Origin of the sequence: Streptococcus sp. Marseille-Q5619 (genome assembly GCF_946901205.1) — a bacterium.
Taxonomy (GTDB): domain Bacteria; phylum Bacillota; class Bacilli; order Lactobacillales; family Streptococcaceae; genus Streptococcus.
The window spans coordinates 1-57,671 of record NZ_CAMPPO010000005.1; the positions used below are offsets into that span (position 1 = coordinate 1).

47 protein-coding genes, 1 tRNA gene and 2 pseudogenes (1 of these 50 running past the window's edge) are annotated in these 57,671 nt (G+C 41.1%); 6 read left to right on the top strand and 44 right to left on the bottom strand.

Annotation, left to right across the window (positions count from 1 at the left end):
• The 14 genes and pseudogenes from OC530_RS07685 to OC530_RS07750 all read right to left on the bottom strand — a co-directional run.
• A partial coding sequence (locus OC530_RS07685; RefSeq protein WP_262081021.1) for a DUF1542 domain-containing protein occupies positions 1-2,311 on the bottom strand: 2,311 nt, incomplete at its 3' end.
• 772 nt (positions 2,312-3,083) lie between these two features.
• The gene (locus OC530_RS07690; protein WP_173233561.1) at positions 3,084-3,587 is read right to left on the bottom strand and encodes a PBECR4 domain-containing protein; all 504 of its coding nucleotides are present in this window, start codon (positions 3,585-3,587) and stop codon (positions 3,084-3,086) included.
• 776 nt (positions 3,588-4,363) lie between these two features.
• Positions 4,364-4,783: pseudogene (locus OC530_RS07695) on the bottom strand (hypothetical protein); the annotation flags it as partial.
• Entirely contained in the window at positions 4,776-5,522 is a 747-nt protein-coding gene (locus OC530_RS07700) for an ImmA/IrrE family metallo-endopeptidase (RefSeq protein ID WP_316043875.1), read from the bottom strand. The gene OC530_RS07700 and the pseudogene OC530_RS07695, both read right to left, overlap by 8 nt.
• A gap of 12 nt (positions 5,523-5,534) precedes the next feature.
• Positions 5,535-5,879 (bottom strand): helix-turn-helix domain-containing protein, encoded by a 345-nt coding sequence (locus tag OC530_RS07705; protein ID WP_001056000.1) that lies wholly within the window; start codon positions 5,877-5,879, stop codon positions 5,535-5,537.
• A gap of 370 nt (positions 5,880-6,249) precedes the next feature.
• On the bottom strand, positions 6,250-7,200 hold the full coding sequence (locus OC530_RS07710; RefSeq protein WP_112445108.1) for an N-acetylmuramoyl-L-alanine amidase family protein: 951 nt from the start codon (positions 7,198-7,200) through the stop codon (positions 6,250-6,252).
• 375 nt (positions 7,201-7,575) lie between these two features.
• Positions 7,576-8,946 (bottom strand): MATE family efflux transporter, encoded by a 1,371-nt coding sequence (locus tag OC530_RS07715; RefSeq protein ID WP_262081026.1) that lies wholly within the window; start codon positions 8,944-8,946, stop codon positions 7,576-7,578.
• Positions 8,947-9,060: 114 nt separating this feature from the next.
• Positions 9,061-10,227 carry a recombinase RecA gene (recA, locus tag OC530_RS07720; protein WP_262081028.1) on the bottom strand — a complete coding sequence of 389 codons (1,167 nt, stop codon included), beginning with the start codon at positions 10,225-10,227 and terminating at the stop codon, positions 9,061-9,063.
• A 54-nt stretch (positions 10,228-10,281) separates the two neighbouring features.
• Positions 10,282-11,538: a competence/damage-inducible protein A gene (locus tag OC530_RS07725; RefSeq protein ID WP_262081031.1), complete on the bottom strand. Its 1,257-nt coding sequence runs from the start codon at positions 11,536-11,538 to the stop codon at positions 10,282-10,284.
• A gap of 83 nt (positions 11,539-11,621) precedes the next feature.
• Positions 11,622-12,638: a biofilm formation/cell division transcriptional regulator BrpA gene (gene brpA / locus OC530_RS07730; RefSeq protein WP_262081032.1), complete on the bottom strand. Its 1,017-nt coding sequence runs from the start codon at positions 12,636-12,638 to the stop codon at positions 11,622-11,624.
• A gap of 7 nt (positions 12,639-12,645) precedes the next feature.
• Entirely contained in the window at positions 12,646-13,164 is a 519-nt protein-coding gene (locus tag OC530_RS07735; RefSeq protein WP_262081033.1) for a GNAT family N-acetyltransferase, read from the bottom strand.
• A complete protein-coding gene (gene tsaE, locus OC530_RS07740) occupies positions 13,154-13,597 on the bottom strand; it encodes a tRNA (adenosine(37)-N6)-threonylcarbamoyltransferase complex ATPase subunit type 1 TsaE (protein ID WP_262081034.1) in 444 nt (147 codons plus the stop codon). Before tsaE ends, OC530_RS07735 begins: the two co-directional genes overlap by 11 nt.
• Positions 13,598-13,681: 84 nt before the next feature.
• On the bottom strand, positions 13,682-14,302 hold the full coding sequence (locus OC530_RS07745; RefSeq protein WP_050989826.1) for a hypothetical protein: 621 nt from the start codon (positions 14,300-14,302) through the stop codon (positions 13,682-13,684).
• A gap of 305 nt (positions 14,303-14,607) precedes the next feature.
• A complete protein-coding gene (locus OC530_RS07750; protein WP_084925428.1) occupies positions 14,608-15,471 on the bottom strand; it encodes a helix-turn-helix domain-containing protein in 864 nt (287 codons plus the stop codon).
• A 188-nt stretch (positions 15,472-15,659) separates the two neighbouring features.
• On the opposite strand from OC530_RS07750, the gene OC530_RS07755 reads away from it, so the two are divergent.
• The 3 genes from OC530_RS07755 (at position 15,660) to OC530_RS07765 (ending at position 18,924) form a co-directional block, all read left to right on the top strand.
• Entirely contained in the window at positions 15,660-15,830 is a 171-nt protein-coding gene (locus OC530_RS07755) for a PhrA family quorum-sensing system peptide (RefSeq protein WP_261061836.1), read from the top strand.
• Between the two features lie 444 nt (positions 15,831-16,274).
• The gene (locus OC530_RS07760; protein ID WP_262081035.1) at positions 16,275-18,290 is read left to right on the top strand and encodes a DUF1430 domain-containing protein; all 2,016 of its coding nucleotides are present in this window, start codon (positions 16,275-16,277) and stop codon (positions 18,288-18,290) included.
• A gap of 1 nt (position 18,291) precedes the next feature.
• Positions 18,292-18,924, top strand: coding sequence for an ABC transporter ATP-binding protein (locus OC530_RS07765; RefSeq protein WP_000571434.1), 633 nt, complete (start codon positions 18,292-18,294; stop codon positions 18,922-18,924).
• Positions 18,925-19,641: 717 nt separating this feature from the next.
• Here OC530_RS07765 and ndk read toward each other — a convergent pair.
• From ndk to rpoB, 3 genes are all read right to left on the bottom strand, one after another.
• Entirely contained in the window at positions 19,642-20,055 is a 414-nt protein-coding gene (ndk, locus tag OC530_RS07770) for a nucleoside-diphosphate kinase (protein WP_262081036.1), read from the bottom strand.
• A 222-nt stretch (positions 20,056-20,277) separates the two neighbouring features.
• Entirely contained in the window at positions 20,278-23,955 is a 3,678-nt protein-coding gene (gene rpoC / locus OC530_RS07775) for a DNA-directed RNA polymerase subunit beta' (protein WP_262081037.1), read from the bottom strand.
• Between the two features lie 32 nt (positions 23,956-23,987).
• Entirely contained in the window at positions 23,988-27,599 is a 3,612-nt protein-coding gene (gene rpoB, locus OC530_RS07780) for a DNA-directed RNA polymerase subunit beta (protein WP_262081038.1), read from the bottom strand.
• A gap of 416 nt (positions 27,600-28,015) precedes the next feature.
• On the opposite strand from rpoB, the gene OC530_RS07785 reads away from it, so the two are divergent.
• A tRNA-Cys gene (locus OC530_RS07785) sits at positions 28,016-28,086 on the top strand.
• A 246-nt stretch (positions 28,087-28,332) separates the two neighbouring features.
• Here the strand turns inward: OC530_RS07785 and OC530_RS07790 are convergent.
• The 11 genes from OC530_RS07790 to OC530_RS07840 form a co-directional block, all read right to left on the bottom strand.
• Positions 28,333-29,664, bottom strand: coding sequence for a hemolysin family protein (locus tag OC530_RS07790; protein ID WP_262081039.1), 1,332 nt, complete (start codon positions 29,662-29,664; stop codon positions 28,333-28,335).
• Between the two features lie 154 nt (positions 29,665-29,818).
• Entirely contained in the window at positions 29,819-30,643 is an 825-nt protein-coding gene (locus tag OC530_RS07795; RefSeq protein ID WP_262081040.1) for a DNA/RNA non-specific endonuclease, read from the bottom strand.
• Positions 30,644-30,681: 38 nt separating this feature from the next.
• Positions 30,682-30,876 carry a DNA-directed RNA polymerase subunit beta gene (locus tag OC530_RS07800; protein ID WP_050236587.1) on the bottom strand — a complete coding sequence of 65 codons (195 nt, stop codon included), beginning with the start codon at positions 30,874-30,876 and terminating at the stop codon, positions 30,682-30,684.
• Positions 30,863-32,146 (bottom strand): UDP-N-acetylglucosamine 1-carboxyvinyltransferase, encoded by a 1,284-nt coding sequence (gene murA, locus OC530_RS07805; RefSeq protein WP_262081041.1) that lies wholly within the window; start codon positions 32,144-32,146, stop codon positions 30,863-30,865. The genes OC530_RS07800 and murA overlap by 14 nt, the downstream gene beginning before the upstream one ends.
• Positions 32,147-32,169: 23 nt before the next feature.
• Entirely contained in the window at positions 32,170-32,400 is a 231-nt protein-coding gene (locus OC530_RS07810) for a DUF1146 family protein (protein WP_261060071.1), read from the bottom strand.
• Between the two features lie 57 nt (positions 32,401-32,457).
• Positions 32,458-33,495: a SepM family pheromone-processing serine protease gene (locus tag OC530_RS07815; protein WP_261060070.1), complete on the bottom strand. Its 1,038-nt coding sequence runs from the start codon at positions 33,493-33,495 to the stop codon at positions 32,458-32,460.
• Positions 33,479-33,967, bottom strand: a complete 489-nt coding sequence (gene coaD / locus OC530_RS07820; protein ID WP_261060069.1) for a pantetheine-phosphate adenylyltransferase — start codon at positions 33,965-33,967, stop codon at positions 33,479-33,481. Before coaD ends, OC530_RS07815 begins: the two co-directional genes overlap by 17 nt.
• Positions 33,957-34,496: a 16S rRNA (guanine(966)-N(2))-methyltransferase RsmD gene (gene rsmD, locus OC530_RS07825; protein WP_000706954.1), complete on the bottom strand. Its 540-nt coding sequence runs from the start codon at positions 34,494-34,496 to the stop codon at positions 33,957-33,959. The genes coaD and rsmD overlap by 11 nt, the downstream gene beginning before the upstream one ends.
• A 64-nt stretch (positions 34,497-34,560) precedes the next feature.
• Complete coding sequence (asnA, locus tag OC530_RS07830; RefSeq protein WP_261060068.1) at positions 34,561-35,553, bottom strand: aspartate--ammonia ligase; 993 nt, start codon at positions 35,551-35,553, stop codon at positions 34,561-34,563.
• A 110-nt stretch (positions 35,554-35,663) separates the two neighbouring features.
• Positions 35,664-36,347, bottom strand: a complete 684-nt coding sequence (locus OC530_RS07835) for a Bax inhibitor-1/YccA family protein (RefSeq protein ID WP_049512950.1) — start codon at positions 36,345-36,347, stop codon at positions 35,664-35,666.
• A gap of 55 nt (positions 36,348-36,402) precedes the next feature.
• Positions 36,403-37,143: an RNA methyltransferase gene (locus tag OC530_RS07840; protein WP_049512948.1), complete on the bottom strand. Its 741-nt coding sequence runs from the start codon at positions 37,141-37,143 to the stop codon at positions 36,403-36,405.
• A 33-nt stretch (positions 37,144-37,176) separates the two neighbouring features.
• Here OC530_RS07840 and OC530_RS07845 point away from each other — a divergent pair, with 33 nt between their 5' ends.
• Both OC530_RS07845 and yidC read left to right on the top strand, forming a co-directional pair.
• The gene (locus tag OC530_RS07845) at positions 37,177-37,455 is read left to right on the top strand and encodes an acylphosphatase (RefSeq protein WP_262081042.1); all 279 of its coding nucleotides are present in this window, start codon (positions 37,177-37,179) and stop codon (positions 37,453-37,455) included.
• 77 nt (positions 37,456-37,532) lie between these two features.
• Positions 37,533-38,459, top strand: coding sequence for a membrane protein insertase YidC (gene yidC / locus OC530_RS07850; RefSeq protein WP_173269945.1), 927 nt, complete (start codon positions 37,533-37,535; stop codon positions 38,457-38,459).
• A 271-nt stretch (positions 38,460-38,730) separates the two neighbouring features.
• Here yidC and pflA read toward each other — a convergent pair whose 3' ends face one another.
• From pflA to OC530_RS10255, 16 genes and pseudogenes are all read right to left on the bottom strand, one after another.
• Positions 38,731-39,525 (bottom strand): pyruvate formate-lyase-activating protein, encoded by a 795-nt coding sequence (gene pflA / locus OC530_RS07855; protein WP_049496248.1) that lies wholly within the window; start codon positions 39,523-39,525, stop codon positions 38,731-38,733.
• A gap of 71 nt (positions 39,526-39,596) precedes the next feature.
• Positions 39,597-40,901: a diaminopimelate decarboxylase gene (locus OC530_RS07860; protein WP_262081043.1), complete on the bottom strand. Its 1,305-nt coding sequence runs from the start codon at positions 40,899-40,901 to the stop codon at positions 39,597-39,599.
• Between the two features lie 66 nt (positions 40,902-40,967).
• A complete protein-coding gene (gene purR, locus OC530_RS07865; RefSeq protein WP_262081044.1) occupies positions 40,968-41,795 on the bottom strand; it encodes a pur operon repressor in 828 nt (275 codons plus the stop codon).
• A 266-nt stretch (positions 41,796-42,061) separates the two neighbouring features.
• Positions 42,062-43,003 (bottom strand): 3'-5' exoribonuclease YhaM family protein, encoded by a 942-nt coding sequence (locus OC530_RS07870; RefSeq protein ID WP_262081045.1) that lies wholly within the window; start codon positions 43,001-43,003, stop codon positions 42,062-42,064.
• Positions 42,993-44,249: a DNA recombination protein RmuC gene (rmuC, locus tag OC530_RS07875; protein WP_262081046.1), complete on the bottom strand. Its 1,257-nt coding sequence runs from the start codon at positions 44,247-44,249 to the stop codon at positions 42,993-42,995. The genes OC530_RS07870 and rmuC overlap by 11 nt, the downstream gene beginning before the upstream one ends.
• Position 44,250: 1 nt before the next feature.
• Positions 44,251-44,913: a thiamine diphosphokinase gene (locus tag OC530_RS07880; RefSeq protein WP_050390951.1), complete on the bottom strand. Its 663-nt coding sequence runs from the start codon at positions 44,911-44,913 to the stop codon at positions 44,251-44,253.
• Positions 44,876-45,532: a ribulose-phosphate 3-epimerase gene (gene rpe / locus OC530_RS07885; protein WP_262081047.1), complete on the bottom strand. Its 657-nt coding sequence runs from the start codon at positions 45,530-45,532 to the stop codon at positions 44,876-44,878. Before rpe ends, OC530_RS07880 begins: the two co-directional genes overlap by 38 nt.
• 10 nt (positions 45,533-45,542) lie before the next feature.
• The gene (gene rsgA, locus OC530_RS07890) at positions 45,543-46,421 is read right to left on the bottom strand and encodes a ribosome small subunit-dependent GTPase A (RefSeq protein WP_164226878.1); all 879 of its coding nucleotides are present in this window, start codon (positions 46,419-46,421) and stop codon (positions 45,543-45,545) included.
• Between the two features lies 1 nt (position 46,422).
• Positions 46,423-47,295: a 16S rRNA (adenine(1518)-N(6)/adenine(1519)-N(6))-dimethyltransferase RsmA gene (gene rsmA, locus OC530_RS07895; protein ID WP_172930845.1), complete on the bottom strand. Its 873-nt coding sequence runs from the start codon at positions 47,293-47,295 to the stop codon at positions 46,423-46,425.
• 250 nt (positions 47,296-47,545) lie between these two features.
• A complete protein-coding gene (locus OC530_RS07900; RefSeq protein WP_171039689.1) occupies positions 47,546-47,839 on the bottom strand; it encodes a hypothetical protein in 294 nt (97 codons plus the stop codon).
• Positions 47,832-48,473, bottom strand: coding sequence for an ABC transporter ATP-binding protein (locus OC530_RS07905; protein ID WP_000565529.1), 642 nt, complete (start codon positions 48,471-48,473; stop codon positions 47,832-47,834). Before OC530_RS07905 ends, OC530_RS07900 begins: the two co-directional genes overlap by 8 nt.
• A 1-nt stretch (position 48,474) precedes the next feature.
• Positions 48,475-50,505 (bottom strand): bacteriocin-associated integral membrane family protein, encoded by a 2,031-nt coding sequence (locus OC530_RS07910; RefSeq protein WP_262081048.1) that lies wholly within the window; start codon positions 50,503-50,505, stop codon positions 48,475-48,477.
• 268 nt (positions 50,506-50,773) lie between these two features.
• Positions 50,774-51,673 (bottom strand): XRE family transcriptional regulator, encoded by a 900-nt coding sequence (locus OC530_RS07915; protein ID WP_262081049.1) that lies wholly within the window; start codon positions 51,671-51,673, stop codon positions 50,774-50,776.
• Positions 51,674-51,744: 71 nt separating this feature from the next.
• Positions 51,745-52,305 (bottom strand): ribonuclease M5, encoded by a 561-nt coding sequence (rnmV, locus tag OC530_RS07920; protein ID WP_112445156.1) that lies wholly within the window; start codon positions 52,303-52,305, stop codon positions 51,745-51,747.
• Positions 52,305-53,078: a TatD family hydrolase gene (locus OC530_RS07925; RefSeq protein ID WP_112445158.1), complete on the bottom strand. Its 774-nt coding sequence runs from the start codon at positions 53,076-53,078 to the stop codon at positions 52,305-52,307. Before OC530_RS07925 ends, rnmV begins: the two co-directional genes overlap by 1 nt.
• Before the next feature lie 301 nt (positions 53,079-53,379).
• Positions 53,380-57,671, bottom strand: a pseudogene (locus OC530_RS10255) (DUF1542 domain-containing protein) (its annotated part continues 1,675 nt past the right edge of the window); the annotation flags it as partial.

Here is a 57,671-nt window from a genome sequence, read left to right on the forward strand (position 1 = left end):
TAGCTTTATCAATCTCAGCTTCCGCTGCTGTAACTGCTGCCTCTACTTGACGATTAGCGGCTTCCTTCTCTTCATTTGTGATATGAGGAGTTCCTGCTAGAGCGTTTTTCTTCTCGTCAGCTTTTCTACGTAGTTCTTGCTTAGCATTCGCTTTCCCTACTGGGTTGACGCCGTTGATATTTCCCAACCCCCGGTTCAAGGCTTCATCCACCGCAAACAAGCTGCCGGCATTGTCAATCTCGCGTTGTGCCTCTCGTGCATAGGCATTAACTGTACCAGTAGCACTATTTTGCTCTACAGACGAAAGGTTTCCATTCTTACCAATACTATCATTTTTACGTCGTCTAGCTTGCTCTATTTCATCCTTGGCACCCTCTTTTGCTTCATGATATGTTCTGGAATGCCACTGATTGACAAGGAACGTATATCTACCTTCATTTCCTCTTATACCTACACCATAGTCAAGCTTGTTGATATTGTTTTGCCCTATAGTATCGAAAGTTATTTTGTAACTATTTTCATTATTTCCCAGCGAGAAATAATATAAATTCGAACTACTATTATCTATAGTGTGAAACTTTTCGTCTGATTGTTTCATCATCTCCTCAGGCTCACCTCGTCTTTCGTATGGTTGGTTACCTCCCACACCATGACGAGCCAAATCATCAAAGTTTGCTACTGGTAGGTTGCTCGGACTATGCCTTCTATCGATACCAGTATTCCTAACTGTTCCTTTAGTATGATTGCTAAAACCTGTTGCAGAGTGTTTTAGAAGGGAAAGTAAATCCCCAGAATTGGAAGATACAGAAGTGGTGCCACCAGCTTTGCGACGAATACTAATACTATCTGAACCGCGCTTGTATTCTTGCCCCGAAGGTATCGTAAACCAAACACCTGTCCTAGGTATTTGTCTATGTCCATTATTTATCTGTAACTCCCAATGGAAACCATCATTTGTAGGAGTTACTTTTGCAAGAATATAAGTTTTTGCTTCAGAGACAGGCTTGGTCGAATTGTCTATCAGTCTTCTTTTAGAGAAAAAAACATAGGTGTATCTATCGTAGGTATTATCTCCCGACTTACCATTTTCAATGTAACTCTCTTTCCTATCTAATGGACTTGCCGCTCTTGCAGACCTTCCACTATGGTTAGCATTACGAAAGTCAGAGTAGCCACCATCACGTGGTTCAATATTTACCCTTCTAGTTGTAGCATCTTCTCCGTATTTGCTTTCCAGCACTCCTTCGATAAGGTCTCGGGATTTTTTAAGATCTACCAGAGCAGCAGCAAAGTCTTCTTGGTTGATAGTATCTCCTTTAGAGAAGGCTTCATTAAACTTATCAGCAGCTGCTTTTGCTACTTGGATTTTACTTTCTTCAGCTCCCTCTTTTTGAAGTCGTTTATAAATAAATTCCAACTCATCTTTTAGTTTATAGGCTCCATCACCTTGGTTGGTATAAGTTGGAAGTTCTTGTCGACTAGGCTTTTCACTAGATTCAGTTTTTTCTGAGTTACCTATAGTTTCTGGACTCACCTGATCCACAACTGGTGTAGCTTGACTCAAATCGACTCTTTTACGACGCTTCCCGCCAGTTGCTTGCTCGGTAACAGCCCCCTCTGGAGCAGCAAGTCCATGATTTGTCATACCTACTTTTTCTAAGACTATAGGAGTTGGAACTTGAGGTGACAAAGCTTCCTTGACACGGCGCGTAAGTTCTTCCATAGCTCTTACTTGCTCATCAACCTGCTCTTGCGTCGCTTTTGGATTCTCTAAGACTGCCTTAGCCTTTGCGAGACCTTCTTCGACTTCAGCGTGGAGAGCCTTCATGGAGTCTAAGGTTAGATTTGCCAACAAAGCTTCTAGGGTGCCTTGGGTCGATTTGGCTGCTGTCTTATCAGCAGTAGGAGTTGATTCTTCTCTCTCTTTTATTTCTCCCACTTGAGGACCCTCTTGACCGCCTGGAGCAGATTTAGACTTATCTAGCCCTTGCCCTTGATTCGCTTCCTCAGCTTTAGCACCTTGCGCTTTTAACTCACCCGCAGACTCACCTTCAGCTGGCTGTTCGATTACAGTCTTCTTCAGTTCTCCTTCATCCGACTCCTGTGGATCCCCATCAGAGTTACCAGCAGACCCAGCAACCATTTCACTAGCCGTAGCCAGAGATACCTCAGGCGCCTGCGCTTGCACCCCATTTGCGAAAAACATCAATGCCGCAACCGCAACACTAGCAGCACCAAAATGGTATTTACGAATAGAATAACGGAAAATTTTCTCTCCGTTATCCTTATTGCTTTTTCTAAACATAAGCATAAATCCTTTCCTCGTCTAAGTGCTTTCCCAAGCTTAAAAAGCTCACAAAAAGCCGATAGACGATAATATATCAACTATATAGTAACACTTCTGACATACAAATCAACCCCCTCTCCTATACGATAGAGTCAGGAAAGGCAAGAAAAAAGCGACATTATATATATATATATATGCATATACATATAAAACCTTTTAATACAACCTATTTTTTAACAAATATGCGATAGTTATGATAGATTTATTTATGTATAGTTTCTCCTGCGCCAATATTACATTATTGTTACATTTTGATTACACAAGCATTTCAAAATATATGATAGAAGCCTGAGTATTTTATAGTAATTCCCTCTCTATTAACTAAGTCAACCAGTGGAGTGTCACACCCTATCCTCAGTCAAGGACTATTGCCAGCATTTCCTAGCCCATAGGACTCTCCAAACCACCTATTTAAGTCCATCACTAGCTTGGTCAGTAAGATACCTACGGCAAGGCGACGCTGACGTGGTTTGAAGAGATTTTCATTGAGTATAATTTTAACTTCTTATTTTTCATTCCTATTCCTTAAATAAAAAGCTCACTAAAAAAGTGAGCAACATTTCCAATGAGATACTTCTGTTGACGAGCGCGTCTCTCCGCCCCCTCATTGCCTTGCGAAGAGGCTTTGCGAATCGAAAGGAGGTGTTTTTTCCTGTTTTCAATTCTACTTATTTTTGCACATTTTTTTAATTTTATCAAACAAAAAAACGCAAGCCGAAGCCTGCGAAAAGTTTTTTTATAACCATTTAATTTCTTTCACATCTGTTTTACGAACTTTAGCATATTTCTTAGCGCTTGTAAAATGTAGAGTAACCGGTTTAAACATTCCACTTTTATCTCTTCGTAAACCTAAAATTGCGGATCTTTTGTTTCTATCTTCAAAAAATATGACGTCCAACTTCATAGTGTTTTTAGATAAATCTTTGGCTAGGATACAACAACTTGTTATCCTAGAATAGAAGATATCACCGATAAAACTATACAAAGATATCCTTTCTATAACATCGTTGTACATGGGATTATTTTTATATTCTTCCAAAATAAAAACACCAGCTTGAATAGCAGGTATTGTTTGACTAGCATAATCTCGTGTGATTTTGTGCAAGCCAAATAAGTGATGTAAATCAGTCAAGCAAAAATCTACTTCGAAAGTCTCTAAATGCTTATAATTCGTTGATACTTGACATGTTTTTCCATCGAATTTCTCTTGATAATCTAAAATACAATCAAGTAATTTCAACGACAAACTCCATATTTTCTCAAAATAAAAAAGCACGGGGCAGTTCTCACTACTGCCCAAAGTGGATGATTAGAGTCGGCTTCTCTAACTCCCTATGTTGTGCTTATTAGGCTTATCGCAAGGGAACAGTTTTTAGCTCTGCCAAGCCACATAGCGTGCTTACTACTATGTGTCCATGTCTCCATGGATTGCCGAGCGGTTTAACGACGTTTTGGGAGTCGGGATAACGAGAAAAGTGATACTTTTACGTTTTTTCCAACTTAATTATGACATCTTTCTTTAAAAAAGTCAATATTTATCGCTTTCTTTAACGAAAAAAATCCCACAAGAACGAATCCTGTGGGAAGATACACATTTTAGAAAAGCTTTCCTTTATTCTACTATTTTTCTTGTATTTTATCATTCAGTATGATAAAATACAAGTTTTTTGATAAAACAACTAAGAACTACTCGCTATCCCCTCTCACATCACCCTACATATCGTTTAACATACGACTGATAGTTCAGGGAAACTTCAAGGAGAACTTTTCTCTCATCCACTATGCAGGACTTACTATTTCATTTCTACTCCTATAGGCTCAATTTGACACTTTTCTTCTTCGAATTGCTCATATGCCTACTGAATAGTGAGTTCGATTTATCCAAATTTATTTTTGTCTATTTTGATGAACACTTCCACTAAGATAGTCTGAAAATGAATTTGCACCAATTTTTCTTCTCTTTTTAAGCATATTATTCCAGATATGATTGCCCTCTTGTTCAGTAATAAATTGCTCTTGAAACGCTTCAACCAGTATATCTCCTGTTGTCATATGTTCTAAAGAAAATTCTTCTACATATGGTTTAACATCTCTTAGGTTATTACTTCCTAATATCCCATTATGCTTTTTCGCTAAGGAAATAGAAGCCGCTTCTCCCTTACCAATAACCTTGTTACTATCATGATTTCTTGTTAAATTTCTATATAATTCGTATTCTTCAGTTCCAATGTCTATGCTCACAATCTCAGCCGAACCCTTAGCTACCAACTGGTCTATCCTAGATTTTAAATGGGGGATTGTAGGTATATTGATTTCATCATACACCTCTTGTGGAATAACAATTTTACCCGAATAGAGCTTTTCTAAAAGATGTTCAGTGCCAACCCATAAAAATGCTGAAATACAATCTGTATCAATAAATACACGACTAGTCAAACGACAACTCCCCCTCTTCATCTAGCCCATATACAATATCATATCTGAAAGCATCTAGTAGCAGTTCCTCATACTTCCCTTGAGAAATTCTGTTATTTTCTAAAAGTTGTTCAGTCGATTTAATATAGTGTCCTAATACCATTTCCTTTTTACTTTCTGACAAAGGACGATATAAACTTGTATCATAGCCTAATCTTGAAGCTGTCTCTATAACACTAATATCCATATTTTTAATTTCTTCTGCATCAAGGTATCCATCATTCCTCAATCTATATAACATAGCTTTATGACTGATACCATAAAACTGACCTAATTTTATAATATCTTCTACTTCAAGATGAGTTCTATTGGCATTTTCTCTGATTTCCTCAACCATCCTATACAGTGAAGATGAGGAAATTAAAAAATAAGAAGCAAACTGATCCGCTTTTCTTTCAGTTTCATCTCCTTCACCAATCAAGATAAGACTGACTGAACTCTTCTTCACCTCATCATAATAAAGATGATACAGTTCATGTGCTAAAGAAAATCTTTGCCTTCCTAATGACATGTCTGAATTGATTACAATGAGACTGGACTGAGTTCCTTTATAACAGACTCCGCTAATATTCTTTCCGAGTCCATAAAATACCAGCGTCAAATTTTCTATCTTTTGTACCAATTTAAAAATATCTATCGGCGCTTCACCATCAGCTCCCAACTTTTTTCTAAGATTTGAAGCTTTATTACTTAAATCCATTTTATCAATCATTTATTTTGTCTCCAATAGCTGATCTATCTCAAATTGATTCAATACAATTTTATTGATTTTCGCTAAAACTTTAAGATCTTGGTCTACTATTTTATTTTTTCTAAACGATATGACACACTGTTGTTCAGCTTGTTCGCCAAACAAAAGATATTCAACCGTACAGCAAAACAGGGCAGATAGTTTCTCAATAACATCCGACGTGATATTCCTTTCACCTTTTTCCATTTTGGCAATCATGCTTTGATTCAAAGACAAATATTCAGCAATCTTATCTTGAGTAAGATTTGAAGATATTCTAAGTTCTTTTATTCTTTTTCCAACATCACATACATTTATCATATTCATACACCTCTCATAAAAAGAATAGCACACCCTTGTCATAAAGTCAATTTTTTAAATAAAAAAATTATGACAAAACAAGAAAGCAATTTATTGATACTGCTTAAAAATCCAAAATTGATGATATTAAACCTATTTGATGAGTTCCTATCAAAAATCGTATCTTCAACCTCAAAACAGTACTTAAAGCTATCCGACTCGGTTTACATTGTCAAATTTAGATTTTATTTGAGCATAGCTTTCTAGTTTGCTTTTTGATTTTTATTTAATATAGTAGCAAAAATTGAAGTAAATATCTCCACAAGAAAACGCATACTATTAAGCTTTTTCAAGACCTAATAATATGCGCTGTTCTGCTTTGAAAGACATTCCATTACTATTTTACTGTTATCAAGCCTTCAGGCTCGACTGTAAATTCTGGTTTTTCTGCTATCGTACCATCCTCTTTAAGGTAATACCAGCCATCATTTGATTTGACAAAGGCATTGGAAACCATGTCCCCATTTTGACTATCAAGATAGTACCAAGTCTCCTTGTATTTGATCCAGCCTGTTTTCATGGCTCCTTCTGCGTCGAAATAGTACCACTTCTCAGCGATTTTCTTCCAGCCTGTCGCCATTTCGCCTGACTGATCAAACCAGTACCAGTTGCCGTCTATGTGCTTCTTCCAGCGGTCTGCAAGCATATAGCCTGAACCGTCAAAGTAATACCAGGTACCATTGATTTTCTCAAACTTATCTTTTGGATAAGAACCGTCTGAGTGTACATACCAGGTGCCAGTATCGTTCTGTTGCCATCCTGCTTCAATCGTCAAGCCGTTTTCAATATCCTGCTTGAATTGCTCACGGCTAATACCCCATTTGGCAAGATAAGGATAGGGGTCAATGTGATCTGAGTTGTTGTCAGGTTGATTATTGGTGCAATATTCGTGTGTCTTGATACCTGCCAAGTCGTCTGTATCAAGTGTTTTCGGTATACCAGCTTCATCCGCTAGATTGCGCAAGAGTTCGATATAGAGACGATAGTCAATCAGAAACTCTTCTTTCGATTCATGGCTTTCAATCAGTTCAACTTGTGCATAACCTTCTGCATTCCAACCGCCCCCAACGTCCCAGGCACCATTATCAACAGGTCCTACCTGCATAACACGACCATTACCGACTACGTGAGAAAAGAAGCCCAATTCAGGATCTTTTCTGTAATGGTAGTCAGCCTCATTTTGAACCGTTGAGTTACGGTTGCCTGTGGAATGGGCATGGACTTGCCTATATGGTTGCACGCCGACTTGAGGCAAATCTGTTCTTAATTTACTCACATCAATTTCCATATTCTACTCCTTATCAATTAAAACAACTTATTTTTTACAATCCAGAGCTAGAAACTCCTTTATTTATACCTTACAAAGAAGACAATCCTAGTCACGATTAGGCTTGTAGATAGAACTTCAAAACGTACTATTTTGACACTGTTAATAGGACTGACAAGGTCTGCATTCTATCTACAATAACATCCCAGACTAAAAAGCTTTTTAAAAGTATATTTTTACAGTCTCTATATGTCCTTTTCATAAATACTATACTTTATTATATCATATAAAAGAAATCAAAAGTCTGTTAAACTATTTTCAAGACCAAACTAAAGATGACAGCACAAGTTTTTTCGATTTTCACTAGAGGAAAGAGATTTTATTCAGTAAATCAAACTAGGATAACACTTTTGTTACCAAGATGGCCTTACCTTCTTTTATCAAGGGATGACGGAATAGTGAGAAGTACAGTTGAATGGTCATGGCAACCCAGATGAGGGGTTCACAAAGAATAACACCCTTATAGCCTGCCCAAGGGATAATCATGACCACAAAAGCAATTTTCCCGATTAGTTCGATAAAGCTAGAAACCAGAGGAAGGATCTTTTGCCCCAAACCCTGCAAACAATTCCGATAAATCAACAAGAGACTCAAAATTGGATAAAAGGCTGAGCTGATTTGCAGATAGAGACTTCCATTTTCTATCAAGTAACCATCTGTCGAACTAGCCAAGAAGGAAATCAAGGCTGGGCTGGCAAAAAAGAGGAAAATACAAACAAAAACTGCCCAGGATATACTTAAACGACTGCCGATTCGTAGACCTTGAACAATGCGGTCTGGGCGCTTAGCTCCTAGATTCTGAGAAGCAAAGGTCGTCATCGAGGCAGAAATAGCGGTCATGGGAAGAAGGGCAAAGGCCATAATGCGTCGCGCCGCTGTTTGAGCACTAATAATCACGGCTCCAAAAGTATTGACAGAAGACTGTAAAATCACACTGCCGATGGACACAATTGAACTCATCAAGCCCATAGCCAAACCTTGCTCCAAGAGATCGGCGTATAAGACCTTGTCCCATTTGAAATGCTTGCGCTGAGGCAAAAGTTCTGGCACACTCTTACGGATATAATAAAAGCAGAGAACCGCTGATAAGCCCTGCGAAATGATGGTGGCAAGGCCCGCAGATTGAACCCCCAGTTGCAGTTGCGTAATAAAATAGAGATCCAAAACCACATTGACCAAGGCAGAAAAAATCAAAAATCCAAGGGCAGCTAGACTGTCCCCAATAGACCGCAACAAGCCTGCAAAAAGATTATAAGCAAAGCTGACACCAACACAGGTCACAATCATAGAAATATATTGATAAGATTGATGAAGAATTTCTGCAGGAGTATCTAGGTACTGTAAAAGAGGATACAAACCAAGAAAGCCCAGCAACATCACTACAATACTCAAAAGAGCCCCTAAAATCCAAGTTGCTGCTACTGCTTCCTTGATTTTAGTGAAATTCCGAGCTCCATAATAACGGGCAATGACAATTCCCATGCCATTGCCAACACCAAGAGTAAAACCTACAATCAAGTCAAAAATCGCTGTCGTCGCTCCTACTGCAGCCAAGGATTCTTGACCAAGAAATCGTCCAACAATCAAGACATCAGCAGTATTATAGAGCTGTTGAAAAATATTGGACAACAAGATTGGAAAGGCGAAACTTAAGAGCGAGGGAAGAATCGAACCATGTATCAGGTCCACTGTTCTTTTTTTATTCATAAGGCTATTATATCAGCTTTCTAGTGGGGCGACAAGAAACAGCAAACTATAGGAAATCTGAAATCTTGAACAAAGAATCGAAAAAGCAGTGGATTTCTCCACTACTTTGACAGCTTATTCTTCAATTTCGATTTCAAGTTCATCGCCTAGGTCAAGTGTAACTTCTTCATTCACAGAATCTGCTTGAACTGCTTCATCTTTTTTGTTTTCAGTATCTTGTTCTGAAGCTTCTTCTCCATCAATCAAGCCAAATTTAGAACGGACTTGCTTATCAATTTCATCAAAGATTTCTGGGTGCTCTGACAAGTATTTCTTAGCATTCTCAGAACCTTGCCCAATTTTTTCATCTTTGTAAGAATACCAAGCTCCTGCTTTTTTGATGATATCCAAGTCGCTTGCAATCTTCAAGAGTTCACCAGTCTTAGAAATTCCTTCTCCGTACATAATTTCAACTACGGCTTCCTTAAACGGTGGAGCTACCTTATTTTTTACAACTTTAATCTTAGTTTCTTTACCGACATTGGTTTCTTTTTGGTCACCAGTTCCCTTAATTTGTGTATTACCACGAACATCCAAGCGGACTGAAGCATAGAATTTCAGAGCACGTCCACCAGGAGTTGTTTCTGGATTTCCAAACATGACCCCAACTTTTTCACGCAATTGGTTGATAAAGATGGCAATTGTTTTGGTTTTATTGATAGAAGCACCAAGTTTACGCATAGCCTGGCTCATCATACGAGCCTGCAAACCAACGTGGCTATCACCGATATCTCCATCAATTTCCGCACGAGGGACAAGGGCCGCAACTGAGTCGACTACGACAAGATCTACAGCACCTGAGTCAATCAATTTTCCTGCAATCTCAAGACCTTGCTCTCCTGAGTCTGGTTGTGACAAGAGCAATTCGTCAATATTGACACCAAGGGCCGCAGCATAAGCTGGATCGAGGGCATGTTCCGCATCGATAAAGGCAGCAATACCACCTTCTTTTTGCGCTTGCGCAACTGCATGAAGGGCAACCGTTGTCTTACCAGATGACTCTGGCCCATAGATTTCAATGATACGTCCCTTAGGATAACCACCTGAACCAAGGGCAATGTCAAGAGCCAAGGAACCTGAGCTCATCACTTGCACCTTTTGCTCTGCACGTTCACCCAAACGCATGATTGAGCCTTTACCGAAATCTTTCTCAATCAATTTAAGAGCATCATTCAAGGCTTTCTCACGTTCAGCCCCGAATTTTTTTGAAATTTCATCTAATTTTTTTGGTTTTTTCGCCATTCTATTCTCCTACATTCTAATGGTCCTTAGACCTATCTACTATTATATCAAAAGTTAGTCACTTAATAAAGCCTTGCGAACTAGGTTAAAGGCATGCATAACCGCAATGTGACGTACATCTGCTCGACTTCTGCCTCCAATATTAACCTTGACGACCTCAGTTCCATGCTCTTGGGCCAAGCCTATGAAGACTGTCCCAGCCGGGTGCCCTTCTAGGCTATCTGGACCTGCCACTCCAGTCAAACTAAGACCAAAATCAGACCGGGTCTTGATTCGTGACTGCTCAGCCATCTTCTGGGCTGTAAATTCAGACACTACACCATGTTCTTCCAAATCCTTGGCAGGAATAGCCAACATCTTTGATTTTTCCTCCAAGCTATAGGTCACAAAACCACCCTTAAATATACTTGAAGCTCCTGAAAAATCCACCACGGTAGCTTGGAAAAGACCTGCCGTCAAACTCTCTGCAGCCGTGATGGTTTTCCCTTGCTTTTTCAGTTCTTCTACCACAATGCTAGCTAAACTAGACTCTTCCCCATAACCATAACAAAGTTCTCGTAAAGAAAGACCTTCAAAGGTCTCGCGATCCAAGATTTGATTTTCCAAAATATCCAGCACTTGATTCGCTTCTTCTTGACTGCTAACCTTTGTTGACAAGCGCAAGGTTACCTCTCCTGTCTTTGCATAAGGTGCCAAGGTCGGATCGGTCTGATTATCAATTAAATCAGCCAAAATCGTGACCAGCTGACTTTCTCCAATTCCAAAGAAACGAAGAACTCGGGAATACAGCTTGCTCCCTGTCATTAACTTAGGTAGAAGTTGGTTTAAGACCATGGGTTTTAATTCACTTGGTGGACCTGGAAGGACGACGTAGGTCACTCCGTCTACTTCTAATATTCCTCCCACAGCCAACCCTGTTTCGTTTGACAGTGGAGTCGCTCCTTCTACAATTTGGGCTTGTCTTTCGTTATTCGGTGTTCGGGCATAGTCTGGTCGCTGGGCGAAAAAGACATCTAACTTCTCCTGAGCCTGAGGATCGAAGACTAATTCTTTCCCTAAAAATTTAGCTAGAGTTTGTTTGGTCAAATCGTCCTCAGTTGGTCCCAAACCGCCTGTCAAAATCACCAGACTGCTACGTTGACTGGCAATCTCAAGCAAAGCCAAGAGACGAGCTTCATTGTCTCCTACAGCCGTCTGAAAATATACGTCTACCCCAATCTCTGCTAGTTTTTCTGATAAAAACTGAGCATTGGTGTTGACAATCTGTCCTGTCAAAATCTCTGTTCCAACAGCAATGATTTCTGCTTTCATGCTACCTCCTACCTATCTATTCGTATTTTTTTGAAAAAATCGCAGGAAATTTCCCACGATTGATTTTTTATTTGTATCAAAAGTTAATTCTCTTCATCACCAACAGGGGCTCTGCCAAATAAATCTTCAAATAAGACCGCATTGGTTTCAAGCTGAGTGACTTCTTCTTGCCCCAAAGAACGTCGGAGTAGATTTTGCATTTCCAACATATGGGCTCTCGAAACAATCTGGTAAGAAACACCTTGAAGCATCTCTCCTTCACCCTGCAACTGCTGAGTTTCAATGGTTTTAAATGAATCTTTATAGCCTAGCAAGTTAGGGATACTTTTTGCAGACAAATCAATATTGGTCTGCATATTGTCACTCAAAGCTTTTAGAATCTCTTGATAATGACCAACGCTATTTAAACTGAGGGCTTTTTCCATGACTTTTTGAATAACTTCACGTTGACGTTTTTGACGACCATAATCCCCCTCAGGATCTTGGTAACGCATGCGTGCATAGACTAGGGCTTCTTCTCCCCCAATATGTTGCTCCCCAACACCGATAGAAATAGTATTAAATTCTTCTTGGTCACTGATAGAAATTGGGAAACCTAGGGTATTATTGACTGTAATACCACCTACTGCATCCACTAGTTTTTGCAACCCTTTCATATTGACCATCACATAGCGATCAATATGGATATTCATCATTTTTTGAATGGTTTCTATAGCAAGCTCTGCTCCACCATCTGCATATGCTGAATTCAGTTTCGCTTCATGAGCCTGACCATTCCCTGATTCAATGCGGGTCAGAATATCCCGCTCTAAACTCATCATCGTTGTTTTTTTCGTTTTAGGATTCACTGTCATCAAGATCATGCTATCACTTCTACCGACCCAAGTTTCAGTTCGTTCAGCATTTCCGGTGTCCACTCCCATTAACAGAATAGTCAAAGGTTCAGTCGCTTCAATAACCTTGGTTTCTTCGCCGATTTTTTTATAGGTTTTAGCTAAGGTTTCTGTCCCTTGTTGATAAATAGTATAAGCAAAAATACCTGCTCCTACTACAGTTACAGAAAGTAAAGCTATCACCATTCCAATAATTTTTTTAACCATATTTCTACTAATCGATCAGTTTACCCATCAAGTAAACATCGATAAATTTCCCTTCTTCTATATATGCTCCACGCTCTTGGCGACCTTCAATTACAAAGCCATGCTTTTGATACAGATGGACTGCTGCTTGATTACGAGTTTGGACAGTCAGTTGGAGACGACGCAGAATACTACTTGCTTGTGCCCACTCTATCGCTTCTTCTAGCAACAAACTTCCCAAGCCATTATTCCAATATCTTTTTCCAATCACAATGAAGAGATCTCCAATATGACGGACTCTCTTGCGCTGGTCAGCTGTAATATTTACAATACCAGCAATTTTATCATTTAAGAATGCAAGTAAGGTTATCTGATTGTCCGAACTAGCTTGCTTGTTGAGGAATATTTCCATCTCCTCACTGGTCAAGAGAATACCATCTCCGTCTAAGCTGGTAAAATCTGTCTCCAAACTTACACGATTTAAAAAGGCCACTAATTCAGCTGCATCTTCAGGCTCTGCTTCCCTAATGAGCAATTCATACTCCATGTTGAAGCTCCTCTAAGAGTTTTTCTGCACGCAAACCCTTTGCCTGAAAATTTAAACGACGTCCATCTGCTTCTTTTAGAATTTCCAATTCTAAATAAGTATCTGGCAAGGCATCTCCTAAGAGATTTCCCCACTCAATAACAGTCACGCCTCCACCAAAGAGAAATTCATCCAAGTCGATAGAATCCGCATCTCCTTCAATACGATAAACATCTAAATGGAAAAGCGGAAGACGCCCCTCATACTCTCTTACGATAGTATAGGTTGGACTTTTAATCATTTGAGAAATCTGCAATCCTTTCGCAAGTCCTTTAGTAAAGGTCGTTTTACCTGCGCCCAGTTCTCCAGTTAAGATTAAAACATCATTCTTTTCTAATAAATGACCCAAACGCTCCCCTAAGGCTTGCAGTTCTTCTTCATTTTTTGTGTACATATTCTTATTATACCAAAAACTTTTCTTTTGTGTCTATTTTCCTGCTAAACTTACCATCATAACATCCATAAAAACAAGCTTTCTCTAAAAGAAAATGAGCGTAGCAATGACCAATACAAGATCTCGGAAAATATGACCATAAAAGGAAACTTCCTTCTTAACCGAATTTGGGACAAGATAGGCTGCAAAAAACAAACCCAGTCCAATATAAATCAGAAGAGAGACAATGGTCATTGGATTTCTTAAGAAGAGAAGTGTTGCTAAAATAGTCACTAAAACTGTCTTTTTTCTGTCTAGCATAGCAAGCAAATCGCGCATGTATTTTTTCAAGGGTAAAAAAATCAGCAAATCTAGTCCAAATAGGAAAAAGAAGGATGGCAATAAAAAGTCAACTAATTCTTGCTGCAACGTATTTTTGATGAACAAGTTGTCTGACAAAACAAGGACAGCTCCTAACAAATTAATTAAGAGTAACATACTATAAAAAAGCTTCACCGACTTCTTACTAGCTAGGACACTATGGACTTCTTGCTTACGGGTATAAAGATAATTTACTCCAGCACAGATTCCTGAAACGAAGACCATACTTCCGATGAAAAAAGCTGTACTTTGTTTAAAGGACAAGATGCATTCCTTCCATAGGAAACAGCTACTCAAACTGATTTGAATTAAAGCTAACAAAAATAAGATTCTCATTGATTTCATCTTTTCTCTCCCTTCCTACCAATCATTATACTAGGAGAAAAGAGAGAACTGTTTCTAATCTTCTCAAATGTCTTTTTAAGACGCTAAACAAACATGAGAGACTACTACTCAATGAAAATCAAAGAGCAAACTAGGAAGCTAGCCACAGATTGCTCAAAACACTGTTTTGAGGTTGCAGATAGAGCTGACGTGGTTTGAAGAGATTTTCGAAGAATATAAACTTGAAATAAGGCTGATAGTATTCATTTCACTATCAGCCTTACAGGTTATTTAACGTTTCAGAAAAACTATAATGTCAAGATTAACTAAACAGTATCTAATTCCTTCAAATAATTTTCTATCTTCATCAACATTAAAGGATTGTTATAAATCTTACATAACTCTTTTGCCTCTATATAATAATTTTTGACTTGTTCTTTGTCTAGAAATTTGGCTCCAGCATTTCCTACAAGAATAAGTAGAGGAGCCAGTTGGTAGCTTGTCTGTCTTTGTTTACAGAGTTCAATCGTCTCAAGAGCTTCTTGGATAGCTTCATTATATTTTTCCTTTGATACTAGGTAGTGAGCGTAGTTGTAACGAACTCTGATGTAGCCAAATAAAAACTCTTGATGCTCAAAATTTTTTGTCTGATATAACTCCATTAAATGAGAGTAGTTTGCCTCATATTCTTGTTCACGACCCACTAAGGAATAGAAATTAGATAGAGTATTCAATACCTTTAAATAAATCAGAGTATTTGAGGAGACTTTTAATAATATATTTTCCAATGAAGAAATAGCCTCACACTTACTGTCATATTGATAGAAGTCAATAATAGCTTTAATCCACTCAAGGTAAGTTCGGTCTTCTAGTGTTAGAAAAGTACTTCGTTCAATCTCTATTCTATAAATATATTCCAAATTGTCATAATTTCTGTCATCTAATAGTCGAGCAGACAATTGCTTGAAATTAGAGAGGTTAGATTTAATTTCAATTTGTTCATTAAAAAAATAATCTAATGGTACTTCAAGTCGTTGTGAGAGTTTGAACAAAAGGTCTGCGGAGGGAATGAAATGCCCTCTCTCAATTTTACTAATCTGGCTTTGTTCACAAATTCCTTCTGCAAGAGTTTGTTGGGAGAGTCTCAACTCTTTTCTTTTCAATCTGAACTTCTCTGCGAGTGTATTCATTAAAGATAATAAACCTTCCTATTTGCTTAATTTCATTATAAAATTTTTAGTTCAAAATAGCAAGTTAAAGGAATAAATAATTCTTTATGGTAATAAATAAAAAAAAGTTAAAAATTACATAAAAATGCTTGGCTAAATAAAATATATCTGTTAAAATAAGGATAATAAAAAAGAAAAGGGTTTCACGAATGAAGAAAAATCGTGGAATTCAAAAATTATCTATATTAGCATTACTAGGTGTTTTTACGTTTAGTAATACAATTCCTTACCAACAGTTTATTCAGAAGAATAAACAATTAGAGATTCGAGTCCAATCACAAAAAAAGTACAATGGTCCTGATGTTGGGAAGGCTGATTGATTTCGTATTACTTTAAAATTCAACTATTTAGAGAAAGGTATTCTGATGAGAGCTTGTAACAATACCAGATAGATATAAGAATGGAGATGTTTGATAAAATGCTTTCATAGCTAACCAACTGTTGAAAATTATGAGTTACAAAATCTAAAGTATTTAAGATTAGTTTATAAAATTAGGTCTCTGCCTGTAGAAAGGAACGTGCAGTTAGAAAGGAGGAAAAAATAGGATACTATAATTCAGACTGAGATTTCTAATTAAAATATGTAGTTGCATTTCGCTCATTTTCATAATATTTCATTCAGAGGAGGAATAATATGTTAAAAATTTGATGCGGGATGGTAAAGAATAATTGAAGAAGATTCTTTTATCAATAGTTTAGTAAGCTTGTTAGTTTATAGAGGTCAGGGGTATTTCTGCCCTCCGTTTTAGAATAAGGAATGCACTATGAAAAAATTATTTATACTAATATCCAACCTGCTTGCTAGTTTGTTCTTTGTTTGGGTATTTACCATTTGGACTGATACATATGTCTCCTATTATTACCCCAACGTTGTTGTACGTGATTCTTCCCCTGAAACAACTTTTCAGCATGTTGCTACACGCTTGGAAAAACTAGCAGAAGAAACGGATAGCTTTATTGCGATTCAACACCAAGATCCTAACTCAGAAGGTACTCCAGTGTTTTCTTATACGACCTTTGGGAACGGAAAGTTGCCTGATGGGCTACAGGAAAAAAATCTAGAAGATGCTCAAAGTAGTAGTGTTGAAACAAACTATTTTGTATTCGATGGACACCTAGATATTCACTTGCTAAGGGAAGAGCTAAGTCAACTTGGCTTGACTAACATGCACCTGACAATTCCATCTAAACTATCTACGTTAATGGCTATCTTTAGTAACGGATTTCAGTTAATCAGTTTATTGATTTTCATCTTAACCTTTGGAGCACTGACTTTAATTAGTCAAATTAGCCAATTACGGTCGTCGGGCATTCGCCTCATTTCAGGAGAGAAACGGTGGTCCATTTTCCTTAGACCAGTTGGTGAGGATTTGAAAGGGATAGCTGTTGGTTTCAGTTTAGCTGGCGTGCTCGCCATTCTTATGCAAAAAATTCTGTCGCTTCCAACGCAATCCCTAATGATCATAGGAGAAGGCTTGCTCAGTTATAATCTCATCTTGTTGTCGATCTCCCTGTTTTTCGCTCAACTCTTCGCAGTTGGGATAAAAAAGATACACCTGATGCAGATTATAAAAGGGCAAGTGCCTGTCAGAGGAATCATTAGTTTGATTTTAATAGGTCAACTATTAGCGATTATTATTGTAACGCTGGGAATAGGGAGTAGCTTAAAGTATTCCCAAGCCTGGCAACAGCATCGGATTGGACAAGAGGCTTGGATCCAGGAAAGGCAACTGATTACCCTATCAATCAGCCGTGAAGGAACGAGTCCTGGTTTTGATGAACAAGCTCAAAGGAAACTCAGAACTTGGTATCAATTGATGGATCTGGCTGTTTCAGAACAAAAGGCTTTCTTATCTAGACACCAGTTAATTGACCGTACTTTGCAAAATGGCATGGCATCCTCCAAAAACTTTATAACCTCTACAGAATGGTACGATTACAGCCCGAATGGCAATGTCCTTATCGTCACACCGCAATACTTGGAGCGTCAAAACATTCCTGTAGATACAACTATTGAGCAAAAGATGAATCACCTTGATGTAGGGGAGTTTGTCTTATTGCTGCCTGAACACCTCCGTTCAGAGGAAGAACATTATAAATCTGTTTTTGAAGACGACTTAACCAGTCGCATGTCTAGTCAAGATGAACGACAGCAAATGACTGCTACGGTAGGTTATTTGGAATCAGGTCAGGATCGTTTTGTGTATAATATGACCCCTATTTCTTACCAGCAGTTTTTGAAAGATCCAATCATCATTGTTATAACACCCCAATCAACTGGTCCACAGTCCATTTTGTTTTGGATAGACGCAGTACAGAACTACATTCTCTTTAATCAATTGTCTGATGCCCAGGAGCTTATCCAGAGACAAGGCATTGAAAATTGGGTCTCAGAAATGCAAACAGGTTACCACAACTACATCACATTATTGGATAATATCCAGAGGGAACGTTGGGTAATGCTAGCAGGAGCTGTGCTTGGGATTGCAACTTCAATCTTGTTGTTTAACACTATGAATAGGCTCTACTTTGAAGAATTTAGACGTGCCATTTTTATCAAACGCATTGCAGGTCTCAGGTTCTTAGAAATCCATCGCACTTATCTCTTTGCTCAACTGGGTGTGTTTTTACTGGGATTTGTTGCGAGTGTATTTCTTCAGGTAGAGATACTAGTTGCTTTCTTAGTCTTGTTACTCTTTACTGGTCTATCTCTTTTACAGTTACATGTCCAAATGCAGAAAGAAAACAAGATGTCCATGCTTGTTTTGAAGGGAGGTTAATATGATTGAACTTAAACAGGTGAGTAAATCTTTTGGAGAACGAGAGTTATTTTCGAATCTTTCAATGACATTTGAGGCTGGAAAAGTCTATGCCTTAATTGGTTCAAGTGGTAGCGGAAAAACAACCTTGATGAACATGATTGGAAAATTAGAATCTTATGATGGGACGATTTTTTACCGAGGTAAAGACTTGGCCAATTATAAATCGAGTGATTTTTTCCGTCACGAATTGGGCTACCTCTTCCAGAACTTTGGCTTAATTGAAAACCAAAGTATTGAAGAAAACCTTAAGCTAGGTCTCATTGGTCAAAAGTTGAGTCGGTCGGAACAGCGGTTGAGGCAGAAGCAGGCCTTAGAACAGGTCGGCCTGGCTTATCTTGACCTAGATAAGCGCATCTTTGAGTTATCGGGCGGAGAATCGCAACGTGTTGCCTTGGCAAAAGTTATCTTAAAGAATCCACCCCTTATTCTGGCAGATGAGCCAACAGCTTCAATAGACCCAGCAACCTCTCAGTTGATTATGGAGATTTTGCTATCTCTTCGAGATGATAATAGGCTAATCATTATCGCAACACATAATCCGGCAATTTGGGAGATGGCTGATGAAGTGTTCACGATGGATCGTCTGAAATAAAAACCCTTGTTTTTAATTGCACGATGAGTTACTGAAATATTATCATGAATCAATAATAGTGTAGGAGAGATTTTCCTCCTACAACCGTTTCAAAAGAAAACTATCTTTATTTCATGTTATTTTGAGGAAGATATTGTGAAAGTCAAAGATGATGATGAAGTTGAATGGGATTTGTTAGAATTTCAAAAATTTAGAGCATTTTTGGCTTAGTAATATGTGTTAAAGGCTCAAAACCTATGGTAAAAAAGTAGCTTTGAAAATGTATTGCCTCCAAAGATTTAGTTAAATAATGATTTAACACAAAAAGAAATTATCGAAGTTCTTGAAAGATGTTGTTTCAGTATTGAGAAAAAGTGGGAAAAACTTGCGATTTTCACAGAGAAAGGAAGAAAAAGTATAGAAATATAGTCAATTGAAACAAGAACAGGACAAAAGAGCCTTTGTGCCATATTTTTCTCCTTTCGCTTTACAATTGGCTTAAACACCTTTATTGTATCGCGTTTGGAGTTTTTTGGGTATAACCTTCGACGCGCACCCGCATAGCGGGTGTTTTTTTGTATCGCACCTAATGGAGCGAGACGAACTAATAGTCACTTAATCAAAAAACGCACCATATCAAAAACTAAAAAGTTTGATATCATGCGTCATGTCTTAAACTAATTGACTATACTTTCTATTCAAATGAGCTTTTAACCAATTGATCGAACCAATCCACTCTTAAAACCAAAGAGCAATTTCTCGCTTAGCTGACTCTTCTGAATCTGAACCATGTACAACATTTTGAATAGCTTGGTTTTCACTAGCAGCTTTTGCAAAATCACCTCGAATAGTCCCTGGTAAAGCTTCTTCTGGACGAGTCGCACCCATCATGGTCCGCCAAGTTTCGATTACTTTGGGACCAGAGATGATACCCACAAGAACCGGTCCTGAAGTCATAAATTCACGAATCGGTGGGTAAAAACTTTGACCAACCAAGTCCTGATAGTGCTGGTCAATCAACCCTTCTGAAACCTGTGAACGCAACTCCAATTTTTCAATTATAAATCCACGTTGTTCGATGCGTTTCAACACTTCACCAACTAGCCCTCTTTTCACACCATCTGGTTTAATGATAAAAAATGTTTGTTCCATACTCGTCTCCTTTGTCAGCTTCTTTCTTTTATACTCTTCGAAAATCTCTTTAAACCACGTCAACTCTATCTGCAATCTCAAAGCAGTGCTTTGAGCAACCTGCGGCTAGTTTCCTAGTTTGCTCTTTGATTTTCATTGAGTATTATTTTATCATATTTCATGGAAAAATGGAGAAAGTTTTCAGAAAAGAGAAAGAGAGCCCGAAGGCTCTCTCATTCTCTTTTATTCTACTGTTTCTTCCACAGTTTCAACGGCAGTATCCACAACTACTTCTGTTGTTTCTTCATTTCCTTCTTCCTCTACTGGAGGATTAAGGTATTCTTCTTCGTTGACAGCATGTGGTTCAAGGTTACGGTAACGAGCCATACCAGTACCTGCTGGGATGATCTTACCGATGATAACATTTTCCTTAAGTCCAAGGAGATGGTCTTTCTTACCACGGATAGCTGCGTCAGTAAGGACACGAGTTGTTTCCTGGAAGGAAGCCGCTGACAAGAAACTATTTGTTTCAAGTGAGGCTTTGGTAATTCCCATAAGGACTGGGCGACCTGTCGCTGGAACTCCACCTGCGATAAGGACATCTTTGTTGGCATCTGTAAAGTCATTGATATCCATGAGGGTACCCATGAGAAGATCTGTGTCACCTGGATCCATGACACGAACTTTACGGATCATTTGACGAACCATTACCTCGATGTGTTTGTCACCGATTTCTACCCCTTGGCTACGGTAAACTTTTTGTACTTCACCAAGAAGATAAGTTTCAACTGACAAGACATCACGAACTGCAAGGAGACGTTTTGGTTGGATAGAACCTTCTGTAAGAGCAGCACCACGCGCTACTTGGTCCCCAACTTCTACACGCATACGAGCTGTAAATGGTACCACATATTCCCCTTCGCCAGTTTCACCCTTAACAAAGACTTTCTTAGTACGAGTTGAGGCATCTTCTTCGATAGCTGTAACTTGTCCTTTAACCTCTGTGATAACCGCTTCCCCTTTAGGATTGCGGGCTTCAAAGATTTCTTGGACACGAGGAAGACCCTGAGTGATATCGGTATTTGAGGCAACCCCACCCGTGTGGAAGGTACGCATTGTAAGCTGTGTACCAGGTTCCCCGATAGATTGGGCAGCGATTGTACCAACTGCTTCACCAACTTCAACTGCATCACCAGTCGCCAAGTTAATACCGTAACAATGACGGCAGACACCGTGACGAGTGTTACATGTAAATACAGAGCGGATAGTCACTTCTTCCACACCAGCATTCACAATTTCACGCGCCTTGTCTTCTGTAATCAACTCATTTGGACCGATAATCACTGCACCAGTTTCTGGGTGTTTAACAGTTTTCTTAGTGTAACGACCGATAAGACGTTCTTCAAGAGACTCGATCATCTCTTTTCCTTCTGCGATAGAACGGATCAAGAGACCACGGTCAGTTCCACAGTCGTCCTCACGGATGATAACGTCTTGGGCAACGTCAACCAAACGACGAGTCAAGTAACCTGAGTCGGCTGTCTTAAGGGCCGTATCGGTCATACCTTTACGCGCACCGTGAGTTGAGAAGAACATTTCCAATACCGACAAACCTTCGCGGAAGTTTGAAAGGATTGGCAATTCCATGATACGTCCGTTCGGAGCCGCCATCAGACCACGCATACCGGCAAGCTGTGAGAAGTTTGAGATGTTACCACGGGCTCCAGAGTCCATCATCATAACGATTGGGTTCTTAGGATCTTGGTTGGCAATCAAACGTTTCTCAAGTTTTTCACGGGCAGCACGCCATTCAGCTGTAACAGCATTGTAACGCTCGTCGTCTGTAATCATACCACGACGGAATTGTTTTGTGATTTGTTCTACACGTTTGTGTGATTCTTCAATGATTTCAGCCTTGTCATCAACAACTGGGATATCGGCAATACCCACTGTCAATCCTGCAAGAGTTGAATGGTGGTAACCGAGGTTCTTCATGCGGTCAAGTAGGGCAGAAGTTTCTGTCGTACGGAAACGTTTGAAGATTTCAGCGATGATATTTCCAAGGTTTTTCTTCTTGAATGGAGGGTTAAGTTCAAGATTGCTGATAGCTTCCTTGATATCTCCACCAAGTGGCAAGAAGTATTTAGCAGGAACGCCTTCTGTCAAGTTGGCATTGTTTGGTTCTTGCAAGTATGGTAGCCCCTCTGGCATGATGTCGTTGAAGAGGATTTTACCAACTGTGGTAAGCAAGACCTTGTGTTTTTGCTCTTCTGTCCAAGGCTTGTTGAGGCTGTCTGTTGCGATACCAACACGTGAGTGAAGGTGAACATAACCATTACGGTAAGCCATAACCGCTTCGTCACGGTCTTTGAAGACCATTCCTTCACCTTCACGACCAGCTTCTTCCATGGTCAAGTAGTAGTTACCCAAAACCATGTCCTGAGATGGAGTAACAACTGGTTTACCATCTTTCGGGTTCAAGATATGCTCAGCAGCTAGCATGAGGATACGAGCTTCTGCTTGGGCTTCTTCTGAAAGCGGTACGTGGATGGCCATTTGGTCCCCGTCAAAGTCGGCATTGTAGGCTTCACAGACAAGCGGGTGCAAGCGAAGGGCCTTACCATCAATCAAGACTGGCTCGAAGGCTTGGATTCCCAAACGGTGAAGGGTAGGTGCGCGGTTCAAAAGCACTGGGTGTTCTTTAATCACTTCTTCAAGAATATCCCAGATACGCTCATCTCCGCGTTCCACCAAGCGTTTAGCTGCTTTGACGTTTTGCACGATATCACGGGCAACGATTTCACGCATGACGAATGGTTTAAAGAGCTCGATCGCCATTTCACGTGGCACACCACATTGGTACATCTTAAGAGTTGGACCAACGGCGATAACGGAACGTCCTGAGAAGTCAACACGTTTACCGAGCAAGTTTTGACGGAAGCGTCCTTGTTTACCTTTAAGCATGTGGCTCAATGATTTAAGAGGACGGCTACCTGGTCCTGTGATTGGACGACCACGACGACCATTGTCAATCAAAGCGTCAACCGCTTCTTGAAGCATACGCTTCTCATTTTGAACGATGATACCAGGCGCATTCAACTCAAGCAAACGAGCCAAACGGTTGTTACGGTTGATAACACGGCGGTAAAGGTCATTCAAGTCAGATGAGGCAAAACGGCCACCATCCAACTGCAACATTGGACGAAGATCTGGTGGAATAACCGGAAGAATGTTGAGAATCATCCATTCAGGTTTGTTTCCAGACTTGTAAAAGGCATCCAAAACATCCAAACGACGGATGGCTTTGACACGTTTTTGTCCAGTAGCTGTTTTCAATTCTTCTTTGAGTTCAGCAATTTCTTTTTCAAGATCTACTTGTTTCAACAGGTCTTGGATGGCTTCGGCACCCATTTTGGCAACGAATGATCCGTAACCATACTCACGCAAGCGCTCACGGTATTCGCGCTCTGTCATGATAGACTTGTGCTCAAGTGGTGTATCCTTGGGATCAATCACCACATAAGCCGCAAAGTAGATAACTTCCTCGAGGGCACGAGGGCTCATATCAAGGGTCAAGCCCATACGGCTTGGAATCCCCTTGAAGTACCAGATGTGAGATACAGGAGCTTTCAATTCGATGTGCCCCATACGCTCACGACGAACTTTTGTACGCGTTACTTCAACCCCACAGCGGTCACAAACAATCCCTCTGTAACGAATGCGTTTGTACTTACCACAAGCACATTCCCAGTCTTTTGTAGGTCCAAAGATAACTTCATCAAAGAGACCTTCACGTTCTGGTTTCAAGGTACGGTAATTGATTGTTTCAGGTTTTTTGACTTCTCCATAAGACCATGAACGGACTTTGCTTGGAGAAGCTAGGGTGATTTGCATACTTTTAAAACGATTTACATCAACCACTATTTCTTCCCTTTCTATTCTAAGTGAGCTACTTATTCTTGTTCAGCAGCTTCTTCTGTTGCTTCCGCTTTTGTTGCTTTCTCAGCTTCTTCAGCTTCAAAGGCTGCTTTAGCCTCTTGGGCTGCTTTTTCGCGGGCTTTTTCAAGGTCATCTACGTGGATGACATCTTCGTCCATTCCTTCATCCAAGTCACGAAGTTCCACTTCTTGGTCATCTTCGTCTAGGACACGCATGTCAAGACCAAGAGATTGCAATTCTTTCACAAGAACTCGGAAGGATTCTGGAACACCTGGTTTTGGAATTGGTTTTCCTTTTGTAATAGCTTCATAAGCTTTCAAACGTCCGTTGATATCGTCAGACTTGTAAGTCAAGATTTCTTGTAGGACATTTGATGCACCGTAGGCTTCAAGAGCCCAAACCTCCATCTCACCAAAACGTTGGCCACCAAACTGAGCTTTACCTCCGAGTGGTTGTTGAGTAACGGTTGAGTATGGTCCGACTGAACGCGCGTGCAATTTATCGTCAACCATGTGGTGGAGTTTGATCATGTACATGACTCCGACAGAAACACGGTTATCAAATGGTTCACCTGTACGTCCATCGTAAAGGATCGTTTTGGCATCGCTATCCATACCTGCTTCTTTAACAGTTGACCAAAGGTCTTCAGAACTTGCTCCGTCAAAGACTGGTGTTGCGATGTGAATACCAAGAGTACGAGCAGCCATACCAAGGTGAAGCTCCATAACCTGACCGATATTCATACGTGATGGCACCCCAAGTGGGTTCAACATGATATCGACTGGAGTTCCATCTGGAAGGTAAGGCATGTCTTCTACAGGAACGATACGAGAGACAACCCCTTTGTTTCCGTGACGTCCGGCCATCTTATCTCCGACCTTGATCTTACGTTTTTGAGCGATGTAGACGCGAACCAGCATATTAACACCTGATTGCAACTCATCTCCATTTGCACGTGTAAAGATCTTAACATCACGAACGACACCATCGGCACCGTGTGGTACACGAAGAGAAGTATCACGCACTTCACGAGATTTATCTCCGAAGATAGCGTGCAGGAGACGTTCTTCAGCGGAAAGGTCTTTCTCACCCTTAGGTGTTACTTTACCTACAAGGATATCACCTTCTTTAACCTCAGCACCGATACGGATAATCCCCATTTCGTCAAGGTCTTTAAGGGCATCTTCACCAACGTTTGGAATTTCACGAGTAATTTCTTCAGGCCCAAGCTTTGTATCGCGTGTTTCTGATTCGTATTCTTCAAGGTGGACAGACGTGTAGACATCGTCTTTAACCAAGCGTTCGCTCATGATAACGGCATCCTCGAAGTTGTAACCTTCCCAAGTCATGTAGGCAACGATTGGGTTTTGTCCAAGCGCCATTTCTCCATTTTCCATAGAAGGTCCGTCAGCGATGAAATCACCTTTTTCAACGGCATCACCAACTTTAACAAGCGTACGTTGGTTGTAGGCAGTACCTGAGTTTGAACGACGGAATTTTTGAATGTGGTAAACGTCCAATGAACCATCTTCACGACGAACTTCTACCTTGTCAGCATCTGCGTAAGTAACTTTACCATCATACTGAGCAATCACAGCCGCTCCAGAGTCATGAGCTGCTTGGTATTCCATACCAGTACCAACGTAAGGTGCTTGAGGATTGATCAATGGCACAGCCTGACGTTGCATGTTGGCTCCCATGAGGGCACGGTTGGAGTCATCGTTTTCCAAGAAAGGAATACATGCCGTCGCAACGGCAACTACCTGTTTTGGTGATACGTCCATATAGTCAACAACATTAGCTGGATACTCTTGGTTAACCCCTTGGTGACGTCCCATGACAACTTTCTCAGCAAATGTTCCATCTTCATTCAGACGAGAATTAGCCTGTGCTACAGTATATTCATCTTCTTCATCGGCTGTCAACCAAACGATTTCGTTCGTAACAACGCCTGTTTCACGGTCAACTTTACGGTATGGTGTTTGAACAAAACCATATTTGTTCAAGTGTCCGTAAGATGACAAGTTATTGATCAAACCGATGTTAGGTCCTTCAGGTGTCTCGATTGGACACATACGACCGTAGTGAGTGTAGTGCACGTCACGTACTTCATACCCAGCACGGTCACGTGTCAAACCACCAGGTCCTAAGGCCGACAAACGGCGTTTGTGAGACAACTCAGAAAGCGGGTTGTGTTGGTCCATGAACTGTGACAACTGTGATGAACCAAAGAATTCTTTAACCGCAGCTGTTACAGGACGGATATTGATAATTTGTTGTGGTGTCAAGACTTCATTATCCTGAACAGACATACGTTCACGGACATTACGTTCCATACGAGAAAGTCCAAGGCGTACTTGGTTAGCAAGCAATTCACCAACCGCACGGATACGACGGTTCCCAAGGTGGTCGATATCATCTACACGGCCAAGTCCTTCAGCCAAGTTGAGGAAGTAGCTCATCTCAGCAAGGATATCTGCAGGAGTGACGATACGAACCTTGTCATCTGGATTGGCATTACCAATAATAGTTACGACACGGTCTGGATCAGTTGGTGCAACAACCTTGAATTTTTGAAGAACAACTGGCTCAGTCACAACAGCTGCATCATTTGGAATGTAAACAATCTTGTTCAAATCACCATCCAAATAGCTTTCAATACTTTCAATCACACTACGAGTCATGATTGTACCAGCTTCTACCAAGATTTCTCCGGTTTCAGGGTCTACCAATGGCTCAGCAATAGTTTGGTTAAGCAAGCGTGTTTTAACATTGAGCTTTTTATTGATTTTGTAACGACCAACTGCTGCTAGGTCATAGCGACGTGGATCAAAGAAACGAGCCACAAGCAAGCTACGTGAGCTTTCAGCAGTCTTAGGCTCACCTGGACGAAGGCGTTCGTAAATTTCTTTCAAGGCTTCGTCTGTACGAGAGTCCATTGGATTCTTGTGGATATCTTTTTCAACAGTGTTGCGAACCAATTCGCTATCACCAAAGATATCAAAGATTTCATCATCACCTGAGAAACCAAGGGCACGAACCAAGGTCGTAAATGGAATCTTACGAGTACGGTCGATACGAGTGTAGGCGATGTCTTTTGAGTCGCTTTCAAGTTCCAACCAAGCTCCACGGTTAGGGATAACAGTTGATCCATAGCCCACTTTACCGTTTTTATCAACTTTATCGTTAAAGTAAACACCTGGTGAGCGGACCAACTGAGATACAATAATACGTTCACCACCATTGATGATGAAAGTACCCATTTCTGTCATGATTGGGAAATCACCAAAGAAAACTTCTTGGGTCTTAATTTCGCCTGTTTCTTTATTGATCAAGCGGAAGGTTACAAAAATTGGTGCTGAGTAGCTAGCATCGTGGATACGAGCTTCTTCTAGCGTGTATTTTGGTTCCTTGATTTCATATCCAACAAATTCCAACTCCATTGTGTCTGTGAAGTTTGAAATTGGCAATACATCTTCAAACACTTCCTTAAGGCCGTGGTCTAGGAAAGCTTTGAATGAATCAGTTTGAATTTCAATCAAATTTGGTAAGTCAAGAACTTCTTTGATTCTTGAAAAACTACGACGGGTACGATGTTTCCCGTATTGAACGTCATGTCCTGCCAAGATGATTCTCCTTTGTAAATAAGTTCCAAGCCTTGTCAATCAGGCTATTGATTATCGTCATTGGGTTGTAAAACCTCTATCACCTTGTCCTCTTGATAAATTTTCAGAATCTTTAAGTCTTTGTTACAAATGCTCGAAATCCTGAAAAAAAGCACAAAAAGAGCAGCTAAATCTGACTTTTTCAGAAGATTTAACTGCTGTGAGTCTTGTCTGGACAATATTTCAGACAAAACCTACGACAAATGATTACTTATATTATACCCTATTTAGCTAGATTTTTCAAGGGGATTCAGTAGATTTTTGGTAATCTTTTTCCCATAGAAAACTTAGCATCACATTCGAATCACACTATAGTACAAAAAACTGAAAAAGCTATTGACTGAAAATCATTTTCAAGGTATAATAAGAAACGTTAAGGCGGTATAGCCAAGTGGTAAGGCACGGCTCTGCAAAAGCTTGATCGTCGGTTCAAATCCGTCTACCGCCTTCTATAACTTGATTTATCAGGTTTCAAATGAACAGAAAGCCCAATTTGAAGGGCTTTTTTTATTTTTTCTTCTGATAAATACGGATAGTTTTGGGGCAAGTTTGGGGCTGAGTTTTCCCAGAATACGACTTCCCTATGAATTAACCGAAATAGACTCCAGTCTCTCGTGCTCTTTGCTATAAAGTCATTAAAGAACCTTTGAAACTGAAAAAAGCTTCGTCACGCCTGGTGACAAAAGCCTCTAGTTTACTCTGTTTCTTCTTCTATTTCGACTTCTGTAATTTGGACTTTTACCTTGGTAACACGTCCATTTTTCACCTTATCATTGGTTAGGATAAGCTGTTTGTTTTGGCTGACTAATTCATAACTGAGTTTTTCAGTCGTTGGAATGGTTCCAATTCCTGTCAAATAATAACCAGCGATGGTATCAACGTCATCACTTTCCAGTTCAACATCAAAGTAATTATTGAAATCATTGAGGGTCATAGTTCCTTGAACAATGTAGGTATCCTCGCCAATATGATGAACATCTATTGCTGCTTTGTCCGTTTCATCATCAATTTCACCAACAATTTCCTCTAAAAGGTCTTCCAAGGTCACCAAACCAGCCATCCCACCGTATTCATCCAGCAAGATTGCCATTTGTCTTTGGGTATTTCGCAATTCTTTTAACAAGTCATCCACAAAAATGGTTTCAGGAACAAAAAGTGGATCTTGTAAGATTTTCTTCCAAACAATATTATCAAAACCGTCCACAAAACCAGCCTTAAGGAGACTCTTGGTGTGAATGATGCCAATCACATTGTCCTTATCCCCATCATAAACCGGGATACGAGAATAATTTTGTTTTAAAATACTTTGGATAATGGCTTGACTATCATCCTGAATATCCACCATAAAGGCATCCGTTCGAGGAACCATAACCTCTCGCGCCATCAGTTCATCGAGCGAAAAGACACCTTGTAGCATCTCAATCTCATCAGCATCCAATGTTTCTTCACTATTTGTCAGCATATAGGCAATTTCATCACGGGTCATTTTTTCATCTGCATCATCGAATGACATAGGAGTCAAATGGCTCAAGAAATTGGTCGAAGCAGCTAAAAGCCAAACAAAAGGACTGACTAGTTTTCCGATCCCAATGATAACCGGCGCTGTACGAATCGCCAAGGCATCCTTTAGATTAAGAGCGATTCTCTTAGGATATAATTCCCCAAAAACGATGGAAATATAGGTCAAAAATGCCAAGGATAGAAAAGTTGCCACGGCTTGTGCTGTTTCGCCATTCCCAAGCCAAGAGGCAATCACACGTCCTAGAGTATCAGCTAAACTCGCCCCTGATAAGATTGTAATCAGGGTGATTCCTACCTGAATGGTTGATAAAAAGTGGTTAGGATTTTCTAGTACCTTCAGCAGGCGGATGTAGCGTCTGTCTCCTTCTTCCGCCTTTTGTTCAACCCGCGCACGGTTAAGAGAAACCATGGCCATTTCTGTGGCTGAGAAAAAGGCATTTAATACCGTCAAGATAAACAATAAAACAAATTGTAGCAACAAATTCTGACTACTTGGGTCTTCCATAGTTCTTCTCCTAAAATAGTATCTTGTCACTTATTATATCACAAAAATTAGCTCAGTACATATTATTTTTTCTCAGTGTCTATTCTAGTTCTACTTAAATTGTCCAAAAAAGAACTCCTACATTCACAAGTGACATAGGAGTTTATTTTGTATTTTACTGAGTAACAGTGACTTCTCCAGTTCGGTAATCCAGTTGAAGCCCTTTTTGAACATTGGGAACTAGGACATTAAATTCCAATTCTCCATCCGAAGACTTGGCTTCAATCTGTGAAGCTGAGGGAACTAAATCCTCGTTTGAAGCGTAGTAAAGGGTTACACGGTAACGGACACGCTTGTTTTGGTCCAAGGCTTTACGCACCTTGCTTTCATAGTAGTTTTGACCAGTCGAATCCTCGGCTTGCGCCTGATTTGCCCAGGCTGTTTGAACAGCAATGTTTTTAGGATTGCTTGTCGAGGCATCAAAACCATCCAAGCCACCGATTAAGGCATAGCCTAACAAGTGACCTCTATCGACCGCATGGGTATAAGAGCCCTTTAGATTCTTGACCTGATGCCAACCTGGAGGAGTCCAAGATGTCGAACCATTCCCAGTTTCTTCACGATTCTTGTACTGGCGAGTGGCCTTAGACAAGAGCGCATTAGCTACGGTTGGTACGGTTTCCTTGCCCACTGTCTTTGTTTTATTATCAGCGTAGGGCTTACTTGAAACCTTGGCATTTAGGTTTGTTTTATTACCATTGACGATAAAAGCACCAGCCCCGTTCCACTCAAGACTCCCTTTTATTTGGCTTTTGACTGCATCTGTTAAGACGCTTTCTGCCAATTCTTGACCAGGCGCGTCTGGTGATTGACTTTTCTGACTTATTTTTGTCTTAGCAGCCTGATTGCCTAGTTCATTCTGCTTAATATAATAGCTCCCTGTAGATAAGAGCAATAACACTAGCAGTCCGATTAGTGTCTGTCTTGTTTTTTTGTTCATATTTCTCCTTATCTTTAGAAAAAGACTGGTCTCCCAGCCTAATTTCCTGTAAATTTATGAATCAATTCCTGCCATTTTGCTGGAGACAGGATAGCCCATGGATCTTGACCCTTGCCCAAGATTCCATAGCCGACCATTAAGCCGATTCCTAGGGCTAGAAGCCCTAAAATCAGTACCAAAATAACTAAAAGTAAACGCTTGATTACGTAGCTTGATTTCTTATTCTTCTTCATCACTTGCCTCAATCCGCTGAATCTTAGCACCTAGCTGCTCCAACTTCTCATGGAATCGGTAGTAACCTCTATCCAAGTGAACCAATTTACCGACCACAGTTTCTCCCTGTGCTACCAAACCTGTCAAAATCAAGGCTGCACTGGCACGAAGGTCAGTTGAAAGAACTTCTGCTCCCTGCAAAGCCTGTCCACCAACAATACGAGCTGTATCACGGATAATTTCCGAGTGCAAGCCCATGCGTCGCATTTCTTCTAGGTGTTGGAAACGATTTTCGAAAACTGTCTCCACCATGGTTGATTCGCCTTTTGCGACTGTCATCAAGGCTGTAAATTGAGCCTGCATATCTGTTGGAAATCCTGGGTGGGGCAAGGTTTTTACATGAACAGCTTTTAGATTTTCTAGTTGAGAACGAACACGAATTCCTTCAGTCTCCTCTGTCACTTCCACTCCCATTTCAAGCAATTTGGCAATCAAGGGACGGTTGTGCTCCCAAACAGCGTCTCGAATCAAGACATCACCACCAGTCATGGCAGCAGCTACCATAAAGGTTCCTGCTTCGATACGGTCTTGGACTACATTGTGAGTCGTACCATGAAGTTTCTCAACACCAGTAATGGTAATAGTCTCTGTACCAGCCCCTTTGACCTTGGCTCCCATTTCATTGAGGAGAATGGCTAGGTCGACAATCTCAGGCTCACGCGCAGCATTTTCAATCACTGTCACACCATCAGCCAGAGTCGCTGCCATCATCAAGTTCTGCGTAGCACCAACACTTGGAAAGTCCATATAGATATGGGCACCATGTAAGCGTTCTGCCTTGGCTTCGATATAACCAGCAGTCTGGCTTATCTTAGCCCCCATAGCTTCCAGACCTTTCAAATGAAGATCGATAGGGCGACTACCAATCGTACAACCGCCTGGCATGGATACCTTGGCATGACCTACACGGGCAAGGATTGGCCCCAAAACAACGATGGATGCGCGCATCTTGCTGACATACTTATAAGGGGCTTCCTCAGTGATGTCGCCAGTAGCATCCACCTCAACAAGATGGGCTTCCTCATCAAAGTCAACCTTGGCATTCAAACCACCAACCACCTGATTCATAATAAAGACATCCGACAAGATCGGTACATTCTGTAAGACTGTCTTTCCTTCACTTGCTAGAATAGTCGCTGCCAACAAGGGCAAGACTGCATTCTTTGCTCCTTCGATGGTTACACTTCCTACCAGACGATTATCCCCACCTTGAACCACAATTTTGTCCATACTCGTTTCCTTTACTCTTGATTTTATAATAATCCTCTAAGCGCTTCTTGCCACAACTGATATAGGCTGATAAAGAAAGAACTCAGGATGTAGCCCATGACAATACTGAAAAGAGCTATCAATAAACGGACTTTTCTTGTATTCTCAGCTGTCACTTTTAAAACCTTTTCCCATCTAACAAGATCCTTTAAAAGATAAAAACTCACATAAATAAAGAGCATATGACTGCTTAGAGTGAATAATAATTGAACCATTTGACTATTATACCATCTTCTCTGTTTGTGCGCTAGTTTGGAAACTTCACTCAAAAATTAGGGATTGTTTTTCAAGTAATCAATTGCATCTTGTAGGGTTTTAACAGGCACGATTTTCATATCTGTCTTGATTGTTTTGGCTGCTTCTAGGGCTGTTTGGTAGTTGTTTTTTGCATCCGGGTGTGCTTTTTGTTCTTCTTCGCTAACAGGGTTATCAGGGGCAAAGAAAATCGCGGCACCTTCTCTAGCCGAAGCTACAACTTTCTTATCAATACCTCCAATGTCCCCCACATTCCCATCACGGTCAATGGTTCCTGTACCAGCAACGATACGACCATTACGAAGACCTGGGTCAGCTATTTGGGTATAGATGGCCAGACTAAACATGAGACCAGCACTTGGTCCGCCGATACCAGCTGTTGAAAAGCGAATTGGGACATCACTGGTTACTTCTGTACGGTCAATCAAGCCGATTCCAATTCCATTTTTGCCATTTTCCAAGGTGATAATCTTACCTTCTGCGGACTTGGTTTGCCCATCCTCTTCATAGGTGACCTTGACGGAGTCCCCTAGTTTTTGAGAATTGACGTAATCAATCAAGTCTTTGGAACTGTCAAAGGTTTGATCATTGACTGCTGTGACCGTATCGGAGATGTTGAGAATCCCTTTAAAGGTCGAATTATCCGTCACAGTCAAGACATAAACCCCAAGGTATTTAAGTTCAATATCCTTACCAGCTGTTTTTAGCCCTTGATACTTGGCCATATTTTGCGATGTCTGCATGTAGAATTGATTGATCCGCATAAATTCAACATCGGAAGAACCACCTGTGGTCTCCTGGGCACTACGAATATCTGTAAAAGGCGTCAACCAAGCATAAACCATATGAGCTAATGTGGCATGCTGGACACCAACCGTAACAAAGTGATAGGCACCAGCCGCCTGATCTTCTGTGTCATTGATTTTGAGGACTTGGCGAATATCTTCCGAACCACCTGGAACCTCTATATAGTATGGCAAGGGCACTACAAATGCCAAGAAGGTCACAATCAAGGCCGCAATGACATATAAGGGCCATCTAATCTTTTTTTTCATTTCTTATTTCCTCCAAAATACTCTCAGGAACATAGCAGGCAACATCCTGACCAAACTTCAAAAGCTCTCTAACACCGGATGAACTGATATAGAGATGTTCAGGTCGGCTATGTAAATAAATAGTCTCCATATCAGGAGACAGCTGATGGTTGTAGTAATCAAAACTGGCTTCATATTGCAAATCCACCGCATTCCTCAAACCCCGCACCAGGCAAGTAGCTCCCAGTCTTTTTGCGACATCAACCACCAATTCATCATGAGAAGACACAACTTCAACATTTTCCAAATGTTTCACAGCCTTTTCTAACCCCCGTTTACGATTTTCGATAGGGAGAAATCCCTGTTTGTGGGGATTAAAAAAAATACCGACATAGAGCTTATCAAAGAGTTTGCTAGCCCGTTCAATCATATCCAGATGCCCATTTGTCATCGGATCAAATGAGCCTGTGAATAAGCCAATCTTATCTGACATAGACTGTCACCTTACTAATTCCATAAATCTTTTCCTTCCAGATGCCCAGGCAGGCAATTTCTTCTGGAAGTTCAACGGCCTTATCCGTCTCACACACGACCATGACATCTTCAGAAAAAAGCTCCCTCTCAGCCATTTTTTCAATATCTGCTACGATTTGTTCCTTGGCATAAGGAGGGTCTAAGAAAATGAGGTCAAATTCCCCAGATACCTGTTCCAATGCCCTTTCTGCATCCATCTTGAGGAGTTGAAATTTTCCAACTTCCTTGGTCATCTGAATATTTTCAGCTACGATAGCCTGAGCCTTACGGTCTCGTTCCACCAAAACAGCGCTGGACATGCCACGCGATACTGCCTCGATAGATAAACCACCACTACCTGCATAAAGGTCTAAGACGCGTCCCCCTTCAAAGTAGGGACCAATCATGTTAAAAATAGCTCCCCTAACCTTATCCGAAGTTGGTCTTGTCGTCTTACCTTCTAGTGTCTTAAGGGGACGTCCCCCATAGATTCCTGATACGATTTTCATACCGTTTATTATACCAAATTATAGGCGAAAAGAGAAAGAAAACCGAACCTTGCGGTTCGATTCTCTACAAAATATTTTCGTAAGTATCGCGAACTTCTTGAGGCCAAACACTTGTTTGCACCTCTCCGATGTGTTTCTTGCGAAGTAGGAACATGGCCATACGAGATTGTCCAATTCCTCCACCGATTGTCAATGGGAATAGGCCATTCAACAAAGCCTTGTGCCATTCCAATTCCAAGCGGTCTTCATCACCTGTGATGGCGACCTGACGGCGAAGCGTTTCTTCATCTACACGGATTCCCATAGAGGACAACTCAAAGGCTCCACCCAGAGACTCATTCCAGACAAGAATATCACCATTTAGACCCTTGTAGCCATTTTCAGACTCACTTGTCCAGTCATCGTAGTCTGGTGCACGTCCATCGTGCGGTTTACCGTCTGGCAACTCGCCACCGATACCGATCAAAAAGACGGCACCAAATTCTTTACAGATCTCATTTTCACGCTCTTTTGAAGTCAAGTCTGGGTAGCGTTCTACCAACTCTTCTGTGTGGATAAAGGTGATTTGTTTTGGCAAGATAGACTCGATGTCATAACGGGCTTCAACAGCTAGCTCAGTCAGGCGAATAGCCTTGTAAATCTTCTCAACTGTTTCTTTTAGATAAGCGATATTCCGTTTACCATTTGGGATAACTTTCTCCCAGTCCCACTGGTCAACATAAACAGAGTGGGTCGCATCCAACGAGTCTTCGTCCGGACGAAGGGCCTTCATGTGGACGAAAAGACCTTCACCTTCACCGAAACCAAAACGAGCCAAGGTATGGCGTTTCCATTTTGCAAGCGAATGCACCACTTCATAAGTAGCATCAGGGATTTGGAGAACCTTGACCGATACGGCATTCTCAACACCTGATAAGTTGTCCTGCATCCCGTCGCCGACCCTGCTCAAGATAGGACCTTGAACTTCGACAACTTCTAACTTATCTTTCAAATACTGGGTAAAAGTGTTTTTGACAAAGGAAATTTCTTCTTGTTGATGGATAAAACTTTTCTTCATAAACTACTCCTCAAAAATTAGTTAAAAGCATTATACACCTATTTCCAAGAAAAGAAAAGAGAAAATTTAAAAAAATCAGTGTCACTCAAAACACTGATTTCATAGACCTTTTAGTCATTGCGACCGAAGATACGTAGAATACTTAGGAAAAGATTGATAAAATCAAGATAGATGCTGAGAGCCATTGACACAACCCAACCTGTCGCTACACGACCTTGTGATTGTTCATAAGCAAGGCGAATCTTTTGGTTATCCCAAGCAATCAACCCTGAGAAGACCAAGACCATGGCCACGCTAATCATATAATCAAAGAAACCACTAGCCAAGAAAATATTGACTACCATAGCAATCAGTAAACCAATGAGAGCTGCCATCATCGCTCGACCAATCCCACTCAAATCTTTCTTAGTGAACATACCAACTGCCGCCATGACAAAGAAGAGAAGGGCGCTTGATACAAAGGCAGATAAAACTGTACCTGGAGTATAGAAAGCCACCACAAAACTGAGGGTAAAGCCGTTTAATACTGAGTAAAGTAAAAATACTGGAAGAGCCGCTGGACTATTTCTTGAAGCCATGCTACTGGCAACGAAAACTAAGGCCAACTCTGCAAAAGTAGCAATGGTCAACCAGAGACGCCCCTGCATCAAAAAGTAAACCAACTGAGATTGAAAGACCGTCAACATAAGGCCTGATACCAAAGCGGATAGTCCGATTCCCAGACCAACAAAGGCATAAACCTTAGCGTAAAATTGATTGAGACCTGCGCGGTCGTGAATAATAGTGTGATTCATCCTTTTCTCCTTTTCTATGAACATCTTTCCTTGATTATAGCAAAAAAAGTTAAAATTAACTTAAATGGAAGACTAAAATACCGGCTGCAACCGCAACATTCAAACTCTCGGCCTGCCCCTTCATGCTAATATGGACCAACTGGTCTGCACTTTCAGCCATAAGGGGACTAATTCCTTGACCCTCATTTCCCATGACTAGTACAAAATTTTCTATAGAAGGCAGTTCTCTGTAATCAACAGAATCTTTAGATAGGGTTGTTGCTAGCACTGGGATAGCTACCTCTTTGGTTTCCTTAAGAAGCGCTTGACTAGACATCCGGTAAATGGGCAGATGAAAATGACTGCCTTGCATGGAACGTAGAGTCTTGAGACTAAAGATATCTGCCGACTTTTCTGAAACAATCACTCCAGTAAAACCTGCTGCATCTGCAGTTCGAATGATAGTTCCCACATTACCAGGATCTTGCACATCTTCCAAAAACAAGAACTTGCCCTGACTCAAATCAACTTGTCCTACTTCTTCTTTTTGAACCACGGCAACAATTCCCTGTGGAGTCTGAGAATCCGCCAAATCTAGCAAAATATCCTCTGACACCCAGACAGTTTGCGGAAAAGCAACTAACTGATCTCGGTAATTTTCTAGGGCAAAGATTTTCTCAATCGTCACTCCAGCTTGAACAGCTTCTTCAAACAAGTGCCAGCCTTCAATCAAATAAGCAGACTTGCGGTATTTTTTTTGGTGTAATTTCTTGGCATTTTTTACCACAGAATTGGCTTTTGAGGTTATAATAGTCATAGAAATATTATAACACAATCAAAGGGGTTTGGTATGCAAAAGGTTAGAATGATTGCCCAAGGTAGGGTGCAAGGAGTCGGCTTTCGTTGGGGTGTTTACAGCTTGGCACTTGAAATTGGTGGCATCACAGGTCGGGTATGGAATAACGACGATGGCACAGTCGAAATCTTAGCCCAAGCAGACTCATCTGCTATCATAGCAAAATTTATCCAAGAAATCCGCAAAGGACCCACACCTTTTTCAAAAGTCAGCTATTTAGATGTCAAACTAAGCAACTTTCCTCCCTACTCTGACTTTAAAATCGCAAATTAGGTCTCCAGAACTATTGTATATTTTGTAAAAAAACAGTAGAATAGAAAGGTATAATTTTTAAAGAAGGAATAAAAACAGTGAAATCTATTAAACGTTTTGCACTCTCGGCTATGGGAGTGGCTATGTTGCTAGTCTTAACTGGCTGTGTTAGCGTCGATAAAACCACAGGTCAGCCAACAGGAGTCATTTGGAATACTTTCGGAGCGCCTATGGCTGAAGCTATCAAGTACTTCGCCAATGATAAAGGTCTAGGCTTTGGTGTCGCTATCATTATCGTAACCATTATCGTGCGCTTGATTATCTTGCCACTTGGTATCTACCAATCATGGAAGGCAACGCTTCACTCTGAAAAGATGAACGCCCTCAAGCACGTCCTTGAGCCACACCAAACGCGTCTCAAAGAAGCAACTACTCAAGAAGAAAAACTCGAAGCCCAACAAGCTCTCTTTGCTGCTCAAAAAGAGCACGGCATCAGCATGTTTGGTGGTGTAGGATGTTTCCCTCTCCTCCTTCAAATGCCTTTCTTCTCTGCAATTTACTTTGCTGCCCAACATACTGAAGGGGTTGCTCAAGCAAGCTACCTAGGAATTCCTCTAGGCTCTCCAAGTATGATTTTAGCTGCCTGCGCTGGTGTCCTTTACTATCTTCAATCACTCCTTTCACTTCACGGAGTAGAGGATGAAACGCAAAGAGATCAAATCAAGAAAATGGCTTACGTGAGCCCAGTCATGATTGCCGGCTTCTCCCTCATTTCACCAGCCAGTGTCACACTTTACTGGGTTGTCGGTGGTTTCATGATGATTCTCCAACAGTTTATCGTCAACTATATCGTTCGTCCAAAACTTCGCAAAAAAGTCCGTGAAGAACTGGCCAAGAACCCACCAAAAGCAAGTGCTTTCTCTAAACCAAGTGGACGAAAAGACGTTACCCCTGAACAACCAACTGCTATCACAAGCAAGAAAAAACACAAAAATCGCAACGCTGGAAAACAACGTTCGAGATAAGAAGAAAAAGGCTTAGCTGATTTGCTAAGTCTTTTTTGCAAGTCATACTCTTCGAAAATCTCTTCAAACCACGTCAGCTTCGCCTTGCCGTACGTATGGTTACTGACTTCGTCAGTTCTATTCACAACCTCAAAACAGTGTTTTGAGCTAACTTCGTCAGTTCTATCTACAACCTCAAAGCAGTGCTTTGAGCAACCTGCGGCTAGCTTCCTAGTTTGCTCTTTGATTTTCATTGAGTATCAAAAGCCCGATGTTTCCATCAGGCTTCTTTTTATCCATGTACACGTTTCATATAGTCTTGGTAACTTTCGGTATCCATGAGTTGTTTAGCGTTCTTGACGCGGTCTGCTGTCGGTGGTTTAACCCCTTCGAGTGAATAAGGAATTCCCAATTCACGCCATTTGAATTCTCCCATGGTGTGATAAGGTAGAATTTCAAACTTATCAACATTTTTGAGGGTCTTGACGAACTTACCAAGTTCAATCAAGTCATCATCTCTGTCTGTCAAACCTGGAACTAGCACGTGGCGAATCCAGACAGGTTTTCCAATATCTGATAGATACTGGGCACAAGCCAGAATGTTTTTATTGGTTTGGCTAGTAACAATCTTGTGCTGTTCTTCGTTGATTTCCTTGATATCCAAGAGAACCAAGTCAGTGACAGCCATGAGTTTGTCAAACTTTTCAAGGTAACGTGGTTTATTACGGAAAGGAAGGGCACAGGTGTCCAAGGTACAGTGGATTCCTTTTTCCTTGGCCTTGGTAAAGAGGGCAATCAAGAAATCAATTTGCAAGAGGGCTTCTCCCCCACTGACAGTGATTCCTCCCTTGTCTCCCCAGAAACCGCGGTAGCGCAAGGCTTCTGTCAAGACATCATCTACCGTCCGTTCACGTGATTTATTGGATTCCATAGCCCAAGTATCTGGGTTATGGCAATACTGGCAACGCATGTGACAGCCCTGCAAAAAGACAATAAAGCGAATACCAGGGCCATCTACCGCCCCAAAACTTTCTGTCGAATGCACCATTCCTGTCACTTGTCCATAATCAATTGTTTCTTCAGACATATCGTTACCTTCCTTGAAAACGTTTTATAGTTTTATTATATCACGACTTGAAGGAAAAACAAGGTTTTTGCCTATTTTTTAGAAAGCAAGCTGTTTTTCAATTTCATTTTCAATCTATTCTCAGATTCTTCTTCAAAATCAAAACCATACAAGGTTGCAAAGTAGTCCTCAGGGCGCTCTGCTCGGCGAATTTGACGGGCCTTACCTTCTTCGGTATAGAGGATTTCTGCAGAACGAAGTTTGGCATTGTACTGGTAGCCCATTGAAAATCCGTGAGCACCTGTATCATGAATGACCAGCAAATCACCGATTTCTGTATGAGGCAGTTCGCGATTGACTGCAAATTTATCATTGTTTTCGCAGAGTGAGCCGACCACATCTACCACTTCAGCTAGTCCATCTGGATGGGTCACGTTAGTAATATGATGGTAGGCTCCGTACATAGCTGGACGCATGAGGTTGACTGCTGATGCATCCACACCGAGATAGGTACGGTAGGTTTCCTTCTTATGAGTGACTCTTGTGACTAAAGCTCCATGAGGGGCTAACATAAAACGACCCAATTCAGTAAAAATCTTAACCTGATCAAGACCTGCTGGCGTAAGAACCTCTTCATACACCTTACGAACTCCCTCACCAATCAAGGCGATATCGTTCGGCTCCTGCTCAGGACGATAATTGACACCAATACCGCCAGAAAGATTGATAAAGTCTAGCGAAATGCCCAACTTTTCTTTGATTTCAACAGCCAATTCAAAGAGCTGACGCGCCAACTCTGGATAATAGAGATGGATCACGGTATTGGACGCTAGGAAGGAGTGAATCCCAAAAGTCTTGGCTCCTTTTTCCTTCAAGATGGCAAAAGCTTCAAAGAGCTGATCCTTGGTCATGCCAAACTTGGCTTCTCCAGGATTGTCCATGATGTCTGTTCCCAGTTCAAAAACGCCTCCAGGATTGTAACGACATGAGATGATTTCTGGAATGCCTGCTGCTCTCTCCAGATGTTCAATATCTTCAAAGGCATCCAAGTTAATGGTCGCACCCAATTCACGCGCATAGGCGTATTCCTTGTCTGGCGTGTTGTTAGAAGAGAACATAATCTCAGAACCAGAGAAATCCAGTTTATGACTCATCAAAAGCTCTACATAACTAGAGCAGTCCACACCACAGCCTTCCTCTTGGAGAATTTTTAAAATAGCTGGTGTTGGAGTAGCCTTAACTGCAAAATATTCCTTAAAGCCCTTGTTCCACGAAAAGGATTGATTGACGGCTCTTGCCTTCTCACGAATTCCCTTCTCATCATACAAGTGAAAAGGAGTCGGGAACTCGGCAACAATCGCTTCTAAGTCTTCTTTATTGATAAATGGTGTTTTCATAAGTTTCCTTCTATTCTATTTGCAAAGAAAGGCTGGGACAATCGTTCCAACCTCTAGTTCTATCTCTTATTTATCTTCGTCAAAGATATTGCCAACCTCAACATCGATAGCTTGGTTCTTGACATCAATATTGGTTACCTTCAAGAGTGACTTGTAGTCAAACTGCTTTTCGCGTTCTTCTTGAGCATTATCCGCAAAGACCGCTACACCTGCCAATTCTGAATCAAACTCACGCAAGAGGCTGATCATCCCATTGACAGTTCCGCCACCTTTCAAGAAGTCATCCACAATCAAGACACGGCTGCCTGCCTTGAGACTACGTTTTGAAAGGAACATTTTCTCAATGCGGTCACCACTTGAACCTGAAACATAGTTGACGCTAACAGTTGAACCTTCGGTAATTTTCAAGTCACGGCGCACAATGACAAAGGGAACATTGAGGACATTGGCAACTGCATTTGCAAGTGGAACCCCCTTAGTCGCTACTGTCATAACCGCGTCAATCTTTTGGTCCATAAAGCTCTTGGCAATAATGCGACCAATATTTTTCAAGATGGCTGGTGTGCTAAGCAAATCAGACAGGTAGATGTAACCACCTGGCAAGATACGGTCACTTTCTGACAACTTGGCACACAAGTCTTCAACCATTTCCTTAGCATCCTGACTCGAAATAGACGGTGTAAAGACAACACCTCCGCCAGCCCCAGTTACAGTCTGGATGTGACCAATTTCGATTTCCTCAAAGGCTCGTTTGATAATGACGATATCTTCTGATATGGATGATTTAGCAGATTCATACTTTTCAGCAAAAGTATTGAGACTAGTTAGTTTATAAGGATTATTAATCAAATAGTTGGAAATGACAACCATCCGATCACTTCTTCTTAATTTCATTTCTATTTCCTATTCCATTTTTATTCAAAAAATCAAAAAGCAAACTAGAAAGCTGGTCGCTGGTGGTTCAAAACACTGTTTTGAGATTGTCGATAGAACTGACAATTCCTGTAATATACATGTATATATACATACGACAAGGCGATGCTACCCTAGTTTGAAGAGATTTTTGAAGAGTATTCATTTTTGTCTTTTATTTATTATACCATATTCACATAAAAAAACGAACATTCTTATCCTAAAAAATGCTCATTTTTCTTAAATTATTAATCTAAATCTGGTTTATAGAAGGAACGATTATCCATAGCGAAGATTTTATTGGTCATCTCTCCTTTATCCACCAAAGCAAGAGCTGTTGACATCATCATCATGCTTGCATCCAGATTGTCAATCATATGGATAATCTCTGCTTCCATAATGCGTGGACGGACTGGGCTTCCATACTCAAGTAAGCCGTGGTGACTGAGGATGACATGACGAAGCAGAACGACTTCTTCCTTGGTATCATCGATACCGAGTTCCATCACTGTCTTAGTAATTTCGCTATCAATTAGAGCAATATGCCCAAGGAGATTACCTCGTACTGTATACTCAGTCTGGTCTGGTCCAGTCAACTCGATGACCTTAGCCAAGTCATGCAGCATAATCCCCGCATAGAGCAGGCTCTTATTGAGCTGAGGATAGACTTCGCTAATAGCATCTGCCAAACGCACCATGGTTGCAGTGTGGAAAGCCAAACCCGTTTCAAAGGCATGGTGGTTGGTCTTGGCTGCTGGATAAGAATAGAATTCCTTATCGTACTTGGTGTAAAGATTTCGGACAATTCGTTGCCAGACAGGATTTTCTATTTTGAAAATCATTTGCGACATGTAGTCACGAATTTCCTTGACATCAACTGGCGACTTGACCTTGAAATCAGCTGGGTCATTTGGTTCGCCAGGTTGAGGCAAGCGTAGGGTGATTTGATTGACCTGTGGAGTGTTGTTATAAACTTCTCGGCGCCCTTTCATGTGGACAACCTTACCTGCGGTAAAGGCCTCAATATTATGAGGTTGGGCATCCCAGAGTTTCCCATCAATCTCGCCACTATCATCTTGGAAGGTAAAGGCTAGGTAGTTTTTCCCAGCTCGAGTTTGCCTCAGGTCAGCTGACTTGATTAGGTAAAAGCCTTCAAACAGCTCATCTTTTTTCATGTGACTAATCTTCATATTCTTCCTCATTTTCTTGGAAATGGAGTAAATCAAGCGCAGGCTCACCTTCTGACAACTCAATGTGACGGAGCGTCCGCTCGATAGCTGTGGTGCGACGGTTTAATAATTCATCAATATTGCCAGAGGCATGTTGGAGATGCTTTTGTGCCTTGACCAGAATACCACCAAACTTGCCAAACTCCGTCTTGACGCTGGCAAGGGTCTTACTGATATGGTCGGCACTCTTTTGGATATTGAGAGTTTTGAATCCAACTGATAGGGAATTGAGGAGAGCTGACAGGGTACTTGGCCCTGCGACAATAATCTGCTCCTCCCGTCTCAAATCATCAAAGAAGACCGGATTTCGGACAATTTCTGAGTAGAGACCTTCTGTTGGAACAAACAAGACTCCAAAATTGGTCGTCCGAGGTGGTGCTATGTACTTGTTCCTGATATCCTTGGCAAAGCGCTTGACGCTTGCTAGGAGTGACTTGCGACAGCGTTCAATCTCATCCTTGTCACCAGCTTCATAGGCTTCTTCCAAGCGGTAATAATCTGCCAGTGGAAACTTGGAGTCAATCGGTAAGTAGACATATTCCAGGTCACCCTGTCCAGGCAGCTTGATGGCATACTCCACTCGTTCACTGGAGTTTTCAACCGTTGCATATTCTCGTTCGTACTGGGCAGGTGTCATGATGTCTTCGATGATTTGCCCCAGTTGCAATTCTCCAAGAATCCCTCGCGTCTTGGTTCCAGAGAGAACCTTGTTGAGGGTTCCGACATCGCGGGCAACTGTCTGCATTTCTCCAAGGCCACGATTGACCGACTCCAGTTGTTTGGAAACTGTCTCAAAGGAAGCCTGCAAGCGTGTCTGCAAGGTCTTTTCTAACTTTTCCTCGACCGTCTGGCGCATTTGTTCCAAACGTTGCTCATTGGATTCCTGTAAAGCTTGGAGACGTTGGTCAGTCTTATCCCTGGTTTGGAGGAGATTCTCAGTCATTTCTTGACGGACTTGCGTCAGACCTTGGTGCAATTCTATTCTCACCTCTTGCAAACGGTCACTGACAGCCACTTCCAAATCTTTTTGATCTAGCTGGCTGGCTTGCCTGGCTTGTTCAAAGCGGTAGTCCAACTGGTCTGACAAGTGATCTGCCTGATCCTCCAAGCTCTTACTGAGATGTTTTTCCTGCTTATCCTGCCTCTGCCAAATCAGAAAGAGTCCAGCTAGGTTGGCAATCAATAATAGAACAAGTAAACTTTCCATCCTACCTCCTGTCCTTACTATGCAGCACAACCACATAGCCATCTGGGCAAGTCACTGACACTTCCCTATCTATATATTCGTTAGAAGCGTACACTTTTTTAAAGAAAAAATTTTCCTCTGTCAACTCATACTTAGCACCGAGAATAGTCAGCTGGCTATCCCGAACTGGCATAAAGGCAAGATAGTCGTAGTCTGAACGAGGTTGAAGCTGACTGGTCCCTTCTGGACAATAGGCAATCAAATTTTGCCCATCCTCAATTTCTATCTGGCGCATATAAGGTGCCAACCTGGGATTGCTAGGCAGAAAGACGTTAGCCAGCATATGATCAATACGACCACCCAAGGCACCGAAAATAGTGACCTCAGCCTGAGGATTTTTCTCAAAGATGGTTAAGAGAGCCAACTCCAAATCGGTATCATCTTTTTCTGGTCTTGCTTGGACAAAATGCTGGGCACGTTTTTGAATCACCTGTCGCTCTTCTTCGGTCACAGAATCAAAATCTCCAACTGCTAGAGCAAGAGGCAAGTCTTCTTCCAAGACCCAGAGCGAGCCTCGATCCACACCAACAAAAGCATCAAAGTCCGTCCGATAATGACCACGGTCTCCGCCTGCAAAAACGGCAACCTTAGTCCAGTTGTTTTCTGAGAGTTTGTACTCGCTCATTGACATCTCCCTTAAAGACATAGGAACCTGCTACAAAAACTGTCGCACCAGCTTCTTTGGCTTGGGCAATAGTTTGATCATCAATCCCGCCATCCACTTCAATCTCAAATTTCAAACCTTTTTCCTTACGAAGTGCAACCAACTCACGGACCTTATCCATGGTTTCAGGTAGAAAGGCTTGCCCACCAAAGCCTGGGTTAACTGTCATGACTAAAACTTGGTCAACTAGGTGAAGGACATGCTTAATCGCCTCGACAGGCGTACCAGGATTGATGACAACTGATGGCTTGACACCGAGTGAGCGAATTTTTTGGAGGGCGCCATGAATATGAGGTGTCGCTTCCACATGAATGCTGATGATATCCGCACCTGCACGCGCAAAATCCTCTAAATGATGCTCAGGATTAGCTACCATCAAGTGGCAATCGAAAACCATCTTACTATGAGGACGAAGACTCTCGACCACACCCGCACCAAAACTGATTTGTGGCACAAAATGACCGTCCATAATATCAATATGGGCATATTCTGCCCCTGTTGCTTCTAGGCGTTTGATTTCACGTTCAAAGTTGGCATAATCTGCTGCCAGAATTGACGGAGCAATCTTGTATTGAGACATAGGTTTCTCCTTATTTTGGAATTTTTTTGCTGACTTTTTTATAGGTTTCTCTGCGATTTTCAATCTCACTGAGGAATTGCAGGTAGTTGTCAAAACGGAAGGACGCGATGACTCCCTCGTCGACTGCTGGCTTCACTGCACAGGACGGCTCGTGGGTATGGGTACAAGTACGGAATTTACAGTCTCGACTGACAGTAGCAATCTCTGGGAAGGCCTGATTGAGGTCTTCAGCCGTTGTTACTTCATAATCCAGTGATGAAAAGCCTGGTGTATCTGCGATTTTACCCCCATTAAGATTGTAAAAACTAACTGCTCGAGTAGTGTGGCGCCCGCGACCCAGACTGTCTGAAATTTCTCCTGTTTCAAGATTGAGATCTGGTGCGATTTTATTGAGAAGAGTTGATTTCCCAACACCTGTCTGCCCCATAAAAACTGTAACCTTACCTGTTAATAAAGGCAGGAGTTCCTCTTTGCTGGTCACAAAGTCATAGCCGATGTCACCATAGGTCTGCTGGTAAAAATCCAGTTCTCCCCCGTCTTCCAACAAATCCATTTTAGAAATATAGACGATGGGATGAATACCCTTATGCTCCAAAAGAACCAAGAAACGATCCAGCAAATTGCTGTTAAAATCAGGTTCCTTGACGGACATGATTACTACAGCTTGATCAATATTAACAATAGGCGGACGGACTAGACTGTTTTTGCGTTCATGAATCTTAAGGATATATCCCTCAGAGTTTTCCTCGGCAGAGAAATCTACCCAGTCCCCAACGTAAGGGGTATGCCCTTTTTTACGGAAATTCCCACGCGCCCGTGTTTGATAGACCTGACCATCACTCTCTACATAGTAGAAGCCTGCCAAGGCTTTAATAATTTGTCCCTGCATCTTAGAGTCCTTGCCCTTTAAGTGCGTCTGCTAGGCTGGCAAATTCTTCCAAGCTGAGAGCTTCCCCACGTACACTTGGTGACAAACCTGCTTGGTCCAAGGCCTTGGTCAGCTTGTCCTTGACTTCCTCAGTCTTGCCAAAGTAACCTGTCAAGTTATTCCATAAGGTCTTGCGACGATGAGTGAAACTTGCCTTGGAAACCTTAAAGAAGAAGTTCTCGTCTTCTACTGCTACAGCTGGCTCTGGACGACGCACCATTTTCAAGATGGCTGAGTCCACGTTTGGCGCTGGCACAAAGACCGTACGAGGTACGATAAAGGCAACCTTGGCTGTCATGTAGTACTGAACCGCAATCGACAAGCTACCATAAGCCTTGGTATTCGGTTGGGCTGAGATACGATCTGCCACTTCTTTTTGCATCATGACGACAAACTCACTAAAAGGAATGCCACTCTCAATCAAGTGAATGAGAATAGGCGTTGTGATGTAGTAAGGCAAATTAGCCACTACCTTGATTGGCAGGTCAGGATTTTTGAAATTCTGGATATGTTGCGCCAAGTCTACCTTGAGAATATCCTCGTTGACTACGGTCACATTATCAAAATCACGCAAGGTATCTGCCAAAATCGGTACCAAACGGTGGTCGATTTCAAAAGCCATGACCTCTGCTGCACGCTCAGCCAAAAACTCCGTCAAGGCACCAATACCTGGGCCAATTTCAATGACATTAACTTGGTCATCAATCTCAGCCGTATCCACGATTTTTTGTAGGATATTGGTATCCGTCAAGAAGTTTTGCCCGAAAGACTTTTTAAAGGTAAAACCGTGACGCTCCAGCACTGCCTTGGTCACGCTATAATCTGCAATTCTCATCTATTCTCTTTTCTATTATCTGTTACTACTATTGTAACACATTCCCCTTGTATTTTGGGGGTGAAAATCATACCAAAAAACTATCTTCCCTCATGAAGAAAGATAGTCTTGAAAATCTTTAAAGGGGGAATTAGCGCTTCTCTCGAAACATCCGTTCATACTCTTCGAAAATCTCTTCAAACCACGTCAGCTTCACCTTGCCGTACTCAAGTACAGCCTGCGGCTAGCTTCCTAGTTTGCTCTTTGATTTTCATTGAGTATCAAAAAAATCAGCTTCCTGATAACTTCGATTTTCGGGTAGGGTCAAATCTACATCCTCCTCCACATCATCCACTGTCAGTTCAACCGTTTGAGGTAAATTTTTCAAACGATAATGCTTTTGTCTTTGCACTTCAATGCTAGCAAAATCAAGCAAATAGCCATTCACTCGGATTTGAACTAAAAGAAGATGATTGGTCATGTTTTCCATGATGAGAATATCTTCTAAACCACCTCTGGCACTCGGATAATCAGATACCCTGCGAATACGGATTTTTTCACACATGAGCAAGCTCCCTCATATCAATAATTTCATCGGCCTTATTCCAGACTAGGGGATTATGGGTCGCAATGATGATCATTCGATTTTCATCTTTCAATCCCACCAAGAGATTCATAACCTCCTCTGAATTTTCAGGATCAAGAGCTGCTGTTGGTTCATCTGCCAAAATCAAGGGTGGATTTTTCAAAATAGTCTTCGCAAGGGCAACTCGTTGAGCCTCTCCCCCAGATAAAGTATAAATTTTTTGTTCTAGATCCAAATACCCTAGATTAACTTTTTCTAAAGCCTCCACTTGCCTTTCCAAACGTTCGACTTTTGAAATTTTCTGACCGACAAAGCCCAAATCCAAATTCTCTTTGATTGATTGGTTTTCTAAGAGGCCAAAATTTTGAAAGAGATAGCCCATCTGGTCTCGAAAATACTCACGAGTGGGAATGGTTTTTAAATCTTTCCCCTGATAGAGAACCCTTCCTCCATCTATCTTTTCTAGCTTTCCTAAGATATTCAGCAGCGTCGTCTTTCCGCTCCCACTCTTCCCGATTAAGGCATAGACCTTGCCCTTCTCCAGCTTGAGATTCAAACCAGAGAAAATCGCGCGGTCATTAAATTTCTTTTCCAATCCTTGAATATCAATCATCTTATTTTCCTTTCAATACTGCCATGCTACCAGCTTCTTCTTTTTTATCCTGCCTTACTAAAATCAAGAGGGCGTTAAGCGTAAATAAAGCTACAACTAGAGCGCTAATCAAGCTATCTCCTGTCAAAACACTAGATAGGATTAGACCAAGCAAGAGAACTCCTCCTTGCGCCAGTAAGTACTTGCCATGAAGCTCATAGATTGTCATACCAGCAAGACGTTTAATCATAAGCTCCCGTCTGAACTGCTCAAAATAGAGAAGATTCATGGAATCAAATAACAAGATAGCCGTAGACAGGGTCAAAATCGTCCCAATAAGGAGAGAGTAAAACTCCACCCGTTTGTCATTTAGTACCTTGGCAAAAAATAGCTGGCTTTTTACCAAGTAAGAAACCTTGTGATACAGACCTTGCTCTTTTAGAGCTGTGATGCTGTCTCCATATCGATCTAGTTTCAAGGCACTATTAGCCGTAGTTCCCCACAACATCCCTGCAACAGGTCTTGTTCCAGTCGCTTGCGGCGTTAGAATTACAATAATCGGATCTTTTAGGTACTGGCGTGTCGTCTTGTACCCATCGTTATAGAGGAAGCGTTCCTGTCCTGTTTCTGTAAAAGCTAGCCTTAACTGTGGAAGGTAGTGTTTCTGACTCGTCACTTCTACACTTTCAGATGAAAATCTTTGCAGGTAATCTGTAAATAATCCTTGGTAGTAGGCAGACTGCTCTCGCAAGCTCTCAGGCAAGATCAGCCCAAACTCTCCCTCAGACAAGTTTTGCATCTTATCCATAAACTCTGAAGAAACGGTAATCTTTTCTTCTATCAGATAGCGCGGTGAGACATAGATAACATTCCCTGACGGTGTGTAGTCACTGAGACGATTGCCATCTAGGTCCACTTCTGCTCCATCTGAGAAATTATCAACATTGCTCATGATATAAAAAGAGTCTGTATTTGCTAACCGTTCTTCAGTAAATGTCTGCCACTCACGATTATCCTTACGCATTCCTTCTTCATCGGCAAATGCACTAGACCAACCAAAGGATAGACGGTAACGATCTGAGGACTGACTCCATTTATCGCTTGCCTTCTCCATCTCCTGCATTTCACGGTAGTTGGGGAGGAGAGCTGTCGCACTCGATCCGACCACCAATACAGCTAAGAGTTGCCCCACCATCATCAATGTCATCATACGTTTGAGAGGGAGTTTCCCTTTCAATAGATCCACCAGACTATTTTCCTGTAAACCAAGTAGATAGACGACACTTAGTAAGGTAGAAATCCCGGCCAAGGTCAATCCATAAAGTAGAAGAGCAATGATGACCAGTTGCACCGTTGCCATAAACAAGGCACCTTGATACCAGAGAATCCCCAATCCTAAAAGACTGGATACCAGCACCGAGAAAATAAGCTGTCTCACATCTTCTAACACTGGTCTGAGAGCAACCCCAAACAAGCTCTCACCAGCGATTAAGCGAATCCCTGCCTGACGAAGGGACTTGATCCGATAAATCAGGGTCAGACTCATAAAGGTCAGCAGAAAAATAGCTAGACTCAGTAGCACCATAGGGGTGGCCGTCAATAGTAAGACTATCGAAAATGGATCTTCTCCATTCGAAACAAAGCCTTGATAGCCAAGTTCTTTCAAGGTGGTCTGTAAGCTCACTCCATCCAAACTTCCTGACACAATCAAGTAAGACCCTAATAAATCACTCGTTTCTGCACTCTCCTTGGAGGAAATGGTCAGACCTTCTGGAAGCTCTCCCTCACCATAAGTGGCATAGGTAAAGCGTGTTTCTCCAGCTTCATTTGGCTCAACGATTCGACGGGCGATGAGACTATTATGCTCTACCGCCAAGTGACTCAAAGTCTCTGTCAGTTTTTCTCGATCAGCTACTGATTGGTCTAGCCCAGTACCCATCACATCAACAGAGGGATAGTTACCAAATAAAATCTCTTCTCGATGATCAACGGAATTTATCACCATATAAAGCGATACCAATACCATTGAAATCAAAATAAATAAGCGTTTCATCATTTCCTCCAAAAAGTTACTTGGTCACTTAGTGAGAAGGCGACCACAGTCACTGCCATGTTAAGAAGTTTATTAAGTTCTTTCTACTAGCAACATCTTCAAATATATTATATCCGTTTTTTCAAGAACTATCAAGGACATCAATGTCCTTAAAATCTAACTATTTCATATTATTTTTGGCTTATATCTAAAAAAACAGTTCTAAAGACGAACTTTAGAACTGTTTTGATATGAGGACAAGGACATTTTTGTCATTGCTTCACGATATTTATAAATATTTTTTTACATCCTCTTGCCATTCCTCTGTCAATTTCTTTACTAGAAATTCATCTCCAATTAGCTTCGCAAATGTTTTAGAAGACTGATAAAATGATTCAGCTAAACTAAAATCTCTTTCTACTCTTAATGCTTGCTTCCACAAAAACATAAATACAAGAGGTTTCTTTTGATAATCTTGAGTTTTATCCATAATTTCTTGTAAACACGATAGATAATCATTAAAACAATCAGTTACTCCTACCTTTTCAAGACAACACATTCCTGAAATAAGAGTATCTCTAATTATAAAGAAGTTTTCTAATTGAGTTACCTTCTTCTGTTCTAAAAGAAAGAACATTAGCTTTTCGATTTGATTCACAAATTTGGCAAGATCTTTTCTAATGAGTATTTGATAAAAAAACAAACGAATCAACAACATATCATTTATTGAATAAGCTTCTTTTTCTATAATCTGAGGCATATGTTCCTCAAGTATTAACTCTGCGTATTCAGGCCTTCTAGTTCTAGAAGTATCTAAACACGCCTGCAATACTTCACATACTAATTGTTCTTCTTTAGGAAGATTATCAAAGTATATTTTATAAATCTCTTCCAAACACGCTTCTTTCTTATCATACTCCTCTTCTTTACCATAGATTGGTTCACGTAAAATCTGGTATTTCAATTCTAAATAAGCAGGAGGAAGAGCTGAAAAATCCGGCATAAGGCTATAAGCTGGAACTCCTAAACGGCGAGCAATATAGTCTAACTTGGGCAAACCCGGTTGCGAAGCTCCACTTTCAATTCGCGACAGTTGACGAACTGTCAGTTCTTGCTCATCTCCACAAAAATCTGGACGACTAATTCCTTTTTCTATCCGAATCTCTTTAATTTTTTGACCAATTAACATCAGACGCCTCCTCTTCTACCTGCTTCGAAAAATACTGTGAAACTTAAAAAATTGTAACGGCTACATCTTTCCTACTCATAAGATTTCATAGCTTCTTCCACTTCTGCCAAAGTAACCCCAAACAACTCTAGGCGTTTGAGGAGTTGCTTGCCGTTGGAATAGCCAATTCGGAGAGCCTCTCCTAGATATTCTCGTCGCTTACGGCTGTCTGCCCCTGCTAGAAAACCAAGGCGAATCAAGTCGCTACGACTGATGTCAAACTGACTCTCATGTTCAAATTGTTCTGTCACCTGAGCTAGAGCCGTTTTCAGGTCTTCATAGCTGGCATGCTCAATTCCCAGAGAACGCCCCTTGGTCTTGGACTTAGGAACAGCTTCATCTCGCTTGAGAAAGGCATGCTGAACTGTTGGAATGGCCGTCATAATCATGCGCCGAATCCGCTCCCCATTAAAATCTGGGTCTGTAAAGACAATGACTCCATGACGTTGGTGTAAGCGCTGAATCCGCTCTAGATCCTGATCATTGATGGCAGAACCTCGTGTCTCATAGGTCTCCACATCGAAATAGCGTTTGAGATTGGCCGTATCATCGCGACCTTCAACCACGATGACTTGAGAAATTTTTTCCTTCATCACTTGCTGTCCAATCCAAAAATTCGTTCTGCATTTGCAGTTGTTACCGCCGCTAGCTCTTCTGCCATCATGCCACGCAAATCTGCAATAAAATCCACTACATAGCGAGTATAGGCTGTTTTGTTTTCGCGACCACGTTTAGGAACAGGAGCCAAGTAGGGAGCATCCGTTTCCACCAAAATCTTGTCCAAAGGTAACTCTTTAGCTGCTTCTTGGATGTCAGTTGCTTTCTTAAAAGTCACCACTCCTGAGAAGGAAATAGTCATGCCAAGCTCCACAAACTTCTCTGCCCATTCAAGAGTTCCTGAGAAAGAATGCATAATGCCACCACGAGGACCAACGCCCTCACTCTTGATAATCTCATAGGTATCTTCCAGCGCATCACGGGTATGGACAACAAAAGGCAAATCCAAGTCCTTAGATAACTGGATCTGACGGCGAAAAACCTGTTCCTGCACCTCTTTTGGCGCTGTCATCCAGTGGTAGTCTAAACCAATCTCACCCAAGGCAACCACCTTAGGATGCTTGAGCTTATCAAGCAAGTAGTCTTCAATTTCCTCTGTGTAAGTCCCTGCTTCTGTCGGGTGCCAACCGATAGTCGCATAGAGCTGGTCATACTCATCTACCAACTCCAAAGCACGCTCAATCGTCGGTTCATCAAAACCAACAATATTCATCTGTGTCACACCCATCTCAGCAGCCAAGCTAATTTCTTCTGCCTCACGACCTGCAAATTCTTCTACATTCAAGTGTGTATGTGTATCAAAAATCATCTCTTCTAACCTCGTTTTCTATCTTCTATTATACCAAAAAAGAGGAGGGGCACCCAATTTTTCGGTTTCCCTCCTCTCTTTAATAGAGCTATTCTGCTAGCTTTTCTATCCGATATTGCCCATCTTCTATTCCACAGTTAGAGACAGAAGAGACTGGTTACATTGATAGAATATCCCTTTTCAGCTAAAGTGTGTAATTATCTTGGGTTCTCACTTTTCTCACCCATCACTAGGATTGATGACTTCTCAAAATCCCCCTTATAATCTCACTTTAAGTAGAGAATAGAATTTTCTAGCTGTCCTATTTTCTACGTCTAGCCCTTCTTCCTAGCAAAGCAAAACCACTGGTTGCCGCCACTAGACCAAGACTAGCAAGTGCTGCACTTGATGCTGAACCTGTGTTAGGTAATTGTTTGCCAGCAGGTGACTGGTAGGTAACATCTTGCATTGTTCCTGCAGTTGCTTGCGGTGCACTTGTTGCCTGAGGAGCAGCATTAGGAGCCACTGGTCTCTTAGGAACTGTAACCATGGCAATGGCTTGCACTCCAATCGTTTCTGCTTCCTTCACATCTTCCACAGTTTTCGCATTTTCAATCTCTTTGAGAGCTGCTTGTTTTTCTGCTTCCACTCTTGCTAAAAGTTCTGCTTTTTCTTTATCAGAAAGCGGTGAGCCTTTGATTTCATCCTGCTTGTCCTTGGCAGCTTTTTCAATGGCCTTTTTAGCTGATTCTTTTTCAGTAGCTAATTGCTTAGAAGCTTGTGATTGAGCTGGGTTTTGTGAACCTGTGTGAGCTTGTCCGCCTGCCTGGCTACCACCGCCTGCATTCGCATTAGCATCTGAGCTTCCAGTATTGCCTCCATTATCTCCACCTGGTGTAGTTTCTGGCTTATACTCTGGTGTAGCTTCTTGAGTTACAGATTCACCTTTCGCAGATTGTTGAACTGTATCTTTTCCTAGAATCGTCACTACTGAACCATCTGGGAATGTGATTGTTGCTGTACCATCTCCAGCTACATTGATTGTCGCTCCGTCTAATGCTGAACCATTTGCTTGTAAAATAGCAACCTTAACTTTTTCTTTTTCTTCATCTGTTAAATGAGTTATATCTTTTACATCTACTCTTTGAGCAGGCGCTTTAACAGTTGATTTTTCAGCAGTCAGTTTAGTGCTATCTTTTGCTTTTGGATCTTGTGCTACCAATTGATTTCCTGGAATTGTAATAGCTGAACCATCTTTAAAGACGATTGTCGCTGTGCCATCTCCAGCTACTTCAACTTTAACATCGCTTCCGAATCCATTTGCATCTACTACAGCTTTTTTAACAGCTTCTTTTTCTTCATCTGTTAATCTTGTAGCTTCTGCTACTTTTGTAGGGTTAGCTGGGATGATTACTTTTGTCTTCTCTGCGATTGTTGGTTGCTCTTGTGTTGAAGTTTCCTCTTTTTGAACTACTAGACTGGTTCCTGGGATTGTATTGACTGAACCATCTGAGTATGTCAATGTCGCTGTTCCGTCTTTAGATACCTTAACATCTGTCGCCGCTGGGTTGGCTGCTTGTACTTTAGCTGTTACTGCGGCTTGTTCCTCAGGTGTTAAGCTATGAGCATTTCCAATTTCTGTAGTTGCTGGCACCACAGCTGGATTTTGCGCAGCTTGTGTTGCAACTTCATTGTCAGTATCTTTGGCTACTACTAGACTGGTTCCTGGAATTGTGTTTACTGAACCATCTCCATATGTTAGCGTTGCTGTTCCATCTTTAGATACCTTAACATCTGTCGCCGCTGGATTTGCTTCTTTGACCTTAGCTGCTACTGTATCTTGCTCCGCCTGTGTCAAGTTGTGAGTATTTTCAACAGGTACAAAGTTTCCTGGAACTTGCGCTGGATTCTTCTCTGCATCTGTCTGAACTTTTGGAGTTTCTTGTTTACTTCCTTTTTCAACAAGTTTATCCCCTGTTATTGTATCTACAGATTTATCTGGATAGGTGATGACTACTGTTCCATCTGGTCTTACTTCTACTGTTGTTCCTGCTGGGAAGTTGTTCGCATCCTCAACCGCTTTTTTAACCGTAGCTTGTTCTTCAGGTGTTAATTTCGTGGTATTTCCTACTTGTGTTTTTCCTGGGATAACCGGCTCGGTTCTTGACGCGATTGTACCTTCATCTTTTTTAGCTGGCGCTACTAATTTATCTTTAGAAATTGTATCGCTTGAACCATCTTTATATGTGATTACCGCTGTTCCATCTGGTTTTACTTCTACCCTAGTTTCGTCTGGGAATGTGTTCGCACCTTCGATGTTTTGACGAACTTGTTCTCTTTCTTCATCTGAAAGTTTTGCTGGATTTTCCACTTCCACTTTGTTTTCAGGAACTTTCGGTTCGAATTTAGATGCAATAGAGCCATCTGGTTGAACTTCATTTATCTTATGAATACCAGCTTCTTTCGCCGCGTTGATTTCATCTTTAGATTGACCTTTGTTGATGTCTTCAATCGCTTTATCTTTGGCCTTATTGATTTCTTCGATAGCTTTTTGTTTCGCTTCGTCTGATAAATCTTTATTGTTCTTGATTTCGTAAATACGTTTTTGAGCTTCTTCTAGTATTTCAGCTTTTGCTTTCGCTTTTTCTTCATCAAGGTTTGTTACATCTGGTTTCTTAACTTCTGTATCTGCTTTTGGATTATATTTTTCAATATTTTCTTTTGCTTGATCTGCAATTTGTTTAGCTGTTCCTGCTGATGATGCTTGGTCAATAGCTTTGTTAGCATCTTCTTTAGCTTTCTTGATTGTTTCTTCAGCTTTTTGCTTTTGCTCTTCAGTTAAATCTGTATCTTTCTTGATTTCATCAAGTTTTTTCTTAGCAGCGTCTTCTACTTGTTTTTTAGCGTCTTCTTTCGCCTTAGCAAGATCATTATCTTTATCAGCTGTGCCTAAGGAATCAACTACTTCAACCGGTACTTTTACAGTGACTTTGCTACCATCCGCTAGGGTTACTTCCACTTCTGCTTCTTTAGTTCCTGTTTCAGTTGTAGTTGGTTTAGAAATAACTTTCGCTGTTAGTCCATCAGCTAGTGCTAATTGTTTTAGGATTTCTTTGTCAGTTAAGCCTTTACCTTTTTCTACAGTTACTTTTCCTGATACTAAAGCAGTTTGTAAGTCTAACTCTGGTTTGAAGATACTTGTTGATTGCCCTTTAGCAGTTTGTACTACTACATCTTCTTTTGGTAGATTTCCTTTTGGTGTTTCAACATTGCCTTGACCATCAACCTTGACATCGTCCTTGTTTAAGCCTGGATTTGCTTCAACAATAGCTTTCTTAACATCATCTTTTTCTTTGTCTGTTAAGTTATTCGGATCTTTAACTTCTATAGGTGTGACAGGTTTCTTCAAAGCTGGTGTTACTACATCTTTTGCTGGTAAATTACCTTGTGGTGTTTCAACATTGCCTTGACCATCAACCTTGACATCATCCTTGTTTAAGCCTGGATTTGCAGCTACAACAGCATCCTTAACAGCGTCTTTTTCTGCATCTGTTAAGTTTTTAGGATCTTTAACTTCTACAGGTGTCACAGGTTTCTTCAAGGCTGGAGTTACAACTTCTCCTGCTAGTAAATTACCTCTTGGCGTTTCAACATTGCCTTGATCATCAACCTTGACATCGTCCTTGTTTAAGCCTGGATTTGCAGCTACAACAGCATCCTTAACAGCGTCTTTTTCTGCTTCTGTTAAGTTATTGACATCTTTAACAGGGACAAGATTTGTCGTTTTTTTCAAGGCTGGTGTCACTACATCCTCTGCTGGTAAGTTGCCTTTTGGTGTTTCAACATTGCCTTGATCATCAACGTTAATTTTATCTTTTTTATCCGCTAAATCAGGATTATTTTTAATAATCTCTTCTACAATCTTAGATTTCTCTGGTTCTGTCAGTTTAGATGGATTAACAACTTCAACTGGTGTTGTTGGCTTCTTCAAGCTAGAAGTTACAACATCTTTTGCTGGCAAGTTACCTTGTGGTGTTGTGACATTTCCTTGATCATCGACTTTGACTTTATCTTCAGTTAAACCTGGATTTGCCTCTACAACAGCTTTCTTAACCGCTTCTTTTTCTTTAACTGTTAAGCTATTTGGATTTTCTACTTCAACAAGTTTATTTGGTTTATTTAATACTGTTGTGACAACATCTTCTTTTGGTAGATTTCCTTTTGGAGTTGTTACACTGCCATCAGGATTTACTGTAACATCACCTTTGTTTAAGCCTGGATTTGCAGCTGCGACAGCATCCTTAATGTCCTCTTTTTCTTTTTCTGTTAAAGCATTAGGATTTCCAACTACAACTGGTGTTGTTGGTTTGTTCAGGGCTGGAGTTACTACATCTTTTGCAAGTAATTTATCACCATTCTTAGTTGTTACATTACCTTTGTCATCGACTGTAATATCATCTTTGTTTAGACCAGGATTTGCGTTGGCTACAGCTTCTTTCACTTTTTCCTTTTCATCATTTGTTAAACGATTTGGATCAGCTACTACGACTGGTGTCGCTGGTTTGTTTAATGCTTGAACAACAACTTTTTCTGCTTCCAAGTAACCTTTAGGAG

Coding starts and splice junctions, on each gene's coding strand:
- rsmA (WP_172930845.1), bottom strand. CDS start 47,295: ATGAGAATTGCAGATTATAGCGTGACCAAGGCAGTGCTGGAGCGTCAC.
- OC530_RS07745 (WP_050989826.1), bottom strand. CDS start 14,302: ATGAAATCAATGAGAATCTTATTTTTGTTAGCTTTAATTCAAATCAGT.
- OC530_RS07810 (WP_261060071.1), bottom strand. CDS start 32,400: ATGGTTCAATTATTATTCACTCTAAGCAGTCATATGCTCTTTATTTAT.
- OC530_RS07705 (WP_001056000.1), bottom strand. CDS start 5,879: ATGAATATGATAAATGTATGTGATGTTGGAAAAAGAATAAAAGAACTT.
- OC530_RS07725 (WP_262081031.1), bottom strand. CDS start 11,538: ATGAAAGCAGAAATCATTGCTGTTGGAACAGAGATTTTGACAGGACAG.
- OC530_RS07795 (WP_262081040.1), bottom strand. CDS start 30,643: ATGAACAAAAAAACAAGACAGACACTAATCGGACTGCTAGTGTTATTG.
- OC530_RS07870 (WP_262081045.1), bottom strand. CDS start 43,003: ATGAAGATTAGTCACATGAAAAAAGATGAGCTGTTTGAAGGCTTTTAC.
- OC530_RS07710 (WP_112445108.1), bottom strand. CDS start 7,200: ATGGAAATTGATGTGAGTAAATTAAGAACAGATTTGCCTCAAGTCGGC.
- OC530_RS07915 (WP_262081049.1), bottom strand. CDS start 51,673: ATGTTAATTGGTCAAAAAATTAAAGAGATTCGGATAGAAAAAGGAATT.
- rpe (WP_262081047.1), bottom strand. CDS start 45,532: ATGTCTCAATACAAGATTGCTCCGTCAATTCTGGCAGCAGATTATGCC.
- OC530_RS07765 (WP_000571434.1), top strand. CDS start 18,292: ATGATTGAACTTAAACAGGTGAGTAAATCTTTTGGAGAACGAGAGTTA.
- OC530_RS07790 (WP_262081039.1), bottom strand. CDS start 29,664: ATGGAAGACCCAAGTAGTCAGAATTTGTTGCTACAATTTGTTTTATTG.
- OC530_RS07880 (WP_050390951.1), bottom strand. CDS start 44,913: ATGAGCGAGTACAAACTCTCAGAAAACAACTGGACTAAGGTTGCCGTT.
- OC530_RS07735 (WP_262081033.1), bottom strand. CDS start 13,164: ATGGAGTATGAATTGCTCATTAGGGAAGCAGAGCCTGAAGATGCAGCT.
- asnA (WP_261060068.1), bottom strand. CDS start 35,553: ATGAAGAAAAGTTTTATCCATCAACAAGAAGAAATTTCCTTTGTCAAA.
- OC530_RS07755 (WP_261061836.1), top strand. CDS start 15,660: ATGAAGAAAAATCGTGGAATTCAAAAATTATCTATATTAGCATTACTA.
- pflA (WP_049496248.1), bottom strand. CDS start 39,525: ATGTCTGAAGAAACAATTGATTATGGACAAGTGACAGGAATGGTGCAT.
- OC530_RS07715 (WP_262081026.1), bottom strand. CDS start 8,946: ATGAATAAAAAAAGAACAGTGGACCTGATACATGGTTCGATTCTTCCC.
- OC530_RS07845 (WP_262081042.1), top strand. CDS start 37,177: ATGCAAAAGGTTAGAATGATTGCCCAAGGTAGGGTGCAAGGAGTCGGC.
- OC530_RS07835 (WP_049512950.1), bottom strand. CDS start 36,347: ATGAATCACACTATTATTCACGACCGCGCAGGTCTCAATCAATTTTAC.
- murA (WP_262081041.1), bottom strand. CDS start 32,146: ATGGACAAAATTGTGGTTCAAGGTGGGGATAATCGTCTGGTAGGAAGT.
- OC530_RS07860 (WP_262081043.1), bottom strand. CDS start 40,901: ATGAAAACACCATTTATCAATAAAGAAGACTTAGAAGCGATTGTTGCC.
- rnmV (WP_112445156.1), bottom strand. CDS start 52,305: ATGAAGGAAAAAATTTCTCAAGTCATCGTGGTTGAAGGTCGCGATGAT.
- OC530_RS07800 (WP_050236587.1), bottom strand. CDS start 30,876: ATGAAGAAGAATAAGAAATCAAGCTACGTAATCAAGCGTTTACTTTTA.
- coaD (WP_261060069.1), bottom strand. CDS start 33,967: ATGTCAGATAAGATTGGCTTATTCACAGGCTCATTTGATCCGATGACA.
- OC530_RS07750 (WP_084925428.1), bottom strand. CDS start 15,471: ATGAATACACTCGCAGAGAAGTTCAGATTGAAAAGAAAAGAGTTGAGA.
- tsaE (WP_262081034.1), bottom strand. CDS start 13,597: ATGTACACAAAAAATGAAGAAGAACTGCAAGCCTTAGGGGAGCGTTTG.
- OC530_RS07815 (WP_261060070.1), bottom strand. CDS start 33,495: ATGAAAAAAAAGATTAGATGGCCCTTATATGTCATTGCGGCCTTGATT.
- OC530_RS07840 (WP_049512948.1), bottom strand. CDS start 37,143: ATGACTATTATAACCTCAAAAGCCAATTCTGTGGTAAAAAATGCCAAG.
- rsmD (WP_000706954.1), bottom strand. CDS start 34,496: ATGAAAATCGTATCAGGAATCTATGGGGGACGTCCCCTTAAGACACTA.
- purR (WP_262081044.1), bottom strand. CDS start 41,795: ATGAAATTAAGAAGAAGTGATCGGATGGTTGTCATTTCCAACTATTTG.
- rsgA (WP_164226878.1), bottom strand. CDS start 46,421: ATGCAGGGACAAATTATTAAAGCCTTGGCAGGCTTCTACTATGTAGAG.
- OC530_RS07760 (WP_262081035.1), top strand. CDS start 16,275: ATGAAAAAATTATTTATACTAATATCCAACCTGCTTGCTAGTTTGTTC.
- OC530_RS07905 (WP_000565529.1), bottom strand. CDS start 48,473: ATGATTGATATTCAAGGATTGGAAAAGAAATTTAATGACCGCGCGATT.
- rmuC (WP_262081046.1), bottom strand. CDS start 44,249: ATGGAAAGTTTACTTGTTCTATTATTGATTGCCAACCTAGCTGGACTC.
- OC530_RS07925 (WP_112445158.1), bottom strand. CDS start 53,078: ATGATTTTTGATACACATACACACTTGAATGTAGAAGAATTTGCAGGT.
- brpA (WP_262081032.1), bottom strand. CDS start 12,638: ATGGTTAAAAAAATTATTGGAATGGTGATAGCTTTACTTTCTGTAACT.
- recA (WP_262081028.1), bottom strand. CDS start 10,227: ATGGCGAAAAAACCAAAAAAATTAGATGAAATTTCAAAAAAATTCGGG.
- ndk (WP_262081036.1), bottom strand. CDS start 20,055: ATGGAACAAACATTTTTTATCATTAAACCAGATGGTGTGAAAAGAGGG.
- OC530_RS07910 (WP_262081048.1), bottom strand. CDS start 50,505: ATGAAACGCTTATTTATTTTGATTTCAATGGTATTGGTATCGCTTTAT.
- OC530_RS07900 (WP_171039689.1), bottom strand. CDS start 47,839: ATGTGTGAAAAAATCCGTATTCGCAGGGTATCTGATTATCCGAGTGCC.
- OC530_RS07700 (WP_316043875.1), bottom strand. CDS start 5,522: ATGGATTTAAGTAATAAAGCTTCAAATCTTAGAAAAAAGTTGGGAGCT.